We start from the raw sequence: 56,986 nt of genomic DNA, 5'->3' as shown, positions 1-56,986 counted from the left end.
TAGCCAAGCCAACGCCACGCAAAGCGCGAAGATGCATGCTCCAAGGACAATCGGCAGAATGAGGCTGACATTACCCAAGAGTCCTCCGACCACGGATCCTAGCGCCAGACCGGCTAATCCGAGGACCCTACTCGCTGCACTGACCCTACCCATCAGGTGCTCAGGCACCAGTTGCTGGCGCAAGGATAGCGAACAGATATTCCAAATCACTGCGTGCATGATGTACAAGGCCAACATGATTCCGGCCAACAACGCTGATGTGCTGAATGCGAGTACGCCTAAACTGAGAGATCCCAGAGCAATACTTCCTAGTATCACGTTGCGGTATCCCAGAACGTGGCGAAGCTTTGGTGCGACGGCACTTCCAGCAAGCCCACCAAGCGCAGAAAATGCAAGCAGCAGCCCGTAGCCGGTGGAATCCAGGCCAAGTTGTTCCTTGGCAAATAACACCAGAATAGAAAAAGCCATCATGTACCCGACGCTGGCTAATCCACTGATCATTGCCAAAGCGCCAACCAAGCGGTGCTTCACAAGCCAACGAATTCCTTTCCCAGCCTCAACCCAAATGCGCTGGCGCTCGCCGGAACCAACTGTTGGACGTGCGCCACGAGGCAACGCTAGCGCGATCAGTCCAGCAACGGCCCAAAGTCCTCCCATTGCATATAAAGGGATGGCAGCGGCGAAGGCGAAAAGAAATCCTCCGAGGGGAGGGCCCGCGAATTCATCGGTTATCAACTGCGTGGCCGCGATCTTGCTATTGGCTTGATCTACCCTTTCAGCGCTCACCAGTTGTGGCAATAATGCGATCGCCACGGTGTCTGCCGTGCCCTCCAGAATGGCGATGAATGCCATGGCCAGATAAAGAACCAGCAGATTAGGGCCGGAGAAATGAAAAGCTAATGCCAAGACCAGCAGGGCGATCCCACGCAAAATATTTGCTGAACTGAACAAATTACGTCGGTCGAATCGGTCCACCCAGACTCCAACGGGTAAGGCGAATAGCAAACGTATCGCGGCGTAGCACAGCGACAGCCCGGCAATAAGGCGGGGATCCTGAGTTAGAGAAGCCGCGATTAGCGGAATTGCAACAAAGGCCACTCCATCGGCAAGGTTGGACAGCGAAGATGCTGCCCACAGAACAGCGAATCCGCGTTGAGTAGCCACGTTCCCAGCGTATCTGTATGAATTATCAAAACTGAGTCGATTCACGAGCCAGGTGGGAACAAACCCCTGAGCTTCAGTGAGGGGTTATTCGCTGGAGTGGGTGAGCAGCAGTCGCGGTTCGCATCGGTAACTTTCTAGCCCATTGTCTTAGACAGCAGGAATTCCATACGTCCGGACGTTTCATCTGCGAGTTCCTGACCGGTATGCCGGTAGCCGTTGGCCTGATACACCTCGATCGCACGCGAATTATCGGCAATTACCCATAAGCGGAGTTCCAAGTGGCCGGCGCTCGCTGCATGGCGGTCCACCTCGTCTAAGAGTTTGCGTGCGACGCCTTGCCCCCAGAAATCCGGCGCAACGGCGACGTAGTAAATTTCCAGATAGCCATCGTGGGGTGCGCAGAGCGTGAATCCGGCGGGTTTTCCGTCTTTGGAGGCCATTACGAGCCTGGCCTCCGGCAGTGCCATGCGACGTTGAACTCCAGCTAGCGCTTGGTTGCGGTCTGCGGTCATGGGCCTGTGATCGCGTTGCGCGGCAGCTTGCGCCCAGATCCTCGCAGCATGGTCAATGCATTGCGAATCCTGCCGCGTCGCTCCTATAAAGGTGAGCGATGAGTCGTCCATGCGCATAGTGCTAAGACCTCAGATCCAAGGTGCAGGAATGTCCGGTCGCAAGGCCGTCCACGACAAAATCCAGGACCAACCGCCCGGCTTCTTGCGGGGGAGCGGGGGCGTAGATCCACGTGGCTTCCCAAGGCGATTCAAGCGAGGCTGTCTCACCACCGACCCACATGTATTCCGTGCCCAAATCGTCTGTCACTTCAGGTTCGATGCGCTCGAAAAATTTATCACTCGGCAGTGGCGGTGCACTTCGGGCGATGCTTGCTCCACGCTCCTCGACCCCAGCCATCCAAGCCTCTTTCTTGCTGCAGAAGTCCGCGTCGAGTTGGCGGGTCATTTCATTGGGCACAGCGCGCAGCGTGAACTCGAAACTTGAAGTGAACCCGACATCGCTGTCTTTGGATTCAAGGTGCCAAGGCGGGAGTTCGGTAGATAAATTGAGCCCGGCAAAAGCAACATCAACGCCTTGGCGGATGGCGACGATTAGATCGTGCGGAGCTGATTCCATGCGTGCCATGGCATCAGACTACACAGCGAGTCATCGAAGATGCCCCTTCGCTAAAGGATGCGCCGTGTCTGCCTAGCCACCAAGCGAAGCGGCAAGTGCGTTTGCTCTAGATAATTCCGCTGGAGCCGAGCAGCGAACCAACGAAGAATGTCGCAGCCAAGGCCAGCGCGCCACCGATTACCAGCCGAAGCGCTGAGACCCGTTTGGAGCTTCCACCGATGTAGGCGCCGAGCGTTCCGGTGAGCGCCAGGGCAACGAGCACCGCGGCAAAGGTCACGGGAATGCGGATCTGTTCCGGTGGCAGCATGATGGCAAGCATGGGCAATATCGCGCCAACCACGAAAGCCGCGGCGGAAGCATAGGCCGCATGCCAGGGGTTGGCCTCTTCTTCTTCGTCGATATTCAGCTCTGCCGACAAATGGGCTGCCAGCGGATCGTGTGCGGTCAGTTCGGTGGCCACCTGCATCGCGGTTTGCCGGCTCAGCCCCTTCGCCTGGTAGATGCCGGCAAGCTCAGCGAGCTCTGCCTCGGGATCTTCGGCGAGCTCTTGGCGTTCCTTCTCCACCAGGGCGCGCTGGGAATCCCGTTGGCTGCTGACCGAAACATACTCGCCCAGTGCCATGGAGATGGCACCGCCGATCACCGCGGCCATTCCGGCAATGAAGATCGGGGCTGACTGGTTGGTGACTCCTGCTACGCCTACGACGGTCGCCGCCACCGAGACAATGCCGTCGTTGGCGCCGAGCACCCCGGCACGCAGCCAGTTGAGGCGTTCGGCGAAATTCAGGTCATGAGGTTCGCCGGGATGGGCATTAGCTGATTGGCTCATGCCCCAAGATAAGCACCGGTCGTACGATCAGCGCTAGTTCTTGCTCGCGACGGGATGGGGAAAACGGCGATCCGAGAATAAAAAAATTGCAGGTCTGGGATAACCAGAACCTGCAATTTGCTGGTGCCCCTGAAAGGAATCGAACCTTCGACCTTCTGCTCCGGAGGCAGACGCTCTATCCACTGAGCTACAGAGGCGTGTTGCTGGGCAACAGAAGAAATACTATCAGGTGGTGTGCTGATCTGCGCAATTCGAGCAGCCAGGTTGTGCTGTGTTGCAAAAGTCACCGAGCCCGGCAAGCCTCACAGCCTTGGGGGAGTCATGAATGCTGAATATGCGGTGCAATTACCGGTATTCTTGAACGGTGACTCCTGAAGAACTCTCCGCAGCAATATCCGCATGCCTCACCGAAGCCGTCGCCGCTGGTGAAATCTCCGTCGAGGTTCCAGACACCGTGCGTGTCGACCGTCCCAAGAGCCGTGAGCACGGTGACTGGGCGACCAACATCGCGCTGCAGCTGGGCAAGAAGGCCGGCATGGCCCCGCGCGACTTCGCGCAGATCCTTGCCCGACGCCTTGCCGAGGTTCCAGGAGTCGGCGCCGTGGACATCGCAGGCCCCGGCTTTTTGAACATTACCCTCGAAGCTGGCGCTGCCGGCGAGCTGGCCCGCACCATCGTCGACGCCGGTACAGCCTATGGCAGCAACCAGGCACTGGCCGGCCACGTGGTCAACATGGAGTTCGTTTCGGCGAATCCAACCGGTCCGCTGCACATCGGCCACACCCGCTGGGCTGCCCTGGGCGATGCGATCTCGCGCGTCCTGCGCGCTTCGGGCGCCTCGGTCACCAGCGAGTACTACATCAACGACGCCGGCAACCAGATGAACGTCTTCGCCCGCTCGGTCTACAACCGCATCCATGGCCTGCCGGTTCCCGAGGGCGGCTACCCAGGCGAATACATCAAGGAACTGGGCGACATCGTTTTGGCTCAGAACCCTGAATTGGGCGAACTGGAAGAAGCCGAAGCCATCCCCGCGCTGCGCGATGCCGCCTACAAGGCGCAGCTGGCAGACATCAAGTCGACCCTGGCAGACTTCGGCGTCAGCTTCGACGTGTACTTCTCCGAGACCGCCCTGCACGAAGGCGGGGCCGTGGCCGACGCCGTAGCCCGCCTGCGCGAGCAGGGCCACATCTTCGACCAGGAGGGCGCCGTCTGGCTGCGCACCACCGACTTCGGCGATGACAAGGACCGCGTGCTGATTCGCGCCAATGGCGAGCCGACCTACTTCGCTGCCGACGCCGCCTACTACCTGTCCAAGAAGGACCGCGGCTTCGAAGAGAAGATCTACCTGCTCGGAGCCGACCACCACGGCTACGTCAACCGCCTCAAGGCCATTGCCGCCTGCGCGGGGGATGACAAGGAAAAGAACATCGAGGTGCTGATCGGGCAGCTGATTAGCGTCAACGGCGCCAAGCTCTCCAAGCGCGCCGGCAACATCATCGAGCTGCGCGATTTGATCAACTGGATCGGTGCCGACGCGCTGCGCTACTCGCTGGCCCGCTTCCCGGCTGATTCGCCGATCGCGCTGGACCCGGAGCAGCTGAAGAAGAACACCAACGACAACCCGGTGTTCTACGTGCAGTATGCCCACGCCCGCTCGGCTGCCGCTGCCCGAAATGCCGCCGCCAAGGGCGTAACCCGCGACGAGTTCGATGCCGCGCTGCTGACCGACCCAACCGAAAACGAACTGCTGGCAGTGCTCGGCCAGTTCCCTTCGGTGGTCGCAGGCGCTGCTGAATTCCGCGAACCGCACCGCATCGCCCGCTACCTGGAACAGGTCGCAGGCGCCTACCACTCCTGGTACGCCGCAACCCGCATCACCCCGGTGGCTGAGGACGAGGCGATCTCCCCGGTGCACAGCACCCGCCTGTGGCTGAACGACGCCGCCACCACCGTCTTGGCAAATGGATTGGAACTGCTGGGCGTTTCCGCCCCAGAGAGGATGTAAATAGCCGATGGCCGTATCGCCGCTAGCCCCGCAATGGCTGCAATTCCCCGAAAACATCAACGCGCTTCGCCAGATCGAATGGGCTTCGGGGGTTTCCCGCGAAGCTAGCGGCGAACTGTCCGTCCAGGGCATCACTGCCAGCGCGCTCGCCGAAGAATTCGGCACGCCGCTGTTTGTGCTCGACGAGAACGACTTCCGCGCCCGCGCCCGCGGTTTCAAGACCGCCTTCGACCAGGCGTTCAAGGAGTTGTGCGGGGGAGTAGATGTCTACTACGCCGGCAAGGCCTTTGTCTGCACCGAGGTGGCCCGCTGGGTGGCCGATGAGGGGCTGCGCCTGGACACCTGCTCCGGCGGCGAATTGGCGGTGGCCCAGGCCGCCAGCGTTCCCGCGGCGAATCTTTCGCTGCACGGAAACAACAAGTCCGCCGCGGAGATCACCCGCGCCATCACCATGGGCGTCGGGCGCATCGTCATTGATTCGCTCGATGAGCTCGAACGCGTCATCACCCTGGCCGGCTCCCTGGGCCGCACCGCAGAAGTGATGCTGCGCATCACCCCGGGAGTGCACGCCTCGACCCATGAGGCGATCGCCACCGCCCATGAGGACCAGAAATTCGGGCTGTCGATCCTGGCCGATGCCACCGGCACCTCGCCGGCCTTGCGCGCCGTGGCCCGTGCCATCGAAGCAAAGAACGTGAACCTGCTGGGCCTGCACGCCCACATCGGTTCGCAGATCTTCGAAGCCGAGGGCTTCGCCATGGTCGCGCGCACCATGCTGGGCTTGCTCGCGCAGATCCGCGAGATCCACCACGTGACGCTGCCCGAGCTGGATCTGGGCGGCGGCTACGGCATCGCCTACACCTCCGAGGACCACCCCTCCACCCCTGCGAAGCTGGCCAGCCAGATGGCCGAGGTCGTTGCCGCGACCTGCCAGGAACTGGCGCTGGACTGCCCGCGCATCTCGATCGAGCCGGGCCGCGCCATCGTCGGCCCAACCACCTTCACCCTCTACGAGGCAGGCGTCCGCAAGGACGTCCAGGTGGAGGACGCCAGCGGAGAGCTGTTCCCGCGCCGCTACATTTCGGTGGATGGCGGCATGAGCGACAATCCGCGCCCGGTGCTCTACGACGCGCAATACAACGCCGTGCTCGCTGGCCGTATGACGCAAAGCGACGCAATTATTTCTCGCGTAGTTGGGAAACATTGCGAGTCAGGTGACATAGTCGTGAAGGACGTTTACCTGCCCGAAGACGTGGCCGCTGGCGACTTGCTCGCGGTTCCGGCCACCGGCGCCTACTGCTGGGCCCTGTCGAGCAACTACAACTACCTCACCCGCCCCGCGGTGGTAGCGGTACGCGATGGCCAAGCCCGCCTGATCGTGCGCAGGGAAACCGAAGACGACTTGCTAGCCCGCGACATGGGAGTTTAATTGAGCGGCGAAAAGAACCTGAAGGTAGCCCTGCTGGGTTGTGGCACGGTCGGAGCCCAGGTGGCCCGGATCCTGCTGGAAGACGCGAATGAACTGGCATCCCGCTCGGGTGCCGGACTGCAGCTGATCGGCATTGCAGTGCGCAACCTGGAGACCAAGCGCGATGTGGACCTGCCCAAGGAGCTTTTCACCACCGATGCGCTGGCACTGATCGAACAGGCCGACGTGGTCATCGAGCTGCTCGGCGGGCTGGACCCGGCCGGGCAGTACATCGCCGCCGCCCTGTCCAAGGGCGCCAGCGTGGTCACCGGCAACAAGGCGCTGATCGCGCTCAAGGGAGCCGAGCTGAACGAGGTGGCCGCAGGCAGTGGCGCCCAGCTGCGCTATGAGGCCGCCGTGGCCGGGGCGATCCCGATCCTGCGCCCGATCGCCGATTCGCTGGCCGGGGACCACATCACCAAGGTGATGGGCATCGTCAACGGCACCACCAACTTCATCCTGGACGCCATGGACACCACCGGCGCGGCCTTTGACGACGTGCTGGCCGAAGCCCAGGCGCTGGGATACGCCGAAGCCGATCCGACCGCCGACGTGGGCGGGCACGATGCCGCGGCCAAGGCCGCCATCCTCGCCTCGCTGGCTTTCCACACCAATGTGTCCTCGGAACAGGTTTCCACCGAAGGCATCACCGAGGTCACCGCCGAGGATGTGGCCGCCGCTGCCGAGGCCGGCTACGTGATCAAGCTGCTGGCCATCGCAGAACAGGGCGACGCAGGCATTTCGGTGCGCGTCTACCCGGCGCTGATCCGCCGCGGCCACCCGCTGGCCACCGTTCACGGGGCCTTCAACGCGGTCTTCGTCGAAGCCGAAAACGCCGGGGACCTGATGTTCTACGGCGCCGGGGCCGGAGGCAATGCCACCGCCAGCGCCGTGATGGGCGACGTGGTCGCCGTGGCACGGCAGATCGCCGCCGGCGGGCCGCTGCCCAACGGCTCCGTGCACCAGCGCCCGCGGATGCTGGATTTCGACGCGATCACCACCCGCTACTGGATCGGCCTGTCGGTCAAGGACCAGTCCGGGGTGCTCGCGGCCATCGCCACCGTCTTTGGCGAGCACGGCGTGTCGATCCAGTCGATGAGCCAGCAGGGCGACGCGCACTCCGGCGCGCAGCTGCGCATCCTCACCCACCAGGGCACCGAATCGGCCCTGGCCAGCACCGTCGAAGCACTCAAGGCCTTGGACGCGGTGCACTCAGTACTATCCGTTATGCGAGTTGAAGGAAACTAACGTGGCTCACCAGTGGCGCGGAGTAATCCGCGAATATGCCGAACGCCTGCCAGTAGACGAGAACACCAAGGTCATCACCCTGGGCGAGGGCGGAACCCCGTTGGTCTACGCCCCGGCCCTGTCGGCTCACACCGGCAACGAGGTGTACCTCAAGGTCGAGGGCATGAACCCGACCGGATCCTTCAAGGACCGCGGCATGACCATGGCGATGACCGCTGCGGTCGCCGCCGGCGCCAAGGCCGTGGTCTGCGCTTCCACCGGCAACACCTCCGCCTCGGCTGCGGCCTACGCCACCCAGGCCGGCCTGAAGTGCGCGGTGCTGGTGCCGGACGGCAAGATCTCCATGGGCAAGCTCTCCCAGGCCATCGCCCACGGCGCGGATATCATCCAGATCGACGGCAACTTCGACAACTGCCTCGAAGTGGCCCGCAAGCTCAGCGAAAACTACCCGGTGTTCCTGGTCAATTCGGTGAACCCGGCCCGCATCCAGGGCCAGAAGACCGGCGCCTTCGAGGTTGTCGACTTCCTGGGCGACGCCCCCGACTACCACCTGCTGCCAGTGGGCAACGCGGGCAACATCACCGCGTACTGGAAGGGCTACAAGGAGTATTCCTCCACGTGGACCAACGAGGCGGGCAAGGAACTGGAACCGGTTTCGACCAAGAACCCGATCATGTGGGGCTTCCAGGCCGCCGGCGCCGCGCCGATCGTGGCCGGGCACCCGATCACCGAACCCGACACCATCGCCACCGCCATCCGCATCGGCAACCCTGCCTCCTGGGAACAGGCTGAGGCGGCCCGCGACGAGTCCGGCGGGCAGATCGACTCGGTGACCGATGAGCAGATCCTCGAAGCGCACCGCTGGCTCTCGGCCCGCGAAGGCGTATTCGTGGAGCCAGCTTCGGCAGCCGGCGTGGCCGGACTGCTCAAGCACCATGCCGCAGGCAACGTGCCCACCGGCAAGAAGATCGTCATCACCGTCACCGGCCACGGACTGAAGGACCCGGACTGGGCCCTGAAGCAGGCCGATGGCTCCGAGGTCGCGCCGAAGAAGGTGGCCTTCGACGTGGTCGAGGTCGCCGGCGCACTGGGCCTGGCCTAGAACCTTCTGCCGGGAATTCCCGGCACCACACGGCCCGCCGCGCGCAGAAGCGATCCCGCTGGGATCAGCCGTCAGCCGCGGCGGGCCGTCGTCCATTAACCCTTGACCTGTTCTGACACTGAAGGAACCATGACTGCGCAGATCGCCCTCGGCCAGCACCTGATCGTTTGCCCGCCCGCCACCTCCGCCAACCTTGGCCCGGGCTTTGACTCGCTGGGCCTGGCCCTGGAATACCGCGACCGGTTGGAAGTGCGCACCGCCCAGTCCAGCAGCGCGCAGATTGACGGCGAGGGTGCCGGCGAGCTGCCGACCGATGAATCGCACCTGATCATCAAGGAAATGCGCCGCTACTGGGCCAAGGCAGGATTTGAAGCGGCCGGGGTGCAGCTGATCGCCCACAACCGCATTCCGCACGCCCGCGGCATGGGCTCTTCGGCGGCGGCCATTGTTGCCGCCTACGCCGCGGCCGACGCTTTGCTGCCCGAAGGATCGCGCGGCGGCACCGAAGCGGTCTTCCAGGCAGCCGCGCAGTGGGAAGGCCACCCTGATAATGTGGCACCGGCCGTTTTTGGCGGCCTGAGCATTTCCTCGACCAGCGCCGATGGCAGCTTCCGCTCGGTGCAGGTTCCCTTGCACCAGGATTTGCGTGCGGTGCTGGCAATTCCCTCCAACGGGCTGTCCACTGAGGTGGCCCGCGGCGCCCTGCCCGCCCAGGTGGACCACTCCATCGCCGCCGCCAACAGCGCGAGCGCTGCGCTGCTGATTCATGCCTTGAGCAACGATCCGTCGGTGCTGCTGGCCGGAACCAAGGACTATCTGCACCAGGACTACCGCGCGGCATCCATGCCGCAGAGCGCCGCGCTGATCGCAACGTTGCGCGAGGCCGGACTGGCCGCGGTGGTTTCCGGGGCCGGGCCGACCGTGCTGACCTTGGTGGCCGGAGATGCGCAGGTGGCCGAGGTGCTGGCCAGGATTGACGAATTTTCTGCCCATTCCACGGTGTCGTGGCGTGCGGAAGTTCCCACGCTGGCCGCCAACGGTGTTACAGTAGAAGTGCTGTAGCACTATGGCAGGCCGGATTGCTGGGTCGTTACCCGGTTCAAATCCCTTTTGGCCAGTGTTGCTGCGGATAAGTTCGGTTCTTGAACCCCATTTTGTCCGTCCAGCCGTTCCGGATCTTCCTGCCGTTCACAGCACCTTTGATATCCCACATTCATGCACAGCCTCGTGCCGTCGAGATATCAGTTTCCTCATATTCCACCGCAGTTTAGTGCCCTGAACCCTGGGCTCGCTCGGTGGAGCGTGGAGCAACCATGAAATCTTCGGCTGCTGCACAACATTTACGGCACAGTGGGCCTGCCTAGAAGCGGCCCATCCTACGAGTCAGAAGGAACTTTCGTGACCGAAACCACGAGCCTCAACGAAGGCGTGGACACCAAGACTTCCGAAACCAAGAGCGCCGGTCTGGCCTCTTTGAAGATGACCCAGCTCCAGCAGCTGGCTTCGCAGCTGGGCATTACCGGCGGATCGCGAATGCGCAAAGCCGACCTGGTCAAGGCCATCGGCGATCACCAGCGTGGCGGCTCCGTTGCCGCCAAGGACGCCAAGGCCGCCAAGGCTGACACCGAAACAGCGGCAGCGCCAGCCGAGCAGCCAAAGGAAACCAAGGCCCGCTCCCGCCGCGCACCGAAGGCAGAAGCCAAGGTCGAGGCCGAAGCAGCACCTGAGGCCCAGCCGGCCGCAGAGCCAGCTGCCGCCGAGCAGAAGCCAGTGCGCACCCGCCGCCCATCGCGCCGCGTGACCGACTCGGGCAAGGCCCCGGGCGCCGCCGAAGCGAAGACCGAGGTGCCGGAAGCTGCCAGCGAGACCGAAGCAGCCCCAGCAGAGCAGAAGGCTCCGCGCCAGCGCCGCAACTCCAAGGCCAAGGCAGAAGCCGCCGCCGAGCAGCCAGCAGCGAACGCCGAGCCAAAGGCCGAAGCCGCTGAAGGCAACGGCGAAGCCCGCGAGGAGCGCCGCGAGCGCAACAACAACCGCCGCGATCGCAACAACCGCCGCGAGCGCAACAACGACCGCGCCGAGCGCAATGACCGCGGCGAAGCCGCCGAGTCGGAGAACAACGGCGAGGCCCGCGAAGAGCGCCGCGATCGCAACAACCGCCGCGAGCGCAACAACGATCGCGCCGAGCGCAATGACCGCGGCGAAGCAGGCGAGTCGGAGAACAACGGCGAGACCCGCGAAGAGCGCCGCGAACGCGGCAACCGCCGCGAGCGCAACAATGACCGCGCCGAGCGCAACAACGAGCGCACCGAGTCCAGCGAGACCGAGGGCGGCGAAGAGCGCAACGAGCGCAATAACGATCGCAATGATCGCAATAACCGCCGCGAGCGCAACAACGATCGCAATGATCGCAATAACCGCCGCGAGCGCAACAACGATCGCAATGAGCGCAACAACGACCGCAATAACCGCAACCGCCGCAACCGCCGTGATGACGACGAGCCGCAGCTGAGCGAAGACGATGTCGTGTTGCCGGTCGCCGGCATCCTGGACGTGCTGGAGAACTACGCGTTCGTCCGCACCTCCGGCTACCTGCCAGGCCCCAACGACGTCTACGTCACCCTGGGCCAGGTCAAGAAGTACAACCTGCGCAAGGGCGATGCCATTGTAGGTGCCATCCGCCAGCCGCGCGAGGGCGAGACCCCGAACCCGCGCCAGAAGTTCAACGCCCTGGTGCAGCTGACTTCGGTCAACGGCAAGAAGCCGGAAGACAACCGCGAACGCGTCGAGTTCAACAAGCTCGTTCCGCTGTACCCAACCGAGCGCCTGCGCCTGGAAACCGATCCGAAGCTGGTCGGCCCGCGTGTCATCGACCTGGTGGCCCCGATCGGCAAGGGCCAGCGTGGCCTGATCGTTTCGCCTCCGAAGGCCGGCAAGACCCTGATCCTGCAGGCTATCGCGAACGCGATCACCATCAACAACCCAGAAGTGCACCTGATGATGGTTCTGGTGGACGAGCGTCCCGAAGAAGTCACCGACATGCAGCGCACCGTCAAGGGCGAGGTTATTGCCTCGACCTTCGACCGCCCGGCCGATGACCACACCACGGTGGCCGAGCTGGCCATCGAGCGCGCCAAGCGCCTGGTGGAAATGGGCATGGATGTTGTGGTCCTGCTGGACTCGATGACCCGCCTGGGCCGCGCCTACAACCTCTCGGCTCCAGCCTCGGGCCGCATCCTCTCCGGTGGTGTGGACTCCGCTGCGCTGTACCCGCCAAAGCGCTTCTTCGGTGCTGCCCGCAACATCGAAAACGGCGGTTCGCTGACCATCCTTGCCACCGCACTGGTGGAGACCGGGTCCAAGATGGACGAGGTCATCTTCGAGGAATTCAAGGGCACCGGCAACATGGAACTGCGCCTCTCGCGCCAGCTGGCAGAGAAGCGCATCTTCCCGGCCGTCGACGTCAACGCGTCGAGCACCCGCCGCGAAGAGCAGCTGATGAGTGCCGAAGAGGTGCGCATCATGTGGCGCCTGCGCCGCATGCTCTCGGGCATCGATCCGCAGCAGGCACTTGAAGTGCTTACCGGCAAGATCCGCGAAACCGGATCCAACGCAGAATTCTTGATGCTGGTCAACAAGACCACCCCGCACAAGGATTAGCACCCCTGCCTGCCATGGCGTCCAGCCAGCCTGCCACACCGGCAGCTGGCTGGACGCCATCGGCGCGTAGTGACCCGAAAACCAACTAGAATTTATTCCCAGCAGCCCGCAGCGCCGATCCGGCCCCACTGCGCGGACACCGCCGACAAGGAAGCACACCACCATGTTCGAATCCGTCAAGACGCTACTAGAAGAGCATGCACAGATCCAGGCGCAGCTCTCGGATCCGGCGGTGTACGCCGACCAGGCGCTGGCACGCAAGCTCGGACGCCGCTCCGCCCAGCTCAACGGCATCGTCGAAGCCTACAACCGCTGGCACAATGCCACCGAGGATCTGGAAGCTGCCCGCGAAATGGCAGATGAAGACCCGGATTTCGCCGAAGAGGTCGAGGCCCTGAGCGCTGCAATGCCTGAATTGCAGGAAAAGCTGCGCCGCCTGCTGATTCCGCGCGACGAGAACGACGGCCGCGATGTGATCCTCGAGGTCAAGGGCGGCGAAGGCGGCGACGAGGCCGCGCTGTTCGCAGCCGACCTGCTGCGCATGTACACCCGCTACGCCGAGAACAAGGGCTGGAAGGTGGAGATGATCTCCTTCAACGAGTCCGACCTTGGCGGCTACAAGGACGCCCAGGTGGCCATCAAGGGCAAGTCGAACGACCCGGCTGAAGGCGTCTACGCCCAGCTGAAGTTCGAAGGCGGCGTGCACCGCGTGCAGCGCGTGCCGGTGACCGAATCCCAGGGGCGCATCCACACCTCGGCAGCCGGCGTCCTGGTGCTGCCAGAAGTCGACGAGCCAGAAGAAGTCGAGATCCACCAGAATGACCTGAAGATCGACGTCTACCGCTCCTCGGGCCCCGGCGGCCAGTCCGTGAACACCACCGACTCCGCGGTGCGCATCACCCACATGCCCACCGGCATCGTGGTGGCCATGCAGAACGAGAAGTCGCAGATCCAGAACCGCGAGGCCGCCATGCGCGTGCTGCGCTCGCGCCTGCTGGCCCACCAGCAGGAGATCATCGACCAGGAGAATTCTGCCCAGCGTGCCAGCCAGATCCGCACCATGGACCGTTCCGAGCGCATCCGAACCTACAACTACCCGGAAAACCGCATTGCGGACCACCGCACCGGGTACAAGGCCTACAACCTGGATGCCGTGATGGACGGCGACCTGCAGCCGGTGATCGAATCCTGCATCCAGATGGACGAGGAAGAGCGCCTGGCAGCGCTGGGCGAGTAATAGCGCCTTGGAAGAACTCTCAGCCGTTCGCCACGCGGCGATTGCGGCGCTGGCCAACGCCGGGGTGCCAAGCCCCGGTGTTGATGCCGACCTGCTGCTCTGCCACGTGCTGGGCATCAGCCGCTCGGAGCTCAAGCTCCGCGAGCTGCGCGGCGATGTTTTCCAGGCCGAGCTGCGCGAGCAATTCACCGCGCTGGTCGCCGCGCGCCGTACCCGCATTCCGCTGCAGCACCTGACCGGGGTAGCCCACTTCCGCTATCTCGAGCTGAAGGTCGGCCCCGGGGTCTTCACCCCGCGCCCGGAGACCGAAACCGTGGTGCAGCTGGGGCTGGATTTTGTGGCCGCGCACCGAATCGATGCTCCTTCCTGCATCGATTTGTGCTCCGGCTCCGGGGCCATCGCTGCGGCGCTGGCCAGCGAGCTGCCGGGCTCCAGGGTCTGGGCGGTCGAGCTGTCCGCCGAGGCCATCGGCTATACCCGCGTCAATTGCCTGCCGCACCAGATCACTGTCCTGCACCAGGATGCCACCAGCCTGCCCGGTGAATTCGATGGGTCCATGGATCTGGTGATTTCCAATCCGCCCTATATTCCGCCCAACGCGATTCCGCGCGAGGCAGAAGTCCGGGACCACGATCCGGATATGGCCCTCTATGGCTTGGGCGAGGACGGATTGCAGATTCCTCGGGCTATCAGCGCCCAAGCAATGAAGCTGCTGCGCCCCGGCGGATATTTTGTGATGGAGCACGCCGAAGTCCAGCAGGATTCCGCCGCGGCGATGCTGCGCGAGGCCGGATTCGAGCGGGTGGCAGGCCATGAGGATTTGACCGGACGGGCCCGTGCCACCTCCGGCTACGCACCACACCGAGAAGCAGTACCACCTACGACCCACCGTGCATGAAAGAATGATCCCGTGAGCACAAGATTTTTGGTAAGCAACGAGCAAGAGCATGCAGCTGGAATCACCGCGGCCAAAGCCGCCTTGGCGGACAAGCGATGCATCGTCTTGCCCACGGATACCGTCTACGGGATTGGCGCCGACGCTTTCAGCGCCCAGGGCGTAGCCATGCTGCTGGCAGCCAAGGGGCGCGGGCGCACCATGCCGCCACCGGTACTCATCGCGCAAACTGCCACCATGGATGGACTGGCCCGGGACATCCCGGATGCCGCGCGGAAACTGGCCGAAGCTTTCTGGCCTGGCGGGCTGACCCTGATTTTGCAGGCGCAGCCGTCGCTGACCTGGGATCTGGGGGAGACCCGCGGCACCGTTGGGCTGCGTGTCCCAAATGATGAGACCGCCCTGGAACTGCTGCGCGAAACCGGCCCGCTGGCTGTTTCCTCGGCCAATCGCACCGGCCAGCCCGCAGCCTTGGATGCCGATTCGGCCATGGAGCAGTTGGGCGAATCCGTTGACGTCTACCTTGACGGTGGTTCGCGCGGCGAGAATTCGGCCGACGCCCTGCCTTCGACCATCATCGACTGCACCGGCGAACACCTGAAGGTCGTTCGCTCTGGCGCGATTTCCATCGAGGAACTGCGTGTTGTCGTCCCCGAGGTGCTCGACCTGGGACAGGACGCCCCAGGCCAGCGCGCATGAGAATATACCTTCTGCTCATCGCCTTCAGCTTCACCGCCTCATATTTGCTGACCCCCATGGTCCGTTCGCTGGGCCAGCGGTACACCGCGAACCAGATGCTGCGCGAACGCGACCAGCATCAATCGCCCATCGTGAAATTTGGCGGCGTGGCCATCATCGCTTCCTTCGGCATGGGCATTTGGCTGGCGAGCAATTTCCACTTCTTCCGCGGAGTCTTCGGCGGCCAGGCAATCCAGGGCCTGAGCCTGGCGCTGCTGGTGATCCTGATCCTTGGCCTCGCCGATGACATGTTCGATCTGCGCTGGTGGATCAAGCTCCTGGGGCAGATACTCATTGGGTGGCTGATGGCGACGCACGGGGTCCTGATCCAGTCGCTGCCTGTGGGCTCGTGGCAGATCAAGGAACAATGGCTGCAGGTTGTTGTCACCATATTCCTGATTGTCCTGACCATGAACGCCATCAATTTCTCTGATGGCCTGGACGGCTTGGCCGCCGGCCTGGCAGCTATCGGTGCTGCCACCTTCTTCGTGTACTCCTACGTTCTGGCGACGCATGTGAGTGCCGATGACTATGCGAATCTCGGCGCGCTGCTGTGTGCCCTGTTGCTCGGCGCCTGCCTGGGCTTCCTGCCGCACAACTTCAATCCCGCGAACATCTTCATGGGGGAGACCGGGGTGCTGGCTATCGGCTTGATCCTTTCGGTGGCCGCGATCGCTGTCACCGGGGACGTGCAAGGACTCGAAGCCCGCCGGTTCCGCAATATCCCGGCTTACATGCCCATGCTTTTGCCGATGGTGATCGTGTTCCTACCAGTTCTGGACCTTGTACTCTCGGTCTTCCGCCGCCTGGCCAACAAGCGCTCACCCTTTTCACCGGACTCGAAGCACATCCACCACCGGATGCTGGCCCAAGGCCACTCGGTACGCCGCGCGGTGATCCTGCTCTACCTGTGGGCCGCCGCGATCGCAGTTTCGGTGGTGTCCATTGCCTTCATTCCGGTGTTCCTGGTGATCCCCATGGCACTGGTCCTCTTCTTGGCTGCGGCCATCGGAACGTGGTGGCCATTGGTCGTTCAGCGAGTTGGCGCTCTGCGCAAGCGCCTGGGGCATGATTAGCTTCACCAAATGGCCGAGTAATCCACAAGCAAAGTCTTTCTATCTCGTGTAGAATTCAAAGTAGATCTTCTTCCGGGAGCTCTTTTTGGGCGAGCGGAAGTTTCAAGTTTCATCAGCATCGTGGGTGCACGATGGTCCCTCGGATTGCCGAAGAAAGGTTGCGGACGTGACTTCCAGTTCTGCCCGCATCAGCACTTCCTCAGCTCCGAAATCCATCTGGTTGCCGATTTTGGCTTTGTCACTGGTGTATTCGCTGATCGCAACGGCCGCATTTTTCCTGATTTCGTGGTTGTTCGCTGATCTTCGCTATGCACTGTCGGGCGCATTGGCGGCCGGGGTGGTTATTGGCTTTTTTGCCATTGGCATTCTGATCGCCGAAGCTGCAGGACGAATTCGCCGCTCGTGGGCCATGCCTGCGTTTTTGGGCGCATATGTCATCAAGGTTTTTGGTATCGCCTTCGTGTTGTTGAACCTGGGTTTGCCCGAATGGGTTAACCGACAGGGATTCGTTCTTGCAGCAGCTATCTCACTCGTTGCCTGGCAGGTTGGCGAAGTTCGAGCCTTCATGAAGGCTCGGCTGGCAATCTACAACGAGGACTAGGGAGTACCGGCCGGCGAATGTGTCGGAAGGATGCTGTGAGTTTGATAAGCTTACTACGGGTCATTTTTAGCTGAACGCTGGTTTTGCGTGAGGCTGGATACAAATGCGCTTGCGGGGAAACCTGCAGGTGGCACCTCATCAGGGTTGATGCCTCCGGCAACAGCTGTGGTGGGATCCCCGTTTGATCTTTTCTTCACACGGTGAGAGGCAGTTTCCGCCAGTCACCGCCTTTTGCCCGTGACCGTTACTGCAGAGAGGACAGCGCGTTGTTCGCGTTTGCGCTCCCAATGGCCTCAGAAGAAGGCGGCTTCATTCCGCCATCGGTGTCCGATACCCACCTCCCAGAGATTTTCCCTTGGGCAGCTGAGTACGGCACCGGTTTCGGCAAGCAGATGCTCATGATCGTTTTGTCGATCGCGCTCATCACTTGGTTCTTCACCATGGCCATCAAGAACCCGAAGCTGGTTCCAGGCAAGATGCAGTACGTCGCTGAATCCGGTTACGCCTTCGTGCGTAACGGCATCGGCCGCGACATCATCGGCGAGAAGAACTTCCGCCCGTGGATTCCGCTGCTATTCGCGACTTTCTTCTTCGTACTGCTCAACAACCTCTTCGGCGCGATCCCGTTCTTGCAGCTTCCATCGTTCTCACACGCTGGTTCTGCATACGCGATGGCCATCATTATCTACGGCACCTGGATTGCTGTAGGCCTGAAGAACCACGGTATCCGCTTCTTCAAGCTGGCCGTCACCCCACCGGGTGTCAGCCCAGTGATGTTGATTCTGCTGGTGCCGTTGGAAATCATTTCTAACTTCATTGTCCGCCCGCTGACGCACTCGCTGCGTTTGATGGCAACGATGCTGGCAGGCCATATCATTGTGATGCTGGCTGCTTCAGGTGCACGCCACTTGATCGTCGTCCAGGACTCGCTGGCACTGAATGGTGTTGGTGTTCTGGTCATCGCAGGTTCCGTGGCTATGTACTTCCTGGAATTGTTGATCATGGTTCTGCAAGCGTTCGTGTTTACGCTGCTGACCGCGATCTACATCCAGGGTGCAATTGAAGCCGACGCCCACTAGGCCATTTCTTATTTACTAAATCCCAAATGTTCTTCCTTGAACGATTCAAGGAAAACCTCACAACCTACCGGCAAAAAGCCGGTATCTTGAAAGGAAAATTCGCATGAGCGGCTCCCTGAACATGATCGGCTACGGTCTGGCAGCAATTGGTTCGGCTATCGGCGTGGGCTTGATCTTCGCAGCGTACATCAACGGCGTTGCACGTCAGCCAGAAGCACAGCGCATCCTGCAGCCAATCGCAATGCTCGGCTTCGCACTTGCTGAAGCACTGGCCATCCTTGGCCTGGTTTTCGCCTTCGTTATCAAGTAAGTCCTTCCCGGCTGTAGTGGCCTCGCCACTATCGCGAGGCATACACACAAGTGGAAACTAATAGATAAGGAATGGTGAGAATGAATAGCACTGACTTCATCCTCGCTGCGGGCGAATCGGTCAACCCGCTGATGCCTAACCCGTGGGAAATTCTCGTCACGGGCGTTGGCTTCGCGGTCCTCCTTTTCATCGTCATCAAGGTCATCGCTCCGAAGTTTGAGCAGTCCTATGAAGATCGCGTCACCGCGATCGAAGGCGGTCTTGAAAAGGCCGAGGCAGCGCAGAAGGAAGCAGAGGAGACCTTGGCGCAGTACAAGGCCCAGCTTCTGGAAGCACGCACCGAAGCAAACCGCATCCGCGAGGAAGCTCGCAGCGAAGGCGCTCAGATCCTTGAAGATCTGAAGACCAAAGCAACCGACGAGGCTACTCGCATCAGCGAGCAGGCTCAGCGCCAGATCCAGGCAGAGCGCGCAGCCGCTCTGTCCTCGCTTCGCACCGACGTGGGCACCTTGGCCACCGAGCTTGCAAGCAAGGTTGTTGACGAAGCTCTGAAGGACGATGCCCGTGCACAGCGCGTGGTTGATCAGTTCCTGAACGATTTGGAAGCTCAGCAGAACGCAGGTGCATCGAACTAATGGCAAGTGTATCGAGCGAGTCATTGGCAAAGGCCTTGGAGTTCTTGGAACCCAAGCTGGCACTGGCATCTATTGAGCTGCCAAAGGAACTGTTCGCGGTCCTGGAAGTACTGGATGCAAATGCCGGTCTTCGCCGAGCACTGACTGATCCAGCCCGTGAAGATGCCGAAAAGGCAGGCCTCTTGGCTCAGCTACTGCACGGAAAGGTCTCGGCTGCCGCTGAGGACACCGTCGCCCAGCTGGCTTCAACCCGCTGGAGCTCGGAACGCGACATTAGCGATGCGCTCGAAACGCTGGCTGTCACTGCGGCTACCGCAGTGGCTGAACAGCAGGACGGCGCTTCAGGGCTGAACAAGCTGGAGCAGGATCTGTTCTCCTTCATCGAGGTAGTCCGTGGAAACCACGAACTGCAGCGTGCGTTGGATGATGCACAGGCCCCAGTTGAAGCTAAGCGCGCACTTGCGCTCAAGCTTGTGCCTAACGCGTCGCAGACCTCGCAGGTTTTGATCTCCCAGGCAGTTTCGAACCCACGCGGTTTGAAGCCTGCAACCCTGGCCGAACGCTTCGTTGAACTAGTTGCCAAGCGCCAGCAGCGCTGGATCGCGACGGTGACCAGCACTGTGGAGCTTTCCGAGGCTCAGCGTTCGCGCCTGGAGACCAGCCTGAACAAGCTATATGGTCGTCAGCTCAAGCTCAACACCGCTATCGACCCATCGCTGGTCGGTGGACTGGTAGTAAAGGTTGGCGACGAAGTTGTCGACGCTTCCGTGGCATCGCGCGTGGCGGATTTGCGCCGCGCACTGGCTAGCTAGGACTTCTGCCAGGAGCTAGCTCCTGGCAGTTGTTCCGGCTCGCCGGGACCAACACAGACTTCATTCACATCGATCCACCATTCTTGAGGGTGGATCACAATTTAGGAGAGCAGGGACTGCAGATGGCCGATTTGACCATCAATGCCAACGACGTCCGCAATGCCCTAAACGAGTTCGCATCTTCCTACGAACCGGGTAAGGCAGAGCGCACCGAGGTGGGACGCGTCGTCGCCGCGAGCGACGGCATCGCCAGAGTGGAAGGTCTTCCTTCCGTTATGGCCAACGAGTTGCTGAAGTTCGAAGATGGCACCCTGGGCCTGGCCCAGAACCTCGATACCCGTGAAATCGGTGTCGTTGTGCTTGGTGACTTCACCGGCATCGAAGACGGCCAGAAGGTAGAGCGCACCGGCGAGATCCTTTCGGTTCCAGTCGGCGACGGCTACCTCGGCCGCGTTGTTGATCCATTGGGTGAGCCACTGGACAACATGGGCCCAATTGCCGCTGAAGGACGTCGTGCACTGGAGCTCCAGGCACCAGGCGTGACCCAGCGCAAGAGCGTTCACGAACCATTGCAGACCGGCCTGAAGGCCATCGACGCAATGATCCCGATCGGCCGTGGCCAGCGTCAGCTGATCATTGGCGACCGCCAGACCGGTAAGACCGCTATCGCGGTTGACGCCATCCTGAACCAGCGCGACAACTGGGCAACCGGTGACGAAACCAAGCAGGTTCGCTGCATCTACGTGGCAATCGGCCAGAAGGCATCGACCATCGCCGCCGTACGCCAGACCCTCGAAGAGCAGGGCGCCCTGGAATACACCACCATCGTGGCTTCCCCGGCATCTGACCCAGCAGGCTTCAAGTACTTGGCACCATATGCAGGCTCGGCCATTGGCCAGCACTGGATGTACGGTGGCAAGCACGTTCTGATCGTCTTTGATGATCTGTCGAAGCAGGCTGAAGCCTACCGCGCCGTGTCGCTGCTGCTGCGCCGTCCGCCAGGACGCGAAGCCTACCCAGGCGACGTCTTCTACCTGCACTCCCGCCTGCTTGAGCGTTGCGCCAAGCTTTCGGACGAGCTCGGTGCAGGTTCGATGACTGGTCTTCCAATCATCGAGACCAAGGCCAACGACGTGGGCGCGTTCATCCCGACCAACGTCATCTCGATCACCGACGGCCAGATCTTCTTGCAGTCGGACCTATTCAACGCCAACCAGCGCCCAGCTGTCGACGTGGGTATCTCGGTATCCCGCGTTGGTGGTTCGGCACAGGTCAAGGCCATGAAGAAGGTCTCCGGTACCTTGAAGCTTGAATTGGCTCAGTACCGCGACATGCAGGCCTTCGCAATGTTCGCTTCGGATCTGGATGCCGCTTCCAAACAGCAGCTGACCCGTGGTGCACGCCTGATGGAACTGCTCAAGCAGGGCCAGTACACCCCATACGCTGTTGAGGATCAGGTCGTTTCGATCTGGGCCGGCACCAACGGCTACCTGGACGATGTCCCGGTTGAGGACGTACGCCGCTTCGAAGCTGAGTTCATCGACTACCTGCGTCACCGCACTGACGTTCTGACCGTGATCGGCCAGACCGGCAAGCTGGAGAACGAGACCTTGGAAGCCATGAAGTCCGGCATCGCCGACTTCAAGGCCGGCTTCTTCGGTGCAGGCAGCGATCAGCTGGTTGCCGCTGGCCACGAAGAGCACGACGCTCTGAACGCCGAGTCCGTTGACCAGGAACAGATCGTCAAGCAGAAGCGCTGACAATTTTCTTGTGCTGAAGTTGCGGCGCCGGTGACGGCGCCGCAACAACAGCACAGGGGATAAGGAAAGGACACACATGGGAGCCCAGATTCGGGTCTACCGCCAGAAGATCGGATCGACCAAGTCGATGCGCAAGATCTTCAAGGCGATGGAACTGATCGCTGCATCCCGCATTGGCAAGGCACGTACGCGTGTCGCGGCATCACTGCCGTACGCCAATGCGATTACCCGTGCAGTAACCGCCGTCTCGTCCCAGGCCGATGTCGAACACCCACTGACCACCGAGCCGGCGCAGGTACGCCGTGCCGCGGTCTTGGTGATGACCTCGGACCGAGGACTTGCCGGGTCCTACTCCGCCAGCGTTCTGAAGCAGGCAGAGCACCTCGTGGAACTCCTGCGTGAAGAAGGCAAAGAAGTCAAGACCTACCTGGTCGGCCGCAAGGCACAGGCTTACTTTGATTTCCGTTCACGCGAGTACGCCAGAGTGTGGACCGGGGAAACTGATTCTCCGCGTTTCGAAACCGCACACGAGCTGCGAGACGTCCTCCTGGAGGACTTCAACACCGACTACGAAGAGGGTGGCGTGGAAGAAATCCACGTCGTCTACACCCAGTTCAAGTCGATGGTCACGCAGGAACCGACGGTCATCCGTCTGTTGCCGTTGGAGGTTGTCGAGGATGAATCCGAGACTCCAACCGACGAGCTGTTGCCACTGTACGAGTTTGAGCCATCGGCGGAAGAAGTGCTTGACGCGCTGCTTCCTCGGTACATCGAGTCTCGATTGTTCAACTGCCAGCTGCAGTCCGCAGCCTCCGAGCTTGCTGCACGCCAGCGGGCAATGAAGGCCGCAGGCGACAACGCAGGCGAACTGATCAAGAAGTACACACGATTGCTTAACAATGCCCGTCAGGCTGAAATCACCCAGGAGCTTTCGGAAATTATTGCCGGCGCCGACGCGCTGAACGGCTAATTCCCGCTAACTCCGACCAGACAAGAAGTGAGAAAGATGACTGCCCAACTCAACGAGCAGGTTACCGCAGGGGCCATCGGTCGCATCGCGCGCGTGACTGGCCCGGTCGTGGACGTCGAGTTCCCAGCCGATGCACTGCCTGCTATCTACAACGCACTGACCGCTGAGCTGACCCTCAACGGCGAAACCAAGAAGATCACCTTCGAAACCAGCCAGCACCTCGGTGAGGGCCTGGTTCGCGCGGTATCGCTGCAGGCCACCGACGGCCTGGTCCGCGGTACCTCGGTGACCGATACCGGCGCTGCGATCTCCGTCCCTGTTGGCGACGGCGTCAAGGGCCACATCTTCAACGTATTGGGCGATGCCCTGGACGTTGACAACTCGGAGATCCAGGTCACCGAGCGCTGGCCAATCCACCGCCAGCCACCTAAGTTCTCTGAACTTGAGGGCTCGACCGAAATGCTGGAAACCGGCATCAAGTCGATCGACCTTCTCACCCCGTATATCAAGGGTGGAAAGATCGGCCTCTTCGGCGGCGCCGGCGTGGGCAAGACCGTTCTGATCCAGGAAATGATCACCCGTGTTGCACGTAACTTCGGTGGTACCTCGGTATTCGCCGGTGTGGGCGAGCGCACCCGTGAAGGCAACGACCTCTGGGTCGAAATGGATGAGGCCAACGTTCTGAAGGACACCGCCTTGGTGTTCGGCCAGATGGATGAGCCACCAGGAACCCGTCTGCGCGTGGCACTGTCCGCACTGACCATGGCGGAATACTTCCGCGATGTCCAGAACCAGGACGTGCTGCTGTTCATCGACAACATCTTCCGCTTTACCCAGGCCGGTTCCGAGGTGTCGACCCTTCTGGGCCGCATGCCTTCCGCCGTGGGTTACCAGCCGAACTTGGCCGATGAAATGGGTCTGCTGCAGGAACGCATCACCTCGACGAAGGGCCGCTCGATCACCTCGATGCAGGCTGTTTACGTCCCGGCCGATGACTACACCGACCCGGCTCCAGCAGCAACCTTCGCCCACCTGGATGCAACCACCGAGCTGTCGCGTGAAATCGCGTCGCGCGGTCTGTACCCGGCAATCGATCCGCTGACTTCGACCTCGCGAATCCTGGATCCGCAGTACATCGGCCAGGATCACTACGATGTAGCCATCCGCGTGAAGGCTATCTTGCAGAAGAACAAGGAACTGCAGGACATCATCGCGATCCTCGGTATCGACGAACTGGGCGAAGAGGACAAGATCGTCGTTGCCCGTGCACGTCGCATCCAGCAGTTCCTGTCGCAGAACACCTACACCGCAAAGCAGTTCACCGGTGTCGAGGGTTCGACCGTTTCCATCAAGGACACCATCGAAGGCTTCAAGGCCATTTGCGATGGCGACTTGGACCACATCGCAGAGCAGGCGTTCTTCAACATCGGCGGTCTGGACGACGTCGAGCGCCAGTGGGCCGAAATCCAGAAGGCTAGCTAATTATGGCTGAGCTTCAGGTCGAAATCGTCGCGGCCGACCATTTCGTGTGGTCCGGCGCTGCGAAGCTGGTCAAAGCTCGCTCGGTAGACGGCGAGATCGGAGTTCTGCCCGGTCACGTTCCGATGCTGTCGGTGCTTGCCGCTGGGGATCTGGAAATCGAACCGGTTTCCGAGTCCCGCTTCTCGGTCCAGGTCGACGGGGGATTCTTCTCCGTCGAGTCGGACCGCGTAGTGATCGTTGCTGACAACGCTGTGCTTGGTACCGCAGCGTAGGCGATGAATTGTTTGAGATAACCGCACCAGTTCTAATCGCGCTGCTGATCCTGATCGGCATCGCCTTGTTCTTCGGCGCCATGGCTGTGCGCCGCATTCAATTGCGGCGCACGCTGGGCACCTTCGATGCCTCCATCCGGACTCCCCAGGGACAATGGATGATGGTCATTGGCCGCTACGGCGGGGGACATGTAGACCTGTTGCGGTTTTTCTCTGTTTCACCGGTGCCGCGATTCCAACTTGAGCGAAGAGGGCTGGACATCAGCGGAACCCGTCGCGCCACAGACGATGAAGCCTCGCGGATTCCGCCAGGATTTGTTGTGGTGATGCTGACCCGGAACGGGGATGAGCTGCTGCTGGCCATGGACTACCGTGACTACACCGGTTTCTCTGCCTGGCTTGAAGCCGGGCCGATTGCCGGAAGCTGGCAGATCTAGAATTTCATACGCAAGAGCCGCCGTGACCTCAGGGTCCACGGCGGCTCTTTTGTCCCTAATCTTCCTGGTTGCACTGCACTCTATTCGCTGCCAACGCCCGACGTGGCGTAGATGGTGACCCAGAGCGGGGTATCCTGCTCGTCAAGGACTTCTACCTCAACGGTGTATCCGTGATCTTTTTGACCGGCCTTGACGAGACTTGCCGTACCGGGGTTCAAAGAGCAATCGCCCTTGGATTCAAGACCGTCGTCTACGAAACGCGTGTTCCACTGGCTGTTGCCTGCACATTGGACGGACACACCCAGCTGCGTGTAATTATCCGGAATGGGAGCAACGCTAATGGTCGTGCTGCCCTTGGCTCGCAACTGCTGCAGTATTTCCAGGGGCTCGCCGCCTTGTTTCAGGGTCTTTTCTTGATTCTCAAAGATGTCTTCAGAACTCGGGTAGGTGGCTTCTGGGCTAGTAGCCTCTTCTGTTGCGGGAAGAGTCGTTTCGGCTCTATTGCTTAGATTTGTACAGGAACTGAGCCCTATCGCGGCGAAAAGCAGCGACGCACCGACCAGCGATCTTTTAAGTGCTTTCATTTTCACAGGCTATAGCCTGGGCTAAATAAATACTACGTCTTCCCTTTAAGTCTCCAGCTGGAATGCCAAGCGGATGGGAAGATGCCATCGGCATAGTGATACTTGAGCTATGAGCTGCTCGAAGGGTTGTGCCCTGCGCGATCGCACTAGGCACCAATGGCTTACGGTAGTTGACTGTGTGCATGGGAAAAATCTTGGTACTTGGTGGCACCGCATGGCTGGGCCACGAAATCACGCGACAACTGGTGGCTGCCGGCCAAGACGTGACGTGTCTAGCAAGGGGCCGGTCCGGAGGCGTGGTGCCCGGCTCCAAGCTTGTGAGCGCCGATAGGAGCCTGCCGCGGGCCTACGATGCGATTCGGGATGTCCATTGGGATGAAGTCATTGAGTTGGCTTATGAGCCACAATTAGTGGCCGGAGCCCTCGACGCCCTGTCGGAGAATGCCAAGCATTGGATCCTGGTTTCATCGATCTCGGTGTACAGCAACCAAGGGCAGCCCGGAGATGCAGAGGATGCAGAAGTATATGAACCAGTCGATCTGAGCCACTATGGCCATGCGAAAGTTGCCGCTGAACGCGCAAGCAGCCGAGCGCTCGGGGAGCGCTTGCTCATCGCCCGCCCTGGCTTGATTGCCGGGCCGGCTGATGGCAGCGATCGTTTTTCCTATTGGGTCGCTGCCATGGCCCGGGCAGGCAATGAACCGGTCATCATTCCGCCAACAACCGGACGACAGGTTCAGGCCATTGATGTCCGCGACCTCTCAGCGTGGATCACTCGGGCAAGTTCGCATCGGCTCACCGGCACCTACAACGTCTTGGGTACCGCGTATCCCTTCGCCCATTTCCTGGAAACCGCCGCCAGGGTGGCGGAGTTTGCCGGCGAAATGATTATGGCCAAGGACGACTGGCTCCTCGGGCACGGCGTCAATTACTGGGCCGGTCCGCGATCACTGCCCCTATGGGTTCCCCTTGAAGACTACGGCTTCAGCGATCGGAACAACGATAAATATCGGCAAGCGGGTGGTCAAGAACGAAATTTGGATCAGTTGCTGCGCGAGGTGCTGGAGGATGAAAAAGCGCGCGGGCTTAACCGAGCTAGGCGGTCAGGGCTGAGCAGGGCCGAAGAACTGGAACTCCTGGAGGCCCTGCGCGAGACCCGCTGAGCTCGCGGCTGGCCTACAGGTATTGGCCCTTGCGGATGGCCTGCACCAGCTGCAGGTCCTCGTCGAGCACCAGGGCATCGGCGGCAAATCCGTAATGCAGGGAGCCAACCTCGTCGGCCAGGCCGATCAGCGAAGCCGGGACGGTGGTCGCAGAGCTCACCGCCTGTACCAGGGGCACCCCGGCTGCCACCGCATGCCGGAGTACCTGCAGCAAGGTGGAGGTGCCGCCTGCCAATGAATTATCGCTGGCCAGACGGGCCTGTGAATCAACGACGTTGACCTGTTGCGGGCCAAGCGTGTACTGGCCGTCGGCAAGTCCCGTAGCTGCCATGGAGTCGCTGACAAGCAGGACATTCTCGGCACCGACCAGGCGGTAGACCAGGCGAACGGTATCGGGGGACAGGTGCACCCCGTCGGAGATCAATTCCACGAAGGCGTTGCGATTGGCCGCTTCTTCAAGGCAGGCCGCCACCGGTCCCGGTTCACGGTGGTGCAACGGCGGCATGCCGTTGAACAGGTGGGTGACTGTTGGGCGCTCGGTAAAGCCATCTACGCCGGCGCTGAGCAATTCTTCGCGGGCATAGCGCAGCGAATCAGCGGCAACCTGGGCCGAGGCGTTGGTATGGCCCAGCGAGGGAACGACACCGTGGGACACCAGCTGCTCGATCAGCTCCTCGCTGCCCTCCAGCTCTGGCGCATAGGTCATGGTGCGCATCTGGCCGCGGCTGGCGGATACCAGTTCGGTGACGAACCCCGGATCCGGCAATTGCAGGTAGCGAGGGTCTTGGGCGCCGCACTGGGTTTCGGAAAGGAAAGGCCCTTCGGCATGAATGCCGGCAATGGCGCCGGACTCGGCAAATTCCGCCAGCAACTCGGTGGCTTCGATCATGGAGTTCGGCTCCGCAGTGACCAATGAGGCAAGCAAGGTGGTGGTGCCTGAGCGATGGAGGTACTCCAGGGCGCCGGTGATGCTGGAATGATCTGGTGCCGAGAAATCGGCGCCAAGGGCGCCGTGGCAGTGCAGGTCCACCAGGCCTGGGATGATGGTGGTTCCCGCTGCCAGCTCCCGGATTTCATAGTCGGCTGCATCGGGCAGCGCAGCAAAACCATCTTTGTTGCCTGCGAAGCTGATTCGATCTCCATCCACGGCAAGTACGCCGTCGGTGACCTTGAGTCCATCGGAAATCAGGGTGGCAATAAGGGCGTAGCGCGTCGATGTCATGTTCCCAGCTTAGAAGACAGAACGCCCTGAGTCATCGACTCAGGGCAATTGTTCTTAAAGCGGGGTTAGAAAAGCCGGCCGGCAGAGTCGTCGACACCGCGCATGGCGTCATAATCCAAAGTCAAGCAGCGAATTCCGCGATCTTCGGCGAGCGTGCGCGCCTGCGGCTTGATCTGCTGCGCGGCGAAGATGCCGGTTACCGGCTTCAGCAGCGGATCGCGGTTGAGCAAATCCAGGTAGCGCGTGAGCTGCTCTACGCCATCGATGTCGCCTCGGCGCTTGAGCTCTACCGCGACGGTGGCTCCCTTGGCATCGCGCGCCAGGATATCCACCGGGCCGATGGCGGTCATGTATTCGCGGCGGATCAGCTTGTGGCCGTCCCCGAGCAGGTCGATCTGTTCGGCGAGCAGGCGCTGGAGGTCTGCTTCCACGCCGTCCTTGATCAGGCCCGGGTCGGTGCCCAGAATATGCGCCGAGTCATGTTCGAAGCTGTGGAAGTTGATGGTCAGCTTGTCATCGGTCTTGGCGCTTGCCACGGTCCAGGTGGAAACGGCGCCCAGTGCTGCGGCATCTTCATCGGGTATTCCCTCGCGGAGAGTCAGCGGAGGGTTCATCCAGTTCAGCGGCTTGTAGCTGCCGCCATCGGAGTGGATGAGCACCGAGCCGTCGGCCTTGACCATCACCAAACGAGTCGCCAACGGAAGGTGGGCTCGAAGACGGCCCTCGTAATCTACTGAACACTTTGCAACCACTAAACGCACCTCACACACTTTACTAGCTGGTTGCGTGTTGCGCGGGGAGATACGGCATGATTAATGACATGCCACGTTCAAACCGTCCGCGCCGTTCGAAGAATCCCCGTCCCGGCAAGGCGCGGAATCATGATGAAGAATCAGAGTATGAAGCTGGCGCCGATGACTGGCTGCAACGCGCTCGTTTCGGCGTGGTGCGGTTGCAGGACGCTCCCGATGGCCAGTGGCACGTACGCAAGATTGCACCGCTGAATGCCAATAAGGCCTATATCTGCCCCGGATGCCACCAGAAGATTGGCGTCGGGGTCGGGCATGTGGTGGCGTGGCGGGCAGATCACTGGTCCGGCAACGACGCGGCAGCCTCGGCTCGGCGGCATTGGCACCCGCACTGCTGGGACACGCGGTCCTACCGCTACTAGTTGCCGCTAGCGGCGGTCCTGGCGTGCGATGAAGACTTCGCGCAGCAAGATCATGGCACTGGCCGCCACCGGGATCGCCATCAAGGCGCCGGTAACCCCGGCCAAGGTTCCGCCGGCAATGACCGAGATGACTGCGACGGCACCAGGAACGGCCACCGCCCGGCGCATGATGCGAGGCGATACGAAATAGGCTTCCACCTGCAGGTAGCCGAAGTAGCAGATCGCATAGATCAAGGCGGTCTGCCAGCCCAGGGACAGCGTCACCAGGGTGACCAGGATTCCGGCAATCACACCGCCCACGAGCGGAATGAACGCCAGCATGGCCACCAGCAAGGTGAGCAGCGCGGTGAAAGGTACGCCGAGAATGGTCATCAAGAGCAGGGCGACCAGCGAGTTTAGAACCGCCACAGTCGCCTGGCCCATGACGTAGTTGCCCACCGAGCGGGTAATTCTTTCGGCGAGCTCTGTGACCCTCTCGCGCTTGGAGCGCGGCGCCAAGCGCAGCGAGAAGCCCATCATGCCCGGCAACGAGGCCAAGAAGTAGATGGCCAGCACCAGGACAATCAGTACGCCGAACATCGACTGGGCTACGGTTTGCGACACGCCAAGGACGCCGCCGAAGACATTAGTCACGGCCCCGGAATCTCCGAAGAAGCGGTCCACCTCGGTGGTCACGCGCTCGGAGAGCGCATATTGCTGGTCGATTTCGCGCACCCATTGGCTGTTCAAGAAATCGGCAACGATATCAGGGGCACGGGTGATGAAGGTGGTGATCTGGTTGACCAGTGTCGGGATGATCAGCGCCATGAAACCGCCGAAGATGCCCAGCATGCCCACCATGGTGGCGACTACGGCCAAGGGGCGGGATAATCCGCGGCGCATCAGGAAGCGGACTACCGGATCCAGGCCGAGCGCAATGAACAAGGCAATGGCGATCCAGGTCAGCAGCGAGCCAACATTGGCCAGCACGTAGTAGCCGCCCAGGGCCAAGCCCACGCCGATGGTGGCCAGGAAGCCCATGGAAATAGGATGCAGCACCGGGAAGGGGTCGAAGGCCTCTTCCGACTGGTGATCGGGAACTTCGCCCAGGGCGGCGGTGCGGGCGGGAGTGCTGAACATTTTTGCCAGGCTTGCACCGAGGCGCCGGGCCAGCGTGCCTTGCGGCTGCGCGGCCTGGTTTTCAGCGCTATTTGGTCCACCCGACGTCGTTTCCGGGGAATTCACAGGTTCCGAAACGCCCGGCGGTGATGAGGGGGAGGGCGTGCTGGCACGATCCCCGGGGTCGCGGGGATCGTGGTGCTGGCGCTGCTGATCTGGCTCCATGGCACCGAGCATATCGCGGGTGAGAGGTGAATATGTGTTTCAAGACATTGAGTTAAAACACCAATGAGCCACTTCACAGCCCCGGAACGGAACCATGTTCACGCCGAACTCGTTAGACTTGGGAATGAACTGCAGTAAGACGTAGGCGAATAGGTGAACTCGTGCGAAAAGTAATCTCCGTGATCGCGATGCTGCTGGGGGCTGCGGCCCTCCTAGCCGGCATCGGACAGAAGACCTTTTGGGCCCCGCCCGAAACGGTCACCGCTTCCATGCCGCAACTGGACGGCGAGGCGCCGCTGACCTTGATCGAGCCCTCGGTCAATGACCCGAAGGTCGCACCGGTTGAACTGGTGATCAAGACCAAGGGCGAATTCACTGCATCTTTGGGACGCAGCTATGACGTGGATGCGTGGGTCGATGACGCCGCGCATGTGTCGCTGACCGGTATCGATACCGTGAACCACAAGATGATCGCCGAATACGTTGATGGCGAAGCCGAAGTGCCCAACCCTGCAGGCGATGACATCTTCTTCGATTCGCAAAGCGCTGACGGCACCATGACCTACCGCTGGACTGCTCCAGATTCCGGCGACTGGTCCCTGCTGCTGGCTGCTGGCGGAAAGGACGCTGCTCCAGTGGATATTTCGGTAACCTACGCCAACGACGACGCAATGCCCTTCGCGCTGCCATTGATCATTGCCGGCTCATTGCTGCTGGTCTTCGGGCTGGCCCTGCTGGTGATGCGTCCGGGCAAGCCAAAGACCGGCTCGAACGCCCAGCACTCCGTGGCCGCGGCAGCCGTTGTTGCCCTGGCCCTGTCCAGTGTCACCTTGCCGATGCAGCCCCAGGACGAATCCAGCGCATCGCCTTCCGAATCTGCTGCCAAGTCTGGCGATGCCAGCTCCAGCGCCGCTTCCTCGGCACCTGCCGAGGAATCCGGCTCCGGTTCCGCCTCTGCCTCGGAAAGTGAAGAGGAGCCGGTCGCGTTCCCGGTGCTGACCGAAGAGCAGCTCAAGAGCGTTCTGGCAGATGTCCAGAAGCAGGTCGGCAACGCCGATGAAAAGAACGACACCAAGGCCTTGGATTCCCGCGCCGCAGGTGCCTTTAAGTACTTGCGCGGCAAGCGCTACGACATGCTCAAGGACGAGTTCAAGGTGGATAAGCCGCTGACCCTGAACACACAGGTTCTGCGCTCGGCTGCCGTGCCAAATGCCAGCGAGGCAAAGTTTCCCCGTGTGATCTCCGTGGTGACCGCCAAGGACAACGACGCCAATACCCTGCCGCAGGCCCTGACCCTGGTCCAAAAGAGCGCACGGGATAACTACAAGGTTGTTTTCGCAGGGCAGATGCTCCCTAACTCCTCCTTCCCTGGCATTGCCGTGGGCGACCCGGCCACCAAGCAGTTGACCGCTGATGCCAAGGATTTGCAGATGACGCCGGAGAAGGCCCTGGAAGCCCTCGGTGATGTGCTGACCAACGAGGATTCAAAGCAAAAGGGCAAATTTGCCGAGTCCGAGTTCATCAAGGCCATTCATGCGGCCCAGAAGTCCGAGTCCGAGAATGCCGACGAGGCCAAGGTCAGCTACAAGCGCTCGGTCACCAAGGGCGACACCTTCGCGGTATCCACTCCAGACGGTGGCGCTATCGTGGCAGGCAAGCTGGATAACAAGGCCTTGTTCGAGCGCACCGAAAACGCCGATCCGCTCAAGAGCAGCGACAAGCTGACCGAGCAGCTGCTGGGTTCCAGCTCCTCCAACGGCAACGTGGAGAGCACCTACGCTGAGCCGGTGATGTTCTATATTCCTGCCAATGGTTCTGAAGACAAGATCCAATTGATCTCCGCTGACCAAGTCCTGCTCGACGTAAAGGAAGTTGACTAGTACCCATGAGCGAAGAGAACATTCCTTCAACCCGTGGCGCGGTAGACCTCTCGGCGTTGGCCCATCATAGCCCGCAGGCCACCGGCACCACCGATTCGGCGGCTGCCAGCTGGACCACCAGCCTGGACGAGGCATCCTTCGAGCAGTTTGTCGGCCTCTCCCAAAGCGTGCCGGCCATCGTGTCTCTGGGTTCGCCCCGGGTGCAGGTCTCGGCTGATCTTGATGCCGTGCTGCGCAGGCTGGTCGATGCCAAGAACGGCAAGTTCGTTCTCGGCGTGGTGGATGCCGAAACCTATCCCCAGATCGCCCAGGCCTTCCAGGCCCAGCAGATTCCGATGGTTGTCGCCCTGGTCAAGGGCCAGCCGGTGCCGCTGTTCCAGGGCCCGGCCGCCGAAGAACAGATTGTGCAGTTGCTGGGCCAGCTGGAGCAGCTCGCCGTGCAGCAGGGCCTGAGCGGAACGGTGCCGCCATTGAGCGGAACCGCTGGAAACACCGAGCCCGAGTTGCCGCCGCTGCACCAGAAGGCCGTGGATGCGATTGACGCGGGCGACTACGCCACCGCCGAAGCCGCCTACCTCGAAGCGCTGAACGAGAAGCCGAACGACCACGACGCGCAGGTAGGCGTCTACCAGGTGCGGCTGCTCTCGCGCACGCAGAACCTCGATTTGAACAAGTCGCGTGAACTGGCAGCGCAGAATCCTCAAGAGATTGCCGCGCAACTCGATGTGGCTGATCTCGATCTGATCGGCGGCCATGTGGAGGATGCCTTCGCCCGTCTGGTGTCGTTGATTTCGAAACTGGCAGACGATGATCGCGAACGAGTTCGCCGCCGCCTCATTGAGCTCTACGCAGTGGTCGGAAACAACGATCCGCGCGTGGCTGCCTCGCGACAGAAATTGGCGCGCGTCCTGTTCTGATCCGTGCCGCTTCGCCTTGCCCCGGCCGACAAGTTCGCTTGTCGGGCGGGGCTTTTTGCACCCAAGATTAATTCCAAAGGATGATGCTTATTGAGCAGGCGTGTTGCTAGCCTGAAAATATGACTCAGATCGCACTGGATATTCGCGGCCTCGCCAAGCAATTTGGCCCCAAGGTCGCGGTGGATAACGTCAGCCTGCAGGTGCCTGCAGGCTCTTTCTATGGCCTCGTAGGCCCCAACGGAGCCGGCAAAACCACGATGCTGTCCATGGCTACCGGACTGCTCCGGCCCGATTCCGGCCAAGCCCTGGCCAATGGGGTGGATATCTGGGCTGATCCCCAGGCGGCCAAGGCAACCCTGGGCGTGCTGGCCGATGGCGTGCGCCAGTTCGACCGGCTGACCGGCCGGCAGCTGGTGAGCTATTCGGGGCTCTTGCGCGGCATGGACCGGGCCGAGGTCGCTGAGCGCACCGAAGACCTGTTGCGCGTGATGGATCTGACCGGGGACGGCGACAAGCTGGTGGTGGACTATTCGGCCGGCATGACCAAGAAGATCTCGCTGGCCACGGCAATGATCCACTCGCCCAAGCTGCTGGTGCTGGATGAGCCCTTCGAGGCCGTTGACCCGGTATCGGCCGCCAATATCCGCGACATCCTTAACCACTACGTTGAATTTGGCGGCACCGTGATCGTGTCCTCGCATGTGATGGATCTCGTGCAGCGCATGTGCACCCACGTGGCAGTGATTGCCGGCGGCGTGCTCAAGGCGCAGGGCTCTGTTGAGCAGGTGCGCGGTGGCATGAGCCTGGAGGACCGGTTCGTTGATCTGGTCGGCGGACGGGCAAATAACGAAGGGCTGTCATGGTTGCGCACATCCTCAAACTGAAGCTCCTGCTGCTGGCCAATGGGTTCAAGCGTTCGACAGGCCAGCTGATCGGCGTGATCATCGGCGGGTTGTACGCCTTAGGGATGATCGTGATGCTCACGCTCGCGGCCTGGTTCCTGGCTGGAGAAACCGCCATCGACGCCGAATTGAGCATCCTCATCGGTTCACTGGCGGTGCTTGGCTGGGCCATCATTCCGCCGCTGCTGACCGGGGTTGACCTGACCCTGGAACCTTCGCGCTTTGTGCACTTCGGCATTCCGCAGAAGGTCCTGGGCCCGGCGCTGGTGCTCTCAGGTTTCATCTCGGTTCCGGCGATCTTGACGATTATCGGGCTGGTTGGAGGGTCACTGATCTGGCGGCTTGATCCGCTGGTGCTGCCGGTTGCCGTCGTGGCGGCCATCGCCACCGCGGTGATGGCCGTTCTGGTCTGCCAGTATTTGACGGTCATGGCCACGGCTCTGCGTGCCAAGCGCCGCTTCCGCGAACTGACTTTCGCCGTGCTGTTCTTGTTGCTGATCTGCCTGGGGCCGATCATCTCCTCGATCGCCTCGGCCGCCAACAGCCTGCTGGACTGGGTCGGCCCGATCGCCAGCGTCCTGGCCTACACGCCGCTCGGAGCCGCCGCGGCCCTGCCCGGTGCGCTGGCCCAAGGCAATTACCTGCAATTTGCCATCTGCTTGATTCTTGCGGTGGTCTACCTGGGTGGACTGTATTGGCTGGTGAACCGGGCGACGGCGCGGGCCACGGTCACCCCTCCGCCTCAACAGCGAGCCGCCAAGCAAAGCGGACTGGGCTTTTTCAAGTACACCCCGGGGACGCCCACTGGCGCTGTGATCGCCCGCGCGCTGACTTATTGGCTCAAGGACCCGCGCTACGCCATCGGGGTGCTGATGGTGCCGGTATTGCCGCTGCTCTTCTGGTTCACCGGCAGCCAGTCCGGAAACTACACCATGATGTATCTGCTGGGGCCCTTGATTGGAGTTCTGCTCGGCTTTTCCATTTCAGCGGATATTTCCTACGACAACACAGCCTTTGCCTTGCACGTGCTGACCGGAGTGTCGGGGCGTGCCGACCGCGCCGGGCGCGCGCTGGCCTGCCTTGCGCTGTCGATTATCCCGGTGCTGGCAGCGGCCATCCTGCCTGGCGCGATCGCTGGCGAAGCATGGCGGATCCCGGGGGACCTGGGCCTGTCGCTGGCCGCTTTGCTGGTTGCTCTGGGCGTGGCCTCGGTGGCCTCGGCGCGCTACACCTATGCGGTGCCCCTGCCGGGGGATAACCCGATGAAAACCCCGCCGGGCAACGGCCTGCGCGTCGCGGTGACGCAGCTGGCCACCATCGGCACCATGGCGATTTTGCTGATTCCGGTGTTCATTCCCTACCTGATGGGGTGGTTCCAGGAATCGCAACCCCTGGGCTTGCTGACCTTGGGCATCGGCCTGGTGCTCGGCGTTGGGCTGCTGTTCGGCGGCATCGCCCTGGGTGGCAAATGGTACGAGCAGCGGACCCCCGAATTGATGCAAGCCGTCATGCTCAACAAATAACGCCCCATGCTTCAGCAGCGACACGGAGCCATCAGCCAGATCCGAAATCAGGCAGGTGGCTCCGTGTCGTTGCTGGCGATCATTCTTCGTGGATAAACCCTGGCAGAACACCGTCGCGGCCCGCAGGTGAACGCGGAAACCAGGGGCGAATGTGCCTTGGATGTGGACAAGCTCCCATGCTGATCGGACGGACAGCGGGGCCAATCCGTATTAGACTTGAAGGCATGGTGGAACAGTCTGAAGAAACCCGTGGCGGCACAGCGACAATCGAGCGTACCGAGACAACCCAGAGTGTCGAGGCCGGCGATCATGAGCGATTTGCCCACTACGTGCAGAAGGAAAAGATCATGGAGTCGGCGCTGTCCGGCGAACCAGTGATCGCTTTGTGCGGCAAGGTCTGGACCCCGGGTCGAGACCCGAAGAAGTTCCCGGTATGCCCTGAGTGCAAGGAAGTCTACGACTCCTTGATGGGGTAGTGCCCGAGAAAAACAGCACTACTTCACACACAGCACGCAGCCGGGAAAAGGTATATGACCGAGACACTCTTTGATTTTGGCGACAAGCTTCCACTGGAAGACAAGCTCCCCGTAGCGTATCCGGAACGTGCAGCCTGGGGAACCGGGCCCAAGCTCCGTGCCTGGCAGGCAGAGGCCCTGGCCCAGTACTTTGAAACCGAGCCCAGGGACTTCATGGCCGTGGCAACACCTGGCGCAGGCAAGACCACCTTCGCGCTGCGCCTGGCCAAGGTGCTGATCGACTCCGGCAAGATCAACCGCATGATCGTTGTTGCCCCGACCGACCACTTGAAAAAGCAGTGGGCCGACTCGGCAGCACGCGTGGGCATCGCCCTGGACCCGAATTACAAGAACTCGGATGGGCGCCACGGCTCGCACTACATGGGCGTGGTCGTGACCTATGCGCAGGTGGCCTTGAAGCCAGCGGTGCACCGTGCCAAGACCGAGAATGCCCGCACCCTGGTGATCATGGATGAGGTCCACCACGCAGGTGACGCACTGTCCTGGGGCGATGGCATCCGCGAAGCCTTTGAACCAGCAACACGCCGCTTGGCGCTGACCGGAACGCCGTTCCGCTCGGATGCCGCGCCGATTCCCTTTGTGCAGTACATCGACGAGGGCGACGGGATTCGCCGTTCCAAGGCCGACTACACCTATGGCTACGGCAACGCGCTAGCCGACCACGTGGTTCGACCGGTGCTCTTCATGGCCTACTCGGGCAATATGCGTTGGCGCACCGCCGCCGGCGAGGAAATGGAAGCCAACCTCGGCGAGGGGTTCACCAAGGATGTCACCGCCCATGCCTGGCGCACGGCGCTGGACCCCCATGGCGACTGGATCCCCTCGGTGCTGCAGGCAGCTGACCGGCGGCTGTCAGAAGTGCGCCGCACCGTCAAGGACGCTGGCGGGCTCATTATCGCCACCGACCATGAAGACGCCCGCGGATATGCTGCCCAGCTTGAGGCCATTTGCGGGGAGAAGGTCACCACCATTCTTTCCGACGATCCCAAGGCGTCGCAGAAAATTGACGACTTCTCCGCCTCGGAGGCCCGCTGGATGGTGGCCGTGCGCATGGTGTCCGAAGGCGTCGACGTGCCTCGGCTCTGTGTTGGCGTCTACGCCACCAGCACCTCGACTCCATTGTTCTTCGCCCAGGCTGTCGGGCGCTTTGTGCGAAGCCGCAAGCGTGGTGAAGTTGCCAGCGTCTTCCTTCCCTCGGTGCCGATCCTGATGGCCTTGGCCAATGAGATGGAAGTCGAGCGCGACCATGCCTTGGACAAGGAAGGCTCCAAGGACGAAGACGGCCTGGACGATTCCCTGCTCGAGGAAGCCAACAAGGAAGACAAAGCCAGCGACGATCTGGTGCGCAGCAAGTTCGAGGCGCTCAATTCCCAGGCTTCTTTTGACCGGGTGCTCTTTGACGGCGGGGAGTTCGGCACTGGTGCTGATATCGGCAGCGATGAAGAACTCGGATTCCTTGGCATTCCGGGCCTGCTGGAAACCGATCAGGTCTCCGAGCTGCTGCGCAAGCAGCAGAGCAAGCAGATTAATCGGGGCGGGACCAAGCCTGAACCGGTTTCGGATCACCGGCGGATGATGGATTTGCGCTCCAAGCTGTCCAAGAATGTCTCGGCGTGGGCTGCCCGCACCGGCATGCCCCACGGGCAGGTCCACAACAAGCTGCGCAGCGTATGCGGGGGACCAGCGGTGCCGCAGGCCACTGCGGACCAGTTGCAGGCACGCATCGATAAATTGCAGGACTGGTTCGTCGGCCGCAAATAGGGGCCCGGGGAGAACCAGGTGCCATAATGCAGCCATGCCCAAAAAAGTATTGTCGGCCGCTGCCCAGGTCCATCGCAGAGATCGTGCCCGGGCAGCAGCCGCATATCTAGACCCTCGCGAACCGATGGCCTGGGTGGGTGCTAGTGCTAGGCAACCGGGCTTTCGCCCTCATGGCCTGCACCCGGTCATTGGACAGCGGGGACGCGGGCCCAATGACCGTAGTATCCACCGCAATTAAGTTGGCCATCCCGGTAACCGCAGGCATGGTGTTTTTTGGCGATGCTGCGCGCCCCGGATGCGAAGGCTGCAAGTTCGCGGTTCTTGCCCTGTCGTTGGGCTCCGGGCTGTGGCCCGCCTTTCAACCTGGCGCCGGCCCGAACTTGGTCGGAAAGTAAAAGGCAAAAGATCTTCGAAGGGCCACCGGGGCGTGAACAGATCATGGACGATCGACCGTTCTGCCTTGTGGGGCGGGTGCTGGCCTGCTCCTTTGGAATGTTCAGCGAGGCTGCAACCGGGTGGAAACCGGACCCGCGCATTACCTTGCTACCGGATTCCACGGCTTGTGATCATGCGGAACGAAGGATTTTCCAGGCCGCCAGCGTTGTTCGGCAGCACCCGGGCACCCGGTCGATTTCGAGCGGTTCAAACACGATCGTAGGTCAAGACCCTCACGCCTGAATCCAGCGCCGTTTCCCCGCTGAGGCGGAAGGGCTGGATATGGAATGGTCCGTTGAACAACGGGATGCCTGAACCAATGATCGAGCTGTGCTGTTTGAGCACGAGGCGGTCGATTTCCGGAAGCAGGCTGTGCGCCAGGCTCCCACCGCCAACAAGCCACAAGTCCTTGCCTTCCTCCGACTTGAGCTCGCGAACCCGTTCCAGTGCCTGGCCCCGGACCACTTCGATGGATGGATCCTCGGCCATGAGAGTAGTTGAGAAGACGATGTGGCGAAGGTGCGGATAAGCATTGGTGAGCCCGGCGGCCAACCCGACTTCGTAGGAAGCCCGGCCTTCCAGCACTGTGTCGAAGGCCTGGCCTGGACCGCTGACGCCCAAAGCCTGGCGCGCAGGCGCAGGCAGTGTCTCGGGGTACTGCCCGACGATGAACTCGATGTCGCTCTTGGCCACCGGGAAATACGGTTCTCCACTAGGATCGCCGCCACCTGGTCCAGCAATATAACCGTCCAGTGTCGAGGCCACGTAGTACACGAGCTTTCGCATGCTCATCCCTTCTCCGGACATCGCCTATGCCCTCAGCATGCCACACCCTGGCCACGGGTCAAGCACATTGCCCGCTGCCGGGGCTAGGATGCGGCCCTTGGCCGCTCGTGGGCCAGTATCAGCCGAGGCTTAGCACAGTCACGCCGGAAGCGCGGAGTTCACCGTGGACTTCCGGCAGCATTTCGGGACGGACCGCAGCGGTCAATGGCGAGATCACCGTGGTGGCAAGTCCTTCGGCAGCGGCATCCAGGGCCGTGGCACGCACGCAATGATCCGCGGCGAGACCAACGATATCCACTGCGGTAATGCCACGGGCATGCAACCAGGGAGCCAAAAGCATGCCGTTCTCGTCGCCGAGAGGCGCCGAAGGATCCAGCTCGCGTGCTTCGAAGCCCGAATACGCAGCGGTGTAACGGCCCTTGGCGAAGCGGGCATCGACCGGTATTTCCCGGATCAGCGGATGCAATGCTGCGCCATCGGTGCCAGCGACGCAATGCACCGGCCACGAATCAACAAAATCGGGCGATGCGGAAAAATGGGATCCAGGATCAATGTGCCAGTCCTGCGTGGTGACAATGGCCGAATAGCTCTGGCGGCGTTCGGCCACGTCGCTGGCGATGGCCGCAGCTACGGCGTTTCCACCGGTTACGGGCAAGGCTCCGCCTTCGCAAAAGTCAGGTTGCAGATCAATGATCAACAGGGCTCGGGTCATAGCGTGCTCCTTGAGGCGGGCCGGCGATTCCACGTGAGGAAAGGCTACGGCCCGCAACTGAGATTTTCGTGTGTTTTCAGTCCTGGATCATGATCGTCGGGATCACTGGCTCGCCGCGCTGCAACTTGCGGGCTATGCCGGGCAGTTCCTGGGTGGAAGCACGGTGTCGTTCGGTGGCCTTGCGGACTCCGGCAGCACCCGTGTACGACATGTCGATCTCCCCATTGACCACCAGCGGCACCACCAGGTCGCGCTCCGGTCCTCCGGTGGTGTGCTCGGTGGTGGAGACAATCTCGGCCACGGCGCGGTCGCGGTCATTGAGCTGTCGCACCGCGTGCTTGCGCCCGCCGACGCTGGCCTTGTTGGCGGCAGCCTTGGCCACCGGGATCCAGCTGCCGGCATCATCCTGGCGGGCCACCAGCTTGTAGACCATCGAAGCGGTGGGGTGCCCGGAACCGGTGACCAGAGCGGTGCCCACGCCATAGGCATCAACCGGCGCACTGGCCAATGCGGCAATCGCATACTCATCCAGATCGGAGGTGACGGTGATCTTGGTGTTCCAGTTGCCCAGGTCATCGAGCAGTTGGCGCACCCAGCCGGCCTGCTGCACCAGGTCGCCCGAATCCAGCCGGACTCCGCCCAATTCAGGGCCTGCGACCTCAACGGCGGTGCGCACGCCGTTCTCGACATCATAGGTATCCACCAGCAAGATGGTGTCCTTGCCCAGCGACGCCACCTGGGCTTCGAAGGCAGCTCGCTCTGAATCATGCAGCAGCGTGAACGAGTGGGCTGAGGTGCCCACGGTCTTCAGCCCATAGCGCGCGCCGGCTTCCAGATTCGAGGTCGAGGTGAACCCGGCGATCATGGCAGCGCGAGCGGCGGCGACGGCCGACTCTTCATGGGTGCGGCGCGAACCCATTTCAATGCAGGGGCGGTCTCCGGCCGAAGCGATCATGCGCGAAGCCGCCGAGGCAATGGCCGAGTCATGGTTCATGACCGACAACAGGTAGGTTTCAATCACGCAGGCTTCGGCGAAGGTGGATTCCACGGTCAGCAGGGGCGAGTTGGGGAAGTAGAGCTCGCCTTCGGCGTAGCCGGAGATATTTCCGCTGAAGCGGTAGTTTTCCAGGTACTTGATGGTCTGCGCGTTCACCACCCGGTGATCGGAGAGGAAGCGGAGCTGTTCCTCGTCGAAGTGGAAGCCGGCCAGTCCTTCCAGCAGGCGGCCGGTGCCGCCGACTACGCCATAGCGTCGACCTTCAGGCAAGCGCCGCGCGAAAGCTTCAAACACGGATGGGCGGTGGGCTGCACCGGACTCGAGGGCCGCCTGAAGCATGGTCAACTCGTAGTGGTCGGTGAAGAGGCTGGTGCGCATGGGACGCTCCTGGGGATCGAAAAAAGTATCAGCGGTGGTGTTGCACGTTCTGGCAGACCGGTTTTACTGTATAACGCCTCACGCTGAAGGTGATATTTACCGTGTCCTGTGTGGCGTTCAGGATCCGCGCGTAAAATAGGGATCATGACCGCAATGCCCGATGTACTTCCCGACATGGAAACAGCCGCCACCAACGAAAAGCCCTGGCGCTTGATTGTGTGGAATGACCCGGTGAACTTGATGAGCTACGTGGCTTATGTGTTCCGTTCCTACTTCGGGTTCAGCGCAGAAAAGGCCGAACAGCTCATGATGCAGGTGCACCATGACGGTTTTTGCGCCGTGCGCAGTGGCAGCCGCGAGGCAATTGAATCGGATGTCCAGGCCATGCACGGATTCGGGCTAAATGCGACTATGACCCAGGGGGCCTGAGAGTGGCCAAGGCTTTTAAAAACGGTGCCCACGGAATTACCGGCACTCTGCACTCGGCTGAGCGCAAATTGCTCCGCGAACTTTTCGGCGATGTGATCACCATGCTCGAAGAACGTGCCGAAGTGCATCAGCTGCCCGAGGACATCGACCCCCTATACGCACTGACCGGGATGCGTCCCGAGTCGATGGATTTGCCTCCGGTCTCCGATCCGGCGCTGGCCAAGCTTCTGCCCGATGCCAGTGATGACCCGGTGGTGGCTGCAGAGCACCGGCGGCTGACCGAAGCGGACCTGATTGCGCAAAAATCCGGCCGGCTGCGCGAGGCCCAGTTCCTTCTGGAAACCGACAAGATCGTGTTGGACAAGGACAAGGCGCAGCGCTTCGCCCAGGCGCTGAACGATGTCCGGCTGGTTCTGGCCGAGCGCCTGGAGATCCGCGATGAGCAAGATGCCGCACGGGTTTCCGAGATGCTGGATGCCGCCGACGTTGAAACTCCCGAAGAGTACCTGGCCTTGGTCTACAACCTGGTTTCGTGGGTACAAGATACGTTGATGGGTGCACTGATGGATGCGGAGTCCTGATCGATGAATTCCTATTTTGCCACCGGCCAGGTTTCAGTTCCCGACTCCGATACGCCTATCGGCATTTTCGATTCCGGGGTCGGGGGATTGACCGTCGCCCGCGCGATTATCGACCAGCTGCCCGGCGAGTCGCTGATCTATGTGGGGGACACCGCTAATTCCCCCTATGGCCCGTTGCCTATTGCCCAGGTGCGGGCCAACGCCTTGGGCGTCATGGACGAATTGGTGGATGCCGGCGTGAAGCTGCTGGTGATCGCGTGCAATTCAGCTTCGGCCGCAGTGCTGCGCGATGCCCGTGAACGGTACACTGCCCGATACGGAATCCCGGTGGTGGAAGTCATCCAGCCGGCCGTGCGACGTGCGGTGGCCGGCTCCAAGAATGGCAAGATCGGGATCATCGGAACGCAAGCCACGGTGGGCTCGCGCGCCTACGAAGACGCCTTTGCCGCCGCCCCGAATTTGCAGGTGACCTCGGTGGCGTGCCCGCGATTCGTAGAGTTCGTGGAATCCGGCATTACCGCGGGAGCCGAACTTCTGCAGATCGCCCAGGAGTACCTGGCGCCGTTGCAGGAAGCGGGCGTGGATACCCTGATTCTGGGATGTACCCACTATCCGCTGCTGACCGGCGTGATTTCCTATGTCATGGGTGATGGCGTCACATTGGTTTCCAGTGCGGAAGAAACAGCGAAGGATGTTTTCCGTGCCTTGACGCGGCATTCGTTGGTGCGCGAAGACGGCATCGCGGCGCGTCATGAGTTCCTTGCCACAGGCAACGCTGATAGTTTTGGTGTACTGGCTCGCCGTTTCCTCGGACCCGAGGTGTTGCAGGTGCGCCACGTGGACCATGTGGCCGCCCACTACCCGACTGGCGCTATTGCGCGGATTACTCCGCAAATGATCGCCGCGTCGAAAGCGAGAAACGAATGAAGCTGACCATCATTGGATGCACCGGGTCGTTCCCGGGACCGGGGTCACCCGCGTCCTGCTACCTGGTGTCGGCCTTTGATGGCACGCGCGACTGGAAGATCCTCCTGGACCTGGGCTCCGGCGCGCTGGGAGTTCTGCAGCGCTACACGGATCTCAAGGACATTGATGGGATCATGATTTCCCATTTGCACCCGGACCACTGCATGGACCTTTGCGGCATGCACGTTGCGATCCGCTGGGACCCGAACGGCTGGGGCCGCGACCGGATGCTGGTGCACGGTCCCGAAGCGACCGCAGACCGAATTGAAACTGCCTATTCCTTGCCGGATGGCGACACCATGGCCAAGGATTACGACTTCCAGGTATGGCAGCCGAACAAGCCAGTGAAAATCGGTCCATTCACCATCACCCCATTTCCGGTGCGCCACCCGATCGAGGAAGCCTACGCTTTGCGTGTGGAGGCCAGCGAACCCGGCCCAGACGGTGAACTGCTGACCAGCGTACTGACCTACTCGGGCGATACCGACACCTGCGATGGCCTGGTTGAAGCGGCCAAGGACGCCGACATGTTCCTCTGCGAGGCCGCCTTTGAAGAAGGCCGCGATGACCATATCGACGGGGTGCACCTGACCGGCAAGCGTGCCGGCGAGATGGCCACGGCTGCTGGCGTTGAACGCATGCTTTTGACTCACATTCCCGTCTGGACCGATATCAACAAGGTCGTCGAGGAAGCCAAGGGAACCTATAACGGCGGCATTGCCGTGGCGGTATCCGGAGTGACCTACGGCGTCTATTCGGGCAGCCTGAAGGAAGAAAAGGACCCGGCCCTGTTCAAGGGGGAGCGCGGTACCGATTACCTCAAGACGCGTACCGGAACTTTGCCGACCATCTCTTATGAAAAGACGCGCAAGTTCCCGCTGCTCAAGCGCAAGAAGTAAGTACGCAGGACATGGTGGGAGCACCGGCCAAGGGGAAGCAATCTCTCCTGGCCGGTGCTTTTCATTTTGCCGCGGCTATTCAGCGGGCGTTGTGCTACGAACCGCGAATTGATGAGCAGGGAGCCATGACGATGGCCAACTGCCAATTCCATTCGGCGGCCCAGCCGCATACCGAGCTGGTCTGCGAGATGATCCACCAGCTGGTTTCCGGGGTACTGGACGGATGCGGGCAACGCTGCCAGCGCGCGCAGTTGCAGCCAGGCGAGGGCAGATGCTGCGTGGTGGTCGTTCCCGACTAGGGAAACTTCCGGCAGCGAGGTGCATTTCACCGTAATGCTGGAGCCATCTCGTGAAATTCTGGTCTCCAGCGTGGTTAGGATGGAACCATGACTTTACGCGCTGACGGCCGAGGAGCCGCGCAACTTCGAGACATCACCATCACCCGCGGCTGGTCCGCCCAGGCCGAAGGGTCTGCACTGATTGAATTCGGCAACACCCGGGTACTGTGCACCGCTTCCTTCACCGAAGGCGTGCCGCGCTGGCTCAAGGGCCAGGGAACCGGCTGGGTCACCGCCGAATACGCCATGCTGCCGCGTGCCACGAACACCCGCAACTCCCGCGAATCCGTCAAGGGCAAGCTGTCCGGACGCACCCACGAGATCTCGCGCCTTATCGGACGCTCGCTGCGCGCCGTGGTGGATACCAAGGCGCTGGGCGAAAACACCATCGTTCTTGACTGCGACGTGCTGCAGGCCGACGGCGGCACCCGTACCGCGGCAATCACCGGCGCCTATGTGGCATTGGCAGAAGCCATTTCCTGGGCCCGTTCGCAGGGCATCGTGAAGGAAAACGCCAAGGTGCTCACCGACTCGGTCGCTGCCATCTCCGTCGGCATCATCGACGGCACCCCGATGCTTGACCTGCCATACGAGGAAGACGTCCGCGCCGAGACCGATATGAACGTCGTGGTCACCGGTTCCGGCGACTTCGTCGAAGTACAGGGCACCGCCGAAGGCGTTCCATTCAAGCGCTCCGAACTGGATTCGCTGCTTGACCTTGCCCTGGGCGGAACCAACGAGCTGGCACAGATCCAGCACGACACCTTGAAAAACAGCAAATGAGCCAGCCCGTTCTAGTTCTCGCTTCGCATAACCAGGGCAAGCTGCGTGAACTTCGCGAATTGCTGCGCGGACAGGTGCCAGGCCTGGATGTCGATACCCAGGTCATTGACGCCGCCACCGCGGGGGCCACGGATCCGGTCGAAGACCAGGTGACTTTCCAGGGCAACGCGCTGAAAAAGGCCCGTGAAATTGCCGCATCGACGGGACTGGTTGCGCTCGCCGACGACTCGGGCCTGAGCGTCGACGTGCTCGGTGGCGCCCCGGGTATTTTCTCGGCTCGCTGGTCCGGGGTCCACGGAAATGACGAGGCAAATATCGACTTGCTGCTCGCGCAGCTTGGCGATATCGCCGCTGAACATCGCGGAGCGCAGTTCGTCTGTGCCGCCGCTTTGGCGACTCCTCAAGGCGGCGAGCACGTTGAGCTGGGCCAGGTCGAGGGCCTGCTGCGTACCGAACGTGCCGGCGAGCATGGCTTCGGATACGACCCCATCTTTGAACCGGCCGGGGCGGGCAAGTCGATGGCAGAGCACACGCCGGAAGAGAAGAACGCGATCTCGCATCGCGCTCGGGCCTTCGCTGCCTTGCTGCCTGCGATCGTCGAGGCCGTGAGCAAGGCCTTGGAGAACAACTGATTTTCACCGCATAACGCCAGCTGGCACCTCCCTTCGTGGAAAGTGCCAGCTGGCGTTTGCCATCCCCGGCTACGGCGCCGATCTGACCGGTTTCAGGAACTGGAAGTCGTTGAAGCACCAGGTGAGGCTTCATCTTCTTCGGTCTTGGGAGCGGTAGACGGCTGTTGGGTACCCGGGCTCGATGATTGTGTCGAATCCGAGGTGAAATGCGAACGGATGGTGTCCGCTTCGCTGTTCACCGTTTCTGCATCAATCAGGTCGCTGGCCTCGTTATTCAACAGCGTGGTCCACTTGTCGAGGATTTCCTCGGCGGTGCCGGATTCATAGAGCTTGTCGGTAAGTTCAGTCTTGGCAGCTTCATACTGTGCCTTGAAATCTTCGTCCGCCAGGAATCGGGTTACCAGCGGGTTGGATTTTCCTCCCATCGACTTGCCGCCGTTTTGGCCATCTGCCGGCATGTCCTTGGCAGTATCAGCCGTGCCATCAGCTGTTTTGGTGTCGTCCGTTGAATTCTGCTCTGGGGGAGCCATGGCCCCATCTGGCGCGCCACCCTGGCCATTCATTTCAGGCCGTTGGCCTCCGCCGCCGAATGACAGGCCCTCTGGCATCTCGCCATTGGCAAGATCTTCCAGGACGTCGATCAGTTGTGTGCCGTCTTCCAACGTCATCTGTTCGAGGAGCTCAATTCCGTCCGGAACCGTTCCTGCCTCTATTCGCTTTTTGGCATCGGCGAGCTTCATCCCGTCCGGCAACATGCTGGTGAGCAATGAATCGGCATCCATCTTGCCGGGCCCACCGCCATTGCCTCCACCCATGGGCCCACCGCCATTGCCTCCACCCATGGGACCGCCGCCGCCCATCCCGCCGGGACCAGAGCCGAAGGAAAGGTTTTGATCCCACGCAACGACCGTCATCTTCTTCGAGGCTGCATCGTATCTCAGGAAGGAGTTATTGCCCGGTCCGTCAATGTCGTCGGTGTTTGACACCAGGTCCTGCATGGCTAAATACGTAGCGAACTGGTCAGTGTCGAGGTAGTCCGATAGCTTGCTGGAGAAATCTTCATCCGATGAGTTGTTCACGAAATCCAGGAACGTGGCCACCGGCGCGAGATCGTCTGCACCGGATTCCACTTCGAAGGCAGATTCATAGTCGCTAGCTGCGTCTCCACGGTAGGAGTAGTCGCCATCGGCGTCGGCTTTGTAGGTGATGCCCTCGCCGTCAAAAGTCTCTTCGCTGTAGAGCTCGTCGGATGGATTGTCTATGACCAAGCGCAGTTCGGCATCCGTACCGTTCAGCGAGAATCGAGTCGCCGCCGCATGCTCGGTGGCAAGGCCCGCTTCGCCAAGCAGGTCAAGGGCCACCGCCTCATTCAGCGAGGATTCACTGGAATTGGTTCTGATAACAAATTCCGTTCGGCCCGAATAGCTCTGGTTCGCCTCGAACTTATCCAGCCGCAGAATCCACGGCAGCGATGCGGGATCCGATGATTCATCCGCACCGCGAAGAGTGGAGTTCCCCTTCAGCTTCAGGCCCACATTTTTGAATGTTGTCCCGTCGATGGTGACTTCAGCGGAAATCCAATCCTTTGTTCCGTCAGCCGCGTAGGCCTTCAGCGCGGCGGTGATGTCGTCGGGTTCAGCGTTCACGCTGATCTCATGCACGGAATCTGCGTTGAAGAATGCAGCTGTTTCGGTGCTGATATCGGTGTTCACGACACTCTGCGCCGACGCTGCATTGGTGCAACTTGCAAGGGCAAGGGCGGCAATGGACAATGACGCGACGGCAGTCATGGCCCGTGGGGCCCTGAATCCGAACTGGCGCGGGGGCTGGGCCCGGTGACGAGGTGTGTTAGTCATGATGCTCCTAAGGATGCAAGGAAACTGCGGTGGATAGTTTGTGCTTGGTTGTCTTATGCCAGCGGTTGGCTGGCAGATGCTGATGGATCAAGCTCATTCCGGTGGCAAATTTTGAGATCCGTGATGGTCGAACCTGGTGGCTCCAGAGAAATTTGTCGGCTGGGCCGGCGTTCAGGGCCGATTTAGTTTCCACGATGATTTCGTTGCATTCGAGGCGGAACCCGGTCTGTGGATCCGTCCAGATCAGGTTGTTGTCCACGGTGACGCGGCTGTTCGATTGAGGCAGGTACAAGGTGGTGCGGGAGTAGGAGGAATCAATGACCGGGGTGAGCTCAGCTGGTGCGATGGGGCAGGTTCCCAGCTCGTGCTCCAGGGTCTCGTGGATGTATTCCAGCGATTCTCTGCCCAGCGCACTACGGGCTGCAAAGGGGTGTTCGATTCGTTCCTTCACCGTCTGTTCGCGGGCGCCTTCGGTTTTCACCTCCAAGTAGCACTGTTCGGTATCCAGGTAGCTTCGGGTGCGAATCTTGAAGCGGCGCCGGCGCGGATGCGCTGCCAGGTGAAAGCTGGCCAGATCAGAGGTATCGAAGTAGACCGAGGTGTAAGCCGATGCACGGCGCCCTTCGATGGACAGGACCAGTGCTTGCTGCGCCAAGAGCGGGAGGAGCTCGTGGGCCTGCTGCTGGGTCAGGATGTATTTTCGGTCTGTGCGGGTCTGGAGCGCGGCGGCCTCATTGAGTTCATGGAGGCTTATGGTTTCCAGCTGGTCGGTGAAATTCATCGTGTCTGCTCCGTAATGACTTCGTGGTTCTCGACGGTGCGTGATGACGGTTGTTCAACGAGGCCGATTCGTGGGGCTGAGAACCGAACCTTGACGATTGTTTTGTCGTTGACAAGGTCCAACTGCTGGACCACAGCCTGGTGGATCGTGGCGCCATTGAGGAGCAAGCCGAGGCGGGAATGGAGCTCGTCATCGTTGGCGATGGCCCGGTCCAGGATGACTTCCTGATGGCGGTAAGTAGGCAGGACCTTTGAGTGGTCGGCTACGAGCATCGCGATCAGGATGAGGCCGACCAGCGCCAGTGGCAGCCAGATGGGCGTTGGACCCATGCCGGTGATCAGGCCGATGGCCAAGGCCGAGAAGTAGTAGGCAATTTCATGCTGTTCCAGTTCGGTCGAGCGCAGCCGGATGATGGAAAGAACTCCGAAAAGCCCCATGCCCAATCCGGCGCTGACGGTGCTTCCGGCCAAGGCGGTCGCCACGGCGAACACTCCTATGTTGATTCCGATGTAGGACACAGCCAAGTCCCGGCGTCGATGGCGGCGAAGGTAGAGGCCAAAAGTGAGGATCAGAATGGCTGCGACGTCGGCGGCCGCAAAGAGCAAGATGGTCATGGAGTTCCTTGTAGTTCTTCGAAAAGGGGGCTGTCATAAGTTTTGAATTGATTGCTGTGCGGTTCGTAGGGCAACGTCATGAATCAGCTAAGGGGCAGGTCAAACGCCACTCCTTGACAGGAAAAGCCTTGCTTTCTGGGTCTATAAAAGCGCGGAATAGCGCGAATTTTCGACGTGATTTGGGATTTTGTATGCACCAATTATGAAAATGCACAGAAAGGCTAAGCATCAGGTCTTGCGCTCCAGCGGACAAGGTTCTATGGTTAGTTACATGAGTAACTAACCCACTAACCAACGGCGTGGGTGGGGCATGGAGAGGGGCCGGCGTGATCGATGATTCAAAACCGATTTTCATGCAGATCGCAGAGCTGATTGAGAACGACATCATTTCTGGTGTCCTCCCCGAAGAAGCGCAGGTTCCGTCCACCAACGAATTCGCGGCTTTTTACCGGATCAATCCAGCCACCGCAGCCAAGGGCATTAATCGACTGGTAGAAGACGGGCTGCTTTACAAGAAGCGGGGGATCGGCATGTTTGTCACCCAGGGAGCGCCACAGCGGCTGCGTGAAAAGCGTCGCGAAAAATTCCAGCAGCAATTCATTGCTCCACTCACCGCCGAGGCTTCCAAGCTCGGCATCGGAGTCGACGAACTGGTCGCCATGATCAAAAATGGTTCGAAAACCTAAGGCTTCATCACTAGTCAGGGAGGAACGGCATGACTCGATCAACAGCAATCGCCACCAGCGAGCTGACCAAAACCTACAAGGATGTCAGGGCGTTGGATAACGTCAGCCTGGATCTGGAGCCCAACCGGATTTACGGGCTGCTCGGACGCAACGGTGCCGGCAAGACCACACTCATGTCCATCCTGACCGGCCAGAACTATCCGGACTACGGCACCGCGCGGATCTTCGGTCATGAACCCTTCGAGCACGATCCAACGCTCACGAGGATTTGCTTCATCCGCGAATCCCAAAAGTACCCCGAAGATTTCAAAGTCCATCAGGCCTTCAAGGCTGCGGCACTGTTTTTCGAGAACTGGGACGAGCAATTGGCGCAGGACCTGGTTCGCGACTTCGATTTGCCGACCAAACGGAAGATCAAGAAGCTCTCACGGGGCCAGCTTTCGGCAGTGGGTGTCATCATCGGCATGGCTTCCCGTGCGGAAATCACATTTTTCGACGAACCATACCTCGGACTGGACGCCGTGGCCCGGCAAGTCTTCTATGATCGCCTCGTTGAGGACTTCGCCGAGTATCCACGTACCATCGTGCTCTCCAGCCACCTGATTGACGAGGTCGCGAATCTGCTTGAACACGTCATCGTAATCGACAAAGGCCGGATCATCATCGACTCGGATGCCGAAGCCCTGCGGGGGGCGGCTGTGACCGTGACCGGTGACGCAGCTAAAGTCCAAGAATTCATCGGCACAGCCAAGGTGCTGCATCGTGATGCGCTCGGCGCACTGTCCAGCGTCACCATCGAGCACCAGCTGGATGCAGGCCGCCGCGAACAGGCGAAACTCATGGGATTGGACCTGAGCCCGGTCTCGCTACAGCAATTCGTTGTCCGCAGTGCCTTGAGCGAAGCAACTCCAGCGATGGACGAAAAGACGGAGTCCCGATCATGAACCGCATCATCAAGGTTGCCCGAATGCAGCTGATTAATAAGGCCACCTTCATCGGTATTCCGCTGCTGATTCTGGTCAGCGCTTTCCTTTTCACCTTGGCCATCTGGTGGCTGGTCCGCCGCAACGGCGGTGACGGCGTGATGTACGGCGGCGGCGCCCAGGCGCCGATGTGGTACTTCCTCGCACTTGGGATCCAGGCGTTGACGATGACCTTCCCCTTCTCTCTGGGGATGAGTATTTCGCGACGGACTTTCTACCTTGGCACCATCGCGTTGTTCTCCACGTGCGCCTTGGCGCTCTCGATTTTCTACTACCTCATGGGACTCGTGGAAACGGCCACTGGAGGCTGGGGACTTGATGGTAGATTCTTCGCCTTGCAGTGGATCGCCGACAATCACTGGTTCGTCCAGATCATGTTCTACTTCGTGCTCATGGTTTTGCTGTTCATGATTGGCTTCCTGATTGCGACGATCTACATGCGTTGGCGGCAGGTGGGCATGGTCTTCTTCTTCACTATGCTCGGAGTGCTGGTATTGGGAATCATCGCGTTCTTCACCTTTTCCAGTTCCTGGACTCAATTCTGGAGTTGGGCACTGACCTGGACCGCAGCGGGAGTAACCCTCTGGGGAGGCCTGCTGGCCGTACTGCTGGCGGCAGGATCCTACGTCACGCTACGCAAAGCCACGGCATAAGACGGCTCGAATTCCAATAATCGCTGCTTGGCTTCCGTTCCTTCAAGACGGGCGCCGGGCAGCGTTCTTGCACTCCATGGAACCCAGTGGCCAAGAAGGCAAATTGCTATTCTATTTACAGCCAAGGGCGAAAGCCCGCCCGCCAGTCTTCTTTTCTGAACCAAGACACTAGGAGAGCTTGTATGAGCGCCAAAGCCACCGGAACCCGGAGTGCCGACGGGGCCTTGGAATTGCGACGAGTCTTTTCCCTGGCACCCAACGAATTATGGAAATACCTGGTTGACTCGGAGCGGCTAGGCTTGTGGTTCGGGACATGGAGCGGAGATCCAAGAACGGGTGCCGTTGACCTGGTGTTGCTGGCCGAAGAGGGAGCACCTCGCGAGAGGGTGGAAATCCTTGAATGCGACAGCATGGCCTTGGCACTCAAGGTGCGCACTGGAGAAGGAAGCCAAACCTGGCAGCTGGAACTATTTGTCGAAACCTCGGCCGATGGCAGCGAACTTGTTTTCCAAATGCCGGGACTCGACCTGGCGATGGCCGGTTCCGTGGGACCAGGATGGGAGTTCTATCTCGATCGGCTGGTCATGGCGGCCGCAGGAGGCGACCCCGCAGATGTTGTTTTCGAACCCGATTATTATCCGGCACTGAGCGGCTACTACGACCAACTCTTTCGCTCATGATCCGGCAGTATTTGCCGCTCGGTCCGATAGGGTTCTTTATTATGTGATATGCCCTGCTTGCTGCGCACCGCCTTGGCTGCATTTCCATAGATTTTGCAGGTCAAGGGTGGAGACTTGGCTTCAAACCGGCGAGTGAGCGACCGCGGCGCGCATCGCTTGAGCGGGCACAGATGCCAAGACCACGGCATAAGGGAGTAAGCTGTTGGGCGTGGCATTGGACTTCACAGCAGTAGATTTTGAGACAGCAAACGGTTTTATCGGCTCCGCCTGTTCGGTGGGCCTGGTCAAAGTACGTTCCGGAAAAATAGTTGAAACCGAGCAGTGGCTCATGAAGCCGCCGGCGGGTTTTGACCACTTCGACCCCCGCAATGTGTCGATCCACCACATCACCCCGGACATGGTCATCGACTCGCCACGAGTCACGCAGAAGCTTCCGGAGTTGCTGGACTTCATCGGCTCGGACGTGCTGGTGGCCCACAATTCCTCTTTTGACTCCGGAGTGATTCGTGCCGCCTCGGAGGCCAGCGAAATCCCGGTTCCGGAGATTGCTCACCTGTGCACCGTGAAGCTCTCCCGCAAAGCCTATGACCTGCCCAGCTACTCCCTGCCTTTTGTCGCCGAGGAAGCCGGGCATCCCATCGAGAATCACCACGAAGCGCTCGCCGACTCCACCGCTTGCGCTTGGGCCATGATCGATATGGCTGAACGCAGCGGTTTAGAATCCCTGCTGGAAACGGCAGACTACTATGGCGTGCGCCTGGGGCTCACCTCAGCATGGCAACCGGGTGACGAATACTCGCGTGCTACCCGCGACGCCCAGGGATGGCTCGCTTCCGGACACCCTCTGCCGCCACAGGACGTGTTCAATAACTGGCCTCAAGAAGGGCCAAATCCGTCGCCAAATCTTCAGGCGGATCCGGGGCATCCGCTCTATGGTCAGATCTTGGTCTTCACCGGCAATTTGGCCCTGCCGCGTCCGCAAGCCAAGGAACTTGCCGCCGAACACGGCGCGCAGACCGCATCGCGGGTTACCCGCGCAACCACCGCTCTGGTTGTCGGCGACGGGTTTGTCCCGCAGGACCTGGCCAACGGCCGGTTGACCAACAAGGCCAAGCACGTTTTGCGCCTGCGCGAAAAGGGCCAGAAGGTCACGATCATTTCCGAAGGCGAATTCTTGCAAATGGTTGGCGGCTTCGGGCTGACCGCCTAGCCCCAGCAGGAAAACGGCGATGGCCGGCTCATCAGAGCCGGCCATCGCCGTGATTCGAAAAGTCCTGCCTAGACGAGCAGGGCCATCCAGCGATCATGCAATTCCGAGATAATGTCATCCAACGCGCTGGCTGGACGTTCGCCAACAGCTTCGGTGCCATAGACGGCCGCCAGCAGGGCCACCGCGTAGGCATCAACTTCAGGGTCCCGATCCACCGGAACCGAAACGACTGACTCAGGAGCAGCCGAGACGTCGGACTCGGCCGGTTCTGCCTCGGTGTTCTCGCCAAAGTACGCGTTGTAGGCATCTTCTGGCGACAGCGAAATGTTTTCGCGGATTTTGGCCACCACGGCACGCAAGGCTTCGGCCGATGGACCTTCAAGCTCAACCAGCAGGCCGTCCCACTCGCTGGCCGACTCCTCGGAGCGTTCCATGGCCGAACGAACGATCCTCGCTGCGGCTACAGCAGTTTTGGCTGCCTGGGCGTCGTGGGTCAGGAAGGCGGCCGAACGAGCAAGGGTTTCTGTGGTGCCCAGCGGCACACGGGCCAACAGCGCGGTAATCGCAGCGCGTGGCAAGACCCCAGTGGAGTCGGCATCGGCCCCTGTCGGGCGGCCTGGATATCCCATATCGGCGCTGTTCAATCCGGAGATATTCTGCGGATCGCCGTCAGCGATTTTCCCGAAGATTTCAACCTTGGGAAATTCCTTATCGATCCAGCGGCCCAGGGGTTCGGGCGCACCGGCAGGGAAAGTCCCGGTGAGTTTCTTGTAGCCGCGCAGCGCGGCAAGCCACATGCAGGCTGCCTCGTCGCTGGCAACGCCATCACGAGCCCACTCCAACGCTTCCAGCAAGCCATCGGCCAGGTAGAGAGGGAGGATTTCGGTGGCGCCGGGGTCGATGTCGTCACGGGCGTGGGTTGCGCCGTCGGCTAAGCCGAGGAGGATCGCAAACACCTTGTCTGAGTAGTTCTCTGGCAGGAGTGCAGATTCACCGGTTTCATTCACAGCTCCATTCTAATGTCCAAGTTGTCCCCGACATTGCATATGGTTGGAAATATGCGATTGCTACACACCTCCGATTGGCATTTGGGCCGGACCTTCCACGGTGCGTCCCTGATTGACGCGCAGCGCAGGATCCTTCAGGAAATCATCGATGTCACGGCCAAGCAGCAGGTTGAGGTGGTGCTGATCTCCGGTGATATCTACGACCGCGCCCTGCCCCACGTTGATGCCGTCCAACTGTGCAACTGGGCGTTGTCCGAATTGCGGGGAACCGGTGCCACCGTAGTCATCACAAGCGGCAACCATGACTCGGCCTCCCGATTGGGCTTTGGCGCTGGGCTTTTGGATAGTGCCGGGGTGCACATCATCGCGGATCTTGACCGCATGCTCGCTCCGGTGGTGTGCGATGCAGGGGATCACCAAGTGGCCATCTACGGCATTCCGTACCTGGAACCGCGCATGGTGATGGAGCGCCTGGGAGCCGCCAAAGCCAGCCACGAATCGGTGGTGCAGGCAGCAATCGGCGAAATCGACGGGCACCTCGCGACGCTGCAGAATGGTCAGAAGCCCATTGTTTCCGTTGCCATGGCGCACCTATTCGCGGCCGGCGGCATTGGCAGCGACTCCGAGCGCGAACTGAGCACCGGAAACTTGGATGTGGTTCCGGTCGAGCTGTTTGAGCACTTTGGCTATACCGCCTTGGGCCACTTGCATGGTCGCCAAAAAGTACGGGACCACGTGCGCTATTCAGGTTCGCCGTTGGCCTATTCCTTCTCCGAAGTGAACCAGACCAAGGGCATGTGGCTGATTGATACCTCTGCGCAAGGCATCGGCGCAGTCCAGGAAATCTTGCTTTCGGTTCCGAAGAAGTTGGCGATTCTCAAAGGCCGGCTGGCTGATCTGCTCAACGACCCGGAACTGGAATATGCCACCGAAGCCTGGTGCCAGATCACGCTCACCGATCCCGAGCGCCCGGCCGAGGCAATGAACGCCCTGCGCACACGCTTCCCCGACACCGTGGTGCTGAATTTCGCTCCCGAAGGCGGCGAAAAGGCATCCCAGCCCTCCAGCTATGCCCAGCGGATGGCCAAGGCGACCAGCACCGAAGAGGTGGTGGGCGACTTCCTGGAACACGTGCGTGAACGAGCGGCTGATGAAGCCGAACGCGAAGTCGTCACAGCCGTTATCCGAGCCACCCGGGAAGCGCAGGTCAGCCATTGAGAATTCATCAACTCCGGATCCAGGCTTTTGGCCCCTTTGCCGGAAGCGAGCACATCGACTTTGACGAGCTCGCCGAGGGTGGCCTCTTTCTCCTGGACGGGCCCACCGGCGCAGGAAAATCCAGCATCCTCGATGCGATTTGCTATGCCCTGTACGGCACGTTGCCCGGTAGCCGCACAGGCAGCCGGCAAATTCGATCCGATCATGCACCTGCCGACCTGGCTCCAGAAGTGCTCTGCGAGCTGACCATTGGCGATCGCCGCTTTGAAGTGACCCGCTCGCCTGCGTGGATGCGCCCGTCAAAGCGGGGCAAGAACAAAACCACCGAGCAAAAGGCTTTCAGCTTGCTGCGGGAGTTCACCCCTGATGGGTGGAAGGAACTCTCGACCCGCAACGACGAAGTTGGACATGTGCTGGGCAGTCTCTTGGGGCTTGATCGTGAACAGTTCACCAAAGTGGTCATGCTGCCTCAAGGCGGGTTTGCGGATTTCCTGAGGGCCAAGGCCAAAGACCGCGAGGATCTTCTGGCCAATCTTTTCGATACGAGTGACTACGCGCGAATTGAAGAAGAATTTTCCTTGCGTCTTTCCGAAGCACGCAAGAAAACTGAGAGCCTCGAAGCCCGTCTGAGCGCATCTGAAGAGGCCATTCACACCGAAGCGCGAACCTTCCTGGCCGGCCGCGAGCCTTTGAGCGAACCAGCAGAGCAAGATGAAGCGGTCCTGGCTTCTCCCGACGATTATTTTGCGGACTATCGTACCCGCATTGGCCAGATCCACCGGCTGGCCGAAGCTGAAGCCCAGAAGCTGCGGACGCAGAGAACACGCACAGGCGATCATGCGCGTGCGCTGGAAGAACGCCGTCGCGTATTCGCCCGGCTTGGTGAACTGCAAACGCTGCAGAGCCGCTTTGGACAGGGCCATGGCGCAGCGCTGAGTGCCAGCAGCAAGCTGGAGAAAGACGCCCAGGCCGCGGCGGTACGCGCCTATCTTGCGCAGGCCAACAGTGCTCGGGCCCCCTTGCAGCAATCCACATTCGCATGGGATCAACAGCAGCTGTGGCTAAGCCAGGCCGTCGGCATGGCCTGTGACCCTGATGCATCGGGCTTGGACAGGCTGCGCCAGGAAAGCACGGATGTTGCCGAGGAATTGGCCATTGCGAAGTCTGCACTGGCAGAAGAGAAGCGTCGCGTCGGCCTTGCCAAGGATGTGTCCAAGGCAGAACAGAACACGGCAACGCACGAGAAGACTCGGGACCAGGCAGAGGCCGAGGTCGCACAATTGAAAATTGAACGCGAAAAATTGGAGAGCGAAGACCTGGACCAGGCCGGGGCTGGTGAAAACCTGCAGCGAGCCAAGGAACGCCAGCAACTGGCTGAAACGCAAATTGCCCATGCGCTGACCCGTGATGACCTGGAAATGAAAGTCCTTGCGGCCCGCGAGCGTTCAATTGCACAAGAGCTGAAGATTGTC

The 56,986-nt window shown here is 61.0% G+C and carries 57 protein-coding genes, 1 tRNA gene and 1 pseudogene (2 of these 59 running past the window's edge); 43 read left to right on the top strand and 16 right to left on the bottom strand.

Annotated elements, in window-relative coordinates; genetic code table 11:
* The 5 genes from AC6CHO_RS10515 to AC6CHO_RS10495 all read right to left on the bottom strand — a co-directional run.
* A protein-coding gene (locus tag AC6CHO_RS10515; RefSeq protein WP_498214950.1) for an MFS transporter crosses the window boundary here: on the bottom strand, positions 1-1,164 show its 5' portion. 33 nt of this gene lie to the left of the window's left edge; 1,164 of the gene's 1,197 nt are visible here — the first part of the coding sequence; it begins with the start codon at positions 1,162-1,164; the stop codon falls past the left edge of the window.
* Between the two features lie 134 nt (positions 1,165-1,298).
* Positions 1,299-1,787 (bottom strand): GNAT family N-acetyltransferase, encoded by a 489-nt coding sequence (locus AC6CHO_RS10510; protein ID WP_498214949.1) that lies wholly within the window; start codon positions 1,785-1,787, stop codon positions 1,299-1,301.
* Between the two features lie 10 nt (positions 1,788-1,797).
* Positions 1,798-2,301 (bottom strand): hypothetical protein, encoded by a 504-nt coding sequence (locus AC6CHO_RS10505; protein ID WP_498214948.1) that lies wholly within the window; start codon positions 2,299-2,301, stop codon positions 1,798-1,800.
* Between the two features lie 97 nt (positions 2,302-2,398).
* Positions 2,399-3,121 carry a VIT1/CCC1 transporter family protein gene (locus tag AC6CHO_RS10500; protein ID WP_171919452.1) on the bottom strand — a complete coding sequence of 241 codons (723 nt, stop codon included), beginning with the start codon at positions 3,119-3,121 and terminating at the stop codon, positions 2,399-2,401.
* A gap of 121 nt (positions 3,122-3,242) precedes the next feature.
* Positions 3,243-3,318, bottom strand: a tRNA-Arg gene (locus tag AC6CHO_RS10495).
* Positions 3,319-3,485: 167 nt separating this feature from the next.
* Between AC6CHO_RS10495 and argS the strand changes: the two genes are divergently transcribed.
* The 20 genes from argS to AC6CHO_RS10395 all read left to right on the top strand — a co-directional run bounded on the left by argS (position 3,486) and on the right by AC6CHO_RS10395 (position 24,908).
* Positions 3,486-5,129, top strand: a complete 1,644-nt coding sequence (gene argS, locus AC6CHO_RS10490; RefSeq protein ID WP_498214947.1) for an arginine--tRNA ligase — start codon at positions 3,486-3,488, stop codon at positions 5,127-5,129.
* Positions 5,130-5,136: 7 nt separating this feature from the next.
* On the top strand, positions 5,137-6,558 hold the full coding sequence (gene lysA / locus AC6CHO_RS10485; RefSeq protein WP_498214946.1) for a diaminopimelate decarboxylase: 1,422 nt from the start codon (positions 5,137-5,139) through the stop codon (positions 6,556-6,558).
* Positions 6,559-7,845, top strand: a complete 1,287-nt coding sequence (locus AC6CHO_RS10480) for a homoserine dehydrogenase (protein ID WP_498214945.1) — start codon at positions 6,559-6,561, stop codon at positions 7,843-7,845.
* Between the two features lies 1 nt (position 7,846).
* Positions 7,847-8,947: a threonine synthase gene (gene thrC / locus AC6CHO_RS10475; protein ID WP_257746187.1), complete on the top strand. Its 1,101-nt coding sequence runs from the start codon at positions 7,847-7,849 to the stop codon at positions 8,945-8,947.
* 129 nt (positions 8,948-9,076) lie between these two features.
* Positions 9,077-10,009: a homoserine kinase gene (thrB, locus tag AC6CHO_RS10470; protein ID WP_498214944.1), complete on the top strand. Its 933-nt coding sequence runs from the start codon at positions 9,077-9,079 to the stop codon at positions 10,007-10,009.
* Between the two features lie 336 nt (positions 10,010-10,345).
* Positions 10,346-12,604, top strand: coding sequence for a transcription termination factor Rho (gene rho, locus AC6CHO_RS10465; protein ID WP_498214943.1), 2,259 nt, complete (start codon positions 10,346-10,348; stop codon positions 12,602-12,604).
* Positions 12,605-12,767: 163 nt separating this feature from the next.
* Entirely contained in the window at positions 12,768-13,841 is a 1,074-nt protein-coding gene (gene prfA / locus AC6CHO_RS10460; protein ID WP_498214942.1) for a peptide chain release factor 1, read from the top strand.
* Between the two features lie 7 nt (positions 13,842-13,848).
* The gene (gene prmC / locus AC6CHO_RS10455) at positions 13,849-14,739 is read left to right on the top strand and encodes a peptide chain release factor N(5)-glutamine methyltransferase (protein ID WP_498214941.1); all 891 of its coding nucleotides are present in this window, start codon (positions 13,849-13,851) and stop codon (positions 14,737-14,739) included.
* A 12-nt stretch (positions 14,740-14,751) separates the two neighbouring features.
* Positions 14,752-15,435, top strand: a complete 684-nt coding sequence (locus AC6CHO_RS10450; protein WP_060701287.1) for an L-threonylcarbamoyladenylate synthase — start codon at positions 14,752-14,754, stop codon at positions 15,433-15,435.
* Complete coding sequence (locus AC6CHO_RS10445; RefSeq protein ID WP_498214940.1) at positions 15,432-16,550, top strand: MraY family glycosyltransferase; 1,119 nt, start codon at positions 15,432-15,434, stop codon at positions 16,548-16,550. Before AC6CHO_RS10450 ends, AC6CHO_RS10445 begins: the two co-directional genes overlap by 4 nt.
* Positions 16,551-16,716: 166 nt before the next feature.
* Complete coding sequence (locus AC6CHO_RS10440; RefSeq protein WP_498214939.1) at positions 16,717-17,151, top strand: hypothetical protein; 435 nt, start codon at positions 16,717-16,719, stop codon at positions 17,149-17,151.
* Between the two features lie 287 nt (positions 17,152-17,438).
* Positions 17,439-18,230 carry a F0F1 ATP synthase subunit A gene (atpB, locus tag AC6CHO_RS10435; protein WP_498214938.1) on the top strand — a complete coding sequence of 264 codons (792 nt, stop codon included), beginning with the start codon at positions 17,439-17,441 and terminating at the stop codon, positions 18,228-18,230.
* A gap of 97 nt (positions 18,231-18,327) precedes the next feature.
* Positions 18,328-18,540: an ATP synthase subunit C-like protein gene (locus AC6CHO_RS10430; protein WP_028268761.1), complete on the top strand. Its 213-nt coding sequence runs from the start codon at positions 18,328-18,330 to the stop codon at positions 18,538-18,540.
* An 80-nt stretch (positions 18,541-18,620) separates the two neighbouring features.
* On the top strand, positions 18,621-19,175 hold the full coding sequence (locus AC6CHO_RS10425; RefSeq protein WP_060701291.1) for a F0F1 ATP synthase subunit B: 555 nt from the start codon (positions 18,621-18,623) through the stop codon (positions 19,173-19,175).
* Positions 19,175-19,987 carry a F0F1 ATP synthase subunit delta gene (locus AC6CHO_RS10420; protein WP_146274869.1) on the top strand — a complete coding sequence of 271 codons (813 nt, stop codon included), beginning with the start codon at positions 19,175-19,177 and terminating at the stop codon, positions 19,985-19,987. The genes AC6CHO_RS10425 and AC6CHO_RS10420 overlap by 1 nt, the downstream gene beginning before the upstream one ends.
* Before the next feature lie 122 nt (positions 19,988-20,109).
* Positions 20,110-21,747: a F0F1 ATP synthase subunit alpha gene (atpA, locus tag AC6CHO_RS10415; protein WP_060703342.1), complete on the top strand. Its 1,638-nt coding sequence runs from the start codon at positions 20,110-20,112 to the stop codon at positions 21,745-21,747.
* A 76-nt stretch (positions 21,748-21,823) separates the two neighbouring features.
* Positions 21,824-22,717, top strand: a complete 894-nt coding sequence (locus AC6CHO_RS10410; protein ID WP_060701293.1) for a F0F1 ATP synthase subunit gamma — start codon at positions 21,824-21,826, stop codon at positions 22,715-22,717.
* 36 nt (positions 22,718-22,753) lie between these two features.
* Complete coding sequence (atpD, locus tag AC6CHO_RS10405) at positions 22,754-24,199, top strand: F0F1 ATP synthase subunit beta (RefSeq protein WP_060701294.1); 1,446 nt, start codon at positions 22,754-22,756, stop codon at positions 24,197-24,199.
* Between the two features lie 2 nt (positions 24,200-24,201).
* Positions 24,202-24,471, top strand: coding sequence for a F0F1 ATP synthase subunit epsilon (locus AC6CHO_RS10400; RefSeq protein ID WP_022876332.1), 270 nt, complete (start codon positions 24,202-24,204; stop codon positions 24,469-24,471).
* 8 nt (positions 24,472-24,479) lie between these two features.
* Complete coding sequence (locus AC6CHO_RS10395) at positions 24,480-24,908, top strand: DUF2550 domain-containing protein (RefSeq protein WP_060701296.1); 429 nt, start codon at positions 24,480-24,482, stop codon at positions 24,906-24,908.
* 80 nt (positions 24,909-24,988) lie between these two features.
* Here the strand turns inward: AC6CHO_RS10395 and AC6CHO_RS10390 are convergent, their stop codons facing one another.
* Positions 24,989-25,492: a hypothetical protein gene (locus tag AC6CHO_RS10390; protein ID WP_498214937.1), complete on the bottom strand. Its 504-nt coding sequence runs from the start codon at positions 25,490-25,492 to the stop codon at positions 24,989-24,991.
* A 182-nt stretch (positions 25,493-25,674) separates the two neighbouring features.
* On the opposite strand from AC6CHO_RS10390, the gene AC6CHO_RS10385 reads away from it, so the two are divergent.
* Positions 25,675-26,655, top strand: coding sequence for an NAD-dependent epimerase/dehydratase family protein (locus AC6CHO_RS10385; RefSeq protein WP_498214936.1), 981 nt, complete (start codon positions 25,675-25,677; stop codon positions 26,653-26,655).
* Between the two features lie 13 nt (positions 26,656-26,668).
* Here the strand turns inward: AC6CHO_RS10385 and AC6CHO_RS10380 are convergent, their stop codons facing one another.
* The gene (locus AC6CHO_RS10380) at positions 26,669-27,877 is read right to left on the bottom strand and encodes an N-acetylglucosamine-6-phosphate deacetylase (RefSeq protein ID WP_498214935.1); all 1,209 of its coding nucleotides are present in this window, start codon (positions 27,875-27,877) and stop codon (positions 26,669-26,671) included.
* Positions 27,878-27,942: 65 nt separating this feature from the next.
* Entirely contained in the window at positions 27,943-28,638 is a 696-nt protein-coding gene (gene nucS / locus AC6CHO_RS10375) for an endonuclease NucS (RefSeq protein WP_444664487.1), read from the bottom strand.
* Between the two features lie 59 nt (positions 28,639-28,697).
* On the opposite strand from nucS, the gene AC6CHO_RS10370 reads away from it, so the two are divergent.
* Positions 28,698-29,048, top strand: coding sequence for an Rv1322 family protein (locus AC6CHO_RS10370; protein ID WP_444664486.1), 351 nt, complete (start codon positions 28,698-28,700; stop codon positions 29,046-29,048).
* A gap of 6 nt (positions 29,049-29,054) precedes the next feature.
* Here AC6CHO_RS10370 and AC6CHO_RS10365 read toward each other — a convergent pair whose 3' ends face one another.
* A complete protein-coding gene (locus tag AC6CHO_RS10365; RefSeq protein ID WP_498214934.1) occupies positions 29,055-30,371 on the bottom strand; it encodes an AI-2E family transporter in 1,317 nt (438 codons plus the stop codon).
* Positions 30,372-30,532: 161 nt separating this feature from the next.
* On the opposite strand from AC6CHO_RS10365, the gene AC6CHO_RS10360 reads away from it, so the two are divergent.
* The 7 genes from AC6CHO_RS10360 to AC6CHO_RS10330 all read left to right on the top strand — a co-directional run bounded on the left by AC6CHO_RS10360 (position 30,533) and on the right by AC6CHO_RS10330 (position 38,285).
* On the top strand, positions 30,533-32,251 hold the full coding sequence (locus AC6CHO_RS10360) for a DUF8094 domain-containing protein (protein ID WP_498214933.1): 1,719 nt from the start codon (positions 30,533-30,535) through the stop codon (positions 32,249-32,251).
* Positions 32,252-32,256: 5 nt separating this feature from the next.
* Complete coding sequence (locus AC6CHO_RS10355; protein ID WP_498214932.1) at positions 32,257-33,168, top strand: co-chaperone YbbN; 912 nt, start codon at positions 32,257-32,259, stop codon at positions 33,166-33,168.
* Positions 33,169-33,287: 119 nt separating this feature from the next.
* The gene (locus tag AC6CHO_RS10350) at positions 33,288-34,052 is read left to right on the top strand and encodes an ABC transporter ATP-binding protein (protein WP_498214931.1); all 765 of its coding nucleotides are present in this window, start codon (positions 33,288-33,290) and stop codon (positions 34,050-34,052) included.
* The gene (locus AC6CHO_RS10345) at positions 34,028-35,593 is read left to right on the top strand and encodes a transporter (RefSeq protein WP_498214930.1); all 1,566 of its coding nucleotides are present in this window, start codon (positions 34,028-34,030) and stop codon (positions 35,591-35,593) included. The genes AC6CHO_RS10350 and AC6CHO_RS10345 overlap by 25 nt, the downstream gene beginning before the upstream one ends.
* Positions 35,594-35,817: 224 nt before the next feature.
* A complete protein-coding gene (locus AC6CHO_RS10340; RefSeq protein ID WP_022876321.1) occupies positions 35,818-36,069 on the top strand; it encodes a DUF3039 domain-containing protein in 252 nt (83 codons plus the stop codon).
* A gap of 54 nt (positions 36,070-36,123) precedes the next feature.
* Complete coding sequence (locus AC6CHO_RS10335) at positions 36,124-37,890, top strand: DEAD/DEAH box helicase (RefSeq protein WP_060701304.1); 1,767 nt, start codon at positions 36,124-36,126, stop codon at positions 37,888-37,890.
* Positions 37,891-38,102: 212 nt separating this feature from the next.
* Positions 38,103-38,285: a hypothetical protein gene (locus AC6CHO_RS10330; RefSeq protein ID WP_498214929.1), complete on the top strand. Its 183-nt coding sequence runs from the start codon at positions 38,103-38,105 to the stop codon at positions 38,283-38,285.
* A gap of 247 nt (positions 38,286-38,532) precedes the next feature.
* On the opposite strand, the gene AC6CHO_RS10325 is transcribed toward AC6CHO_RS10330, so the two are convergent.
* From AC6CHO_RS10325 to AC6CHO_RS10315, 3 genes are all read right to left on the bottom strand, one after another.
* The gene (locus AC6CHO_RS10325; protein WP_498214928.1) at positions 38,533-39,111 is read right to left on the bottom strand and encodes a dihydrofolate reductase family protein; all 579 of its coding nucleotides are present in this window, start codon (positions 39,109-39,111) and stop codon (positions 38,533-38,535) included.
* 118 nt (positions 39,112-39,229) lie between these two features.
* The gene (locus tag AC6CHO_RS10320; RefSeq protein ID WP_498214927.1) at positions 39,230-39,823 is read right to left on the bottom strand and encodes an isochorismatase family protein; all 594 of its coding nucleotides are present in this window, start codon (positions 39,821-39,823) and stop codon (positions 39,230-39,232) included.
* A 76-nt stretch (positions 39,824-39,899) separates the two neighbouring features.
* The gene (locus tag AC6CHO_RS10315; RefSeq protein ID WP_498214926.1) at positions 39,900-41,198 is read right to left on the bottom strand and encodes a nicotinate phosphoribosyltransferase; all 1,299 of its coding nucleotides are present in this window, start codon (positions 41,196-41,198) and stop codon (positions 39,900-39,902) included.
* 144 nt (positions 41,199-41,342) lie between these two features.
* On the opposite strand from AC6CHO_RS10315, the gene clpS reads away from it, so the two are divergent.
* From clpS to rdgB, 7 genes and pseudogenes are all read left to right on the top strand, one after another.
* Entirely contained in the window at positions 41,343-41,627 is a 285-nt protein-coding gene (clpS, locus tag AC6CHO_RS10310) for an ATP-dependent Clp protease adapter ClpS (protein ID WP_498214925.1), read from the top strand.
* Positions 41,628-41,629: 2 nt separating this feature from the next.
* Positions 41,630-42,208: a DUF2017 domain-containing protein gene (locus tag AC6CHO_RS10305; protein ID WP_498214924.1), complete on the top strand. Its 579-nt coding sequence runs from the start codon at positions 41,630-41,632 to the stop codon at positions 42,206-42,208.
* Positions 42,209-42,211: 3 nt separating this feature from the next.
* The gene (gene murI, locus AC6CHO_RS10300) at positions 42,212-43,135 is read left to right on the top strand and encodes a glutamate racemase (protein WP_060701310.1); all 924 of its coding nucleotides are present in this window, start codon (positions 42,212-42,214) and stop codon (positions 43,133-43,135) included.
* Positions 43,132-43,926 (top strand): annotated as a pseudogene (locus AC6CHO_RS10295) (MBL fold metallo-hydrolase); the annotation flags it as partial. The gene murI and the pseudogene AC6CHO_RS10295, both read left to right, overlap by 4 nt.
* Before the next feature lie 158 nt (positions 43,927-44,084).
* Positions 44,085-44,372 (top strand): hypothetical protein, encoded by a 288-nt coding sequence (locus AC6CHO_RS10290; protein WP_498214923.1) that lies wholly within the window; start codon positions 44,085-44,087, stop codon positions 44,370-44,372.
* Positions 44,373-44,459: 87 nt separating this feature from the next.
* Positions 44,460-45,194, top strand: a complete 735-nt coding sequence (rph, locus tag AC6CHO_RS10285) for a ribonuclease PH (RefSeq protein WP_498214922.1) — start codon at positions 44,460-44,462, stop codon at positions 45,192-45,194.
* Positions 45,191-45,826 carry an RdgB/HAM1 family non-canonical purine NTP pyrophosphatase gene (gene rdgB / locus AC6CHO_RS10280; RefSeq protein WP_498214921.1) on the top strand — a complete coding sequence of 212 codons (636 nt, stop codon included), beginning with the start codon at positions 45,191-45,193 and terminating at the stop codon, positions 45,824-45,826. The genes rph and rdgB overlap by 4 nt, the downstream gene beginning before the upstream one ends.
* Before the next feature lie 92 nt (positions 45,827-45,918).
* On the opposite strand, the gene AC6CHO_RS10275 is transcribed toward rdgB, so the two are convergent.
* From AC6CHO_RS10275 to AC6CHO_RS10265, 3 genes are read right to left on the bottom strand one after another with little or no spacing between them, the layout of a single operon-like run.
* Positions 45,919-47,682 carry a CotH kinase family protein gene (locus tag AC6CHO_RS10275; protein WP_498214920.1) on the bottom strand — a complete coding sequence of 588 codons (1,764 nt, stop codon included), beginning with the start codon at positions 47,680-47,682 and terminating at the stop codon, positions 45,919-45,921.
* Between the two features lie 7 nt (positions 47,683-47,689).
* The gene (locus AC6CHO_RS10270) at positions 47,690-48,463 is read right to left on the bottom strand and encodes a polyphosphate polymerase domain-containing protein (protein WP_498214919.1); all 774 of its coding nucleotides are present in this window, start codon (positions 48,461-48,463) and stop codon (positions 47,690-47,692) included.
* Positions 48,460-49,077: a DUF4956 domain-containing protein gene (locus AC6CHO_RS10265; protein ID WP_498214918.1), complete on the bottom strand. Its 618-nt coding sequence runs from the start codon at positions 49,075-49,077 to the stop codon at positions 48,460-48,462. Before AC6CHO_RS10265 ends, AC6CHO_RS10270 begins: the two co-directional genes overlap by 4 nt.
* 326 nt (positions 49,078-49,403) lie before the next feature.
* On the opposite strand from AC6CHO_RS10265, the gene AC6CHO_RS10260 reads away from it, so the two are divergent.
* From AC6CHO_RS10260 to AC6CHO_RS10240, 5 genes are all read left to right on the top strand, one after another.
* Positions 49,404-49,763, top strand: a complete 360-nt coding sequence (locus AC6CHO_RS10260; protein ID WP_498214917.1) for a GntR family transcriptional regulator — start codon at positions 49,404-49,406, stop codon at positions 49,761-49,763.
* A gap of 29 nt (positions 49,764-49,792) precedes the next feature.
* Entirely contained in the window at positions 49,793-50,707 is a 915-nt protein-coding gene (locus AC6CHO_RS10255) for an ABC transporter ATP-binding protein (protein WP_498214916.1), read from the top strand.
* A complete protein-coding gene (locus tag AC6CHO_RS10250; protein WP_498214915.1) occupies positions 50,704-51,399 on the top strand; it encodes a hypothetical protein in 696 nt (231 codons plus the stop codon). The genes AC6CHO_RS10255 and AC6CHO_RS10250 overlap by 4 nt, the downstream gene beginning before the upstream one ends.
* Positions 51,400-51,581: 182 nt before the next feature.
* Positions 51,582-52,079, top strand: a complete 498-nt coding sequence (locus tag AC6CHO_RS10245; RefSeq protein WP_498214914.1) for an SRPBCC family protein — start codon at positions 51,582-51,584, stop codon at positions 52,077-52,079.
* A 208-nt stretch (positions 52,080-52,287) separates the two neighbouring features.
* Positions 52,288-53,289, top strand: coding sequence for a 3'-5' exonuclease (locus tag AC6CHO_RS10240; RefSeq protein WP_498214913.1), 1,002 nt, complete (start codon positions 52,288-52,290; stop codon positions 53,287-53,289).
* 68 nt (positions 53,290-53,357) lie between these two features.
* Here the strand turns inward: AC6CHO_RS10240 and AC6CHO_RS10235 are convergent, their stop codons facing one another.
* Positions 53,358-54,296 (bottom strand): ADP-ribosylglycohydrolase family protein, encoded by a 939-nt coding sequence (locus tag AC6CHO_RS10235; protein WP_498214912.1) that lies wholly within the window; start codon positions 54,294-54,296, stop codon positions 53,358-53,360.
* 51 nt (positions 54,297-54,347) lie between these two features.
* Between AC6CHO_RS10235 and AC6CHO_RS10230 the strand changes: the two genes are divergently transcribed.
* Together AC6CHO_RS10230 and AC6CHO_RS10225 are read left to right on the top strand one after the other, a co-directional pair.
* A complete protein-coding gene (locus tag AC6CHO_RS10230) occupies positions 54,348-55,514 on the top strand; it encodes an exonuclease SbcCD subunit D (RefSeq protein WP_498214911.1) in 1,167 nt (388 codons plus the stop codon).
* A protein-coding gene (locus AC6CHO_RS10225; RefSeq protein ID WP_498214910.1) for an AAA family ATPase crosses the window boundary here: on the top strand, positions 55,511-56,986 show its 5' end (the start). Its footprint extends 1,578 nt past the window's final position; the window shows 1,476 of its 3,054 coding nt (coding positions 1-1,476); its start codon is at positions 55,511-55,513; the stop codon falls past the right edge of the window. The genes AC6CHO_RS10230 and AC6CHO_RS10225 overlap by 4 nt, the downstream gene beginning before the upstream one ends.

The organism is Glutamicibacter sp. GQ173, from assembly GCF_059759215.1.
Note: the sequence above shows the minus strand (reverse complement) of the source record. Positions and strands in the feature narration are given on the sequence as shown.

Coding starts and splice junctions, on each gene's coding strand:
- AC6CHO_RS10510 (WP_498214949.1), bottom strand. CDS start 1,787: ATGGACGACTCATCGCTCACCTTTATAGGAGCGACGCGGCAGGATTCG.
- AC6CHO_RS10505 (WP_498214948.1), bottom strand. CDS start 2,301: ATGGCACGCATGGAATCAGCTCCGCACGATCTAATCGTCGCCATCCGC.
- AC6CHO_RS10500 (WP_171919452.1), bottom strand. CDS start 3,121: ATGAGCCAATCAGCTAATGCCCATCCCGGCGAACCTCATGACCTGAAT.
- lysA (WP_498214946.1), top strand. CDS start 5,137: ATGGCCGTATCGCCGCTAGCCCCGCAATGGCTGCAATTCCCCGAAAAC.
- thrB (WP_498214944.1), top strand. CDS start 9,077: ATGACTGCGCAGATCGCCCTCGGCCAGCACCTGATCGTTTGCCCGCCC.
- prfA (WP_498214942.1), top strand. CDS start 12,768: ATGTTCGAATCCGTCAAGACGCTACTAGAAGAGCATGCACAGATCCAG.
- AC6CHO_RS10445 (WP_498214940.1), top strand. CDS start 15,432: ATGAGAATATACCTTCTGCTCATCGCCTTCAGCTTCACCGCCTCATAT.
- atpB (WP_498214938.1), top strand. CDS start 17,439: ATGGCCTCAGAAGAAGGCGGCTTCATTCCGCCATCGGTGTCCGATACC.
- AC6CHO_RS10425 (WP_060701291.1), top strand. CDS start 18,621: ATGAATAGCACTGACTTCATCCTCGCTGCGGGCGAATCGGTCAACCCG.
- AC6CHO_RS10420 (WP_146274869.1), top strand. CDS start 19,175: ATGGCAAGTGTATCGAGCGAGTCATTGGCAAAGGCCTTGGAGTTCTTG.
- atpA (WP_060703342.1), top strand. CDS start 20,110: ATGGCCGATTTGACCATCAATGCCAACGACGTCCGCAATGCCCTAAAC.
- AC6CHO_RS10410 (WP_060701293.1), top strand. CDS start 21,824: ATGGGAGCCCAGATTCGGGTCTACCGCCAGAAGATCGGATCGACCAAG.
- atpD (WP_060701294.1), top strand. CDS start 22,754: ATGACTGCCCAACTCAACGAGCAGGTTACCGCAGGGGCCATCGGTCGC.
- AC6CHO_RS10400 (WP_022876332.1), top strand. CDS start 24,202: ATGGCTGAGCTTCAGGTCGAAATCGTCGCGGCCGACCATTTCGTGTGG.
- AC6CHO_RS10390 (WP_498214937.1), bottom strand. CDS start 25,492: ATGAAAGCACTTAAAAGATCGCTGGTCGGTGCGTCGCTGCTTTTCGCC.
- AC6CHO_RS10385 (WP_498214936.1), top strand. CDS start 25,675: ATGGGAAAAATCTTGGTACTTGGTGGCACCGCATGGCTGGGCCACGAA.
- AC6CHO_RS10380 (WP_498214935.1), bottom strand. CDS start 27,877: ATGACATCGACGCGCTACGCCCTTATTGCCACCCTGATTTCCGATGGA.
- AC6CHO_RS10370 (WP_444664486.1), top strand. CDS start 28,698: ATGCCACGTTCAAACCGTCCGCGCCGTTCGAAGAATCCCCGTCCCGGC.
- AC6CHO_RS10365 (WP_498214934.1), bottom strand. CDS start 30,371: ATGGAGCCAGATCAGCAGCGCCAGCACCACGATCCCCGCGACCCCGGG.
- AC6CHO_RS10355 (WP_498214932.1), top strand. CDS start 32,257: ATGAGCGAAGAGAACATTCCTTCAACCCGTGGCGCGGTAGACCTCTCG.
- AC6CHO_RS10350 (WP_498214931.1), top strand. CDS start 33,288: ATGACTCAGATCGCACTGGATATTCGCGGCCTCGCCAAGCAATTTGGC.
- AC6CHO_RS10345 (WP_498214930.1), top strand. CDS start 34,028: ATGGTTGCGCACATCCTCAAACTGAAGCTCCTGCTGCTGGCCAATGGG.
- AC6CHO_RS10340 (WP_022876321.1), top strand. CDS start 35,818: ATGGTGGAACAGTCTGAAGAAACCCGTGGCGGCACAGCGACAATCGAG.
- AC6CHO_RS10335 (WP_060701304.1), top strand. CDS start 36,124: ATGACCGAGACACTCTTTGATTTTGGCGACAAGCTTCCACTGGAAGAC.
- AC6CHO_RS10330 (WP_498214929.1), top strand. CDS start 38,103: ATGACCGTAGTATCCACCGCAATTAAGTTGGCCATCCCGGTAACCGCA.
- AC6CHO_RS10325 (WP_498214928.1), bottom strand. CDS start 39,111: ATGCGAAAGCTCGTGTACTACGTGGCCTCGACACTGGACGGTTATATT.
- AC6CHO_RS10320 (WP_498214927.1), bottom strand. CDS start 39,823: ATGACCCGAGCCCTGTTGATCATTGATCTGCAACCTGACTTTTGCGAA.
- AC6CHO_RS10315 (WP_498214926.1), bottom strand. CDS start 41,198: ATGCGCACCAGCCTCTTCACCGACCACTACGAGTTGACCATGCTTCAG.
- clpS (WP_498214925.1), top strand. CDS start 41,343: ATGACCGCAATGCCCGATGTACTTCCCGACATGGAAACAGCCGCCACC.
- murI (WP_060701310.1), top strand. CDS start 42,212: ATGAATTCCTATTTTGCCACCGGCCAGGTTTCAGTTCCCGACTCCGAT.
- AC6CHO_RS10290 (WP_498214923.1), top strand. CDS start 44,085: ATGGTGGGAGCACCGGCCAAGGGGAAGCAATCTCTCCTGGCCGGTGCT.
- rph (WP_498214922.1), top strand. CDS start 44,460: ATGACTTTACGCGCTGACGGCCGAGGAGCCGCGCAACTTCGAGACATC.
- rdgB (WP_498214921.1), top strand. CDS start 45,191: ATGAGCCAGCCCGTTCTAGTTCTCGCTTCGCATAACCAGGGCAAGCTG.
- AC6CHO_RS10275 (WP_498214920.1), bottom strand. CDS start 47,682: ATGACTAACACACCTCGTCACCGGGCCCAGCCCCCGCGCCAGTTCGGA.
- AC6CHO_RS10270 (WP_498214919.1), bottom strand. CDS start 48,463: ATGAATTTCACCGACCAGCTGGAAACCATAAGCCTCCATGAACTCAAT.
- AC6CHO_RS10265 (WP_498214918.1), bottom strand. CDS start 49,077: ATGACCATCTTGCTCTTTGCGGCCGCCGACGTCGCAGCCATTCTGATC.
- AC6CHO_RS10255 (WP_498214916.1), top strand. CDS start 49,793: ATGACTCGATCAACAGCAATCGCCACCAGCGAGCTGACCAAAACCTAC.
- AC6CHO_RS10250 (WP_498214915.1), top strand. CDS start 50,704: ATGAACCGCATCATCAAGGTTGCCCGAATGCAGCTGATTAATAAGGCC.
- AC6CHO_RS10245 (WP_498214914.1), top strand. CDS start 51,582: ATGAGCGCCAAAGCCACCGGAACCCGGAGTGCCGACGGGGCCTTGGAA.
- AC6CHO_RS10230 (WP_498214911.1), top strand. CDS start 54,348: ATGCGATTGCTACACACCTCCGATTGGCATTTGGGCCGGACCTTCCAC.